This window comes from Candidatus Poriferisocius sp. (assembly GCF_965204145.1).
Classification (GTDB): Bacteria; Actinomycetota; Acidimicrobiia; order Acidimicrobiales; family Bin134; genus Poriferisocius.
In genome coordinates, this window is the sequence record NZ_OZ241977.1 from 1035266 (window position 1) to 1092193 (window position 56928).

The 56928-nt window shown below is 65.4% G+C and carries 52 protein-coding genes (2 of these 52 only partly in view); 39 read left to right on the forward strand and 13 right to left on the reverse strand.

Translation table 11 applies throughout. The features are described 5' to 3' along the window. A protein-coding gene (locus ACOGI7_RS04605) for an ABC transporter substrate-binding protein (protein WP_419850740.1) crosses the window boundary here: on the forward strand, window positions 1-137 show its end. The gene continues 1831 nt to the left of window position 1, outside the view; 137 of the gene's 1968 nt are visible here — the last part of the coding sequence; the start codon falls outside the window, past its left edge; its stop codon occupies window positions 135-137. 33 nt (window positions 138-170) lie between these two features. Here ACOGI7_RS04605 and glpX read toward each other — a convergent pair whose 3' ends face one another. Further along, window positions 171-1130, reverse strand: a complete 960-nt coding sequence (glpX, locus tag ACOGI7_RS04610) for a class II fructose-bisphosphatase (protein ID WP_419851462.1) — start codon at window positions 1128-1130, stop codon at window positions 171-173. A gap of 131 nt (window positions 1131-1261) precedes the next feature. Here glpX and ACOGI7_RS04615 point away from each other — a divergent pair, with 131 nt between their 5' ends. After that, entirely contained in the window at window positions 1262-2077 is an 816-nt protein-coding gene (locus ACOGI7_RS04615; RefSeq protein WP_419850741.1) for a hypothetical protein, read from the forward strand. Further along, window positions 2077-2646: an alpha/beta family hydrolase gene (locus ACOGI7_RS04620; RefSeq protein WP_419850742.1), complete on the forward strand. Its 570-nt coding sequence runs from the start codon at window positions 2077-2079 to the stop codon at window positions 2644-2646. The genes ACOGI7_RS04615 and ACOGI7_RS04620 overlap by 1 nt, the downstream gene beginning before the upstream one ends. Here the strand turns inward: ACOGI7_RS04620 and ACOGI7_RS04625 are convergent. Next, complete coding sequence (locus tag ACOGI7_RS04625; protein WP_419850743.1) at window positions 2643-4154, reverse strand: MFS transporter; 1512 nt, start codon at window positions 4152-4154, stop codon at window positions 2643-2645. The two genes, ACOGI7_RS04620 and ACOGI7_RS04625, sit on opposite strands and share 4 nt — an antisense overlap. Window positions 4155-4233: 79 nt before the next feature. Here ACOGI7_RS04625 and murA point away from each other — a divergent pair, with 79 nt between their 5' ends. The 3 genes from murA (at window position 4234) to ACOGI7_RS04640 (ending at window position 6654) form a co-directional block, all read left to right on the forward strand. Continuing rightward, a complete protein-coding gene (murA, locus tag ACOGI7_RS04630; RefSeq protein WP_419850744.1) occupies window positions 4234-5511 on the forward strand; it encodes a UDP-N-acetylglucosamine 1-carboxyvinyltransferase in 1278 nt (425 codons plus the stop codon). A 177-nt stretch (window positions 5512-5688) separates the two neighbouring features. Continuing rightward, window positions 5689-5952 carry a NifU family protein gene (locus ACOGI7_RS04635; RefSeq protein ID WP_419850745.1) on the forward strand — a complete coding sequence of 88 codons (264 nt, stop codon included), beginning with the start codon at window positions 5689-5691 and terminating at the stop codon, window positions 5950-5952. Window positions 5953-5967: 15 nt separating this feature from the next. Further along, window positions 5968-6654 (forward strand): rhomboid family intramembrane serine protease, encoded by a 687-nt coding sequence (locus ACOGI7_RS04640; RefSeq protein WP_419850746.1) that lies wholly within the window; start codon window positions 5968-5970, stop codon window positions 6652-6654. Between the two features lie 6 nt (window positions 6655-6660). Here the strand turns inward: ACOGI7_RS04640 and ACOGI7_RS04645 are convergent, their stop codons facing one another. Further along, window positions 6661-7092 carry an SRPBCC family protein gene (locus tag ACOGI7_RS04645; RefSeq protein WP_419850747.1) on the reverse strand — a complete coding sequence of 144 codons (432 nt, stop codon included), beginning with the start codon at window positions 7090-7092 and terminating at the stop codon, window positions 6661-6663. Window positions 7093-7146: 54 nt separating this feature from the next. On the opposite strand from ACOGI7_RS04645, the gene ACOGI7_RS04650 reads away from it, so the two are divergent. The 3 genes from ACOGI7_RS04650 to mnmA are packed head-to-tail and all read left to right on the forward strand — an operon-like array spanning window position 7147 to window position 9999. Then, a complete protein-coding gene (locus ACOGI7_RS04650; RefSeq protein WP_419850748.1) occupies window positions 7147-7803 on the forward strand; it encodes a DsbA family protein in 657 nt (218 codons plus the stop codon). A 21-nt stretch (window positions 7804-7824) separates the two neighbouring features. Beyond that, a complete protein-coding gene (locus tag ACOGI7_RS04655; RefSeq protein ID WP_419850749.1) occupies window positions 7825-8967 on the forward strand; it encodes a cysteine desulfurase family protein in 1143 nt (380 codons plus the stop codon). 3 nt (window positions 8968-8970) lie between these two features. After that, complete coding sequence (gene mnmA / locus ACOGI7_RS04660; protein ID WP_419850750.1) at window positions 8971-9999, forward strand: tRNA 2-thiouridine(34) synthase MnmA; 1029 nt, start codon at window positions 8971-8973, stop codon at window positions 9997-9999. Between the two features lie 41 nt (window positions 10000-10040). Here mnmA and ACOGI7_RS04665 read toward each other — a convergent pair whose 3' ends face one another. From ACOGI7_RS04665 to ligA, 4 genes are read right to left on the reverse strand one after another with little or no spacing between them, the layout of a single operon-like run. After that, window positions 10041-11000 (reverse strand): NAD(P)-dependent oxidoreductase, encoded by a 960-nt coding sequence (locus ACOGI7_RS04665; RefSeq protein ID WP_419850751.1) that lies wholly within the window; start codon window positions 10998-11000, stop codon window positions 10041-10043. A 10-nt stretch (window positions 11001-11010) separates the two neighbouring features. Then, window positions 11011-11652, reverse strand: coding sequence for an HAD family hydrolase (locus ACOGI7_RS04670; RefSeq protein WP_419850752.1), 642 nt, complete (start codon window positions 11650-11652; stop codon window positions 11011-11013). 17 nt (window positions 11653-11669) lie between these two features. Beyond that, on the reverse strand, window positions 11670-14240 hold the full coding sequence (locus ACOGI7_RS04675) for a hypothetical protein (protein ID WP_419850753.1): 2571 nt from the start codon (window positions 14238-14240) through the stop codon (window positions 11670-11672). Beyond that, window positions 14237-16270, reverse strand: a complete 2034-nt coding sequence (gene ligA / locus ACOGI7_RS04680; protein ID WP_419850754.1) for an NAD-dependent DNA ligase LigA — start codon at window positions 16268-16270, stop codon at window positions 14237-14239. The genes ACOGI7_RS04675 and ligA overlap by 4 nt, the downstream gene beginning before the upstream one ends. A gap of 104 nt (window positions 16271-16374) precedes the next feature. Here ligA and ACOGI7_RS04685 point away from each other — a divergent pair, with 104 nt between their 5' ends. The 15 genes from ACOGI7_RS04685 (at window position 16375) to ACOGI7_RS04755 (ending at window position 31829) form a co-directional block, all read left to right on the forward strand. After that, window positions 16375-17229: a hypothetical protein gene (locus ACOGI7_RS04685; protein ID WP_419850755.1), complete on the forward strand. Its 855-nt coding sequence runs from the start codon at window positions 16375-16377 to the stop codon at window positions 17227-17229. Between the two features lie 91 nt (window positions 17230-17320). Further along, entirely contained in the window at window positions 17321-17806 is a 486-nt protein-coding gene (locus ACOGI7_RS04690) for a dimethylsulfonioproprionate lyase family protein (protein ID WP_419850756.1), read from the forward strand. Window positions 17807-17828: 22 nt separating this feature from the next. Continuing rightward, complete coding sequence (locus ACOGI7_RS04695) at window positions 17829-18581, forward strand: creatininase family protein (protein WP_419850757.1); 753 nt, start codon at window positions 17829-17831, stop codon at window positions 18579-18581. Then, on the forward strand, window positions 18578-19747 hold the full coding sequence (locus ACOGI7_RS04700; RefSeq protein ID WP_419850758.1) for an ABC transporter permease: 1170 nt from the start codon (window positions 18578-18580) through the stop codon (window positions 19745-19747). Before ACOGI7_RS04695 ends, ACOGI7_RS04700 begins: the two co-directional genes overlap by 4 nt. After that, window positions 19744-20814 carry a sugar ABC transporter substrate-binding protein gene (locus ACOGI7_RS04705; RefSeq protein ID WP_419850759.1) on the forward strand — a complete coding sequence of 357 codons (1071 nt, stop codon included), beginning with the start codon at window positions 19744-19746 and terminating at the stop codon, window positions 20812-20814. Before ACOGI7_RS04700 ends, ACOGI7_RS04705 begins: the two co-directional genes overlap by 4 nt. A gap of 36 nt (window positions 20815-20850) precedes the next feature. Continuing rightward, a complete protein-coding gene (locus ACOGI7_RS04710) occupies window positions 20851-22461 on the forward strand; it encodes a GMC family oxidoreductase (RefSeq protein ID WP_419850760.1) in 1611 nt (536 codons plus the stop codon). Beyond that, entirely contained in the window at window positions 22458-22892 is a 435-nt protein-coding gene (locus ACOGI7_RS04715) for a hypothetical protein (protein WP_419850761.1), read from the forward strand. Before ACOGI7_RS04710 ends, ACOGI7_RS04715 begins: the two co-directional genes overlap by 4 nt. Further along, a complete protein-coding gene (locus tag ACOGI7_RS04720) occupies window positions 22889-23977 on the forward strand; it encodes a zinc-binding dehydrogenase (protein WP_419850762.1) in 1089 nt (362 codons plus the stop codon). Before ACOGI7_RS04715 ends, ACOGI7_RS04720 begins: the two co-directional genes overlap by 4 nt. After that, the gene (locus tag ACOGI7_RS04725) at window positions 23974-25455 is read left to right on the forward strand and encodes an aldehyde dehydrogenase family protein (RefSeq protein ID WP_419850763.1); all 1482 of its coding nucleotides are present in this window, start codon (window positions 23974-23976) and stop codon (window positions 25453-25455) included. Before ACOGI7_RS04720 ends, ACOGI7_RS04725 begins: the two co-directional genes overlap by 4 nt. Beyond that, complete coding sequence (locus tag ACOGI7_RS04730) at window positions 25452-26168, forward strand: class II aldolase/adducin family protein (protein ID WP_419850764.1); 717 nt, start codon at window positions 25452-25454, stop codon at window positions 26166-26168. Before ACOGI7_RS04725 ends, ACOGI7_RS04730 begins: the two co-directional genes overlap by 4 nt. After that, window positions 26165-28486: a xanthine dehydrogenase family protein molybdopterin-binding subunit gene (locus tag ACOGI7_RS04735; protein WP_419850765.1), complete on the forward strand. Its 2322-nt coding sequence runs from the start codon at window positions 26165-26167 to the stop codon at window positions 28484-28486. Before ACOGI7_RS04730 ends, ACOGI7_RS04735 begins: the two co-directional genes overlap by 4 nt. Continuing rightward, a complete protein-coding gene (locus ACOGI7_RS04740; RefSeq protein WP_419850766.1) occupies window positions 28483-29298 on the forward strand; it encodes an ATP-binding cassette domain-containing protein in 816 nt (271 codons plus the stop codon). The genes ACOGI7_RS04735 and ACOGI7_RS04740 overlap by 4 nt, the downstream gene beginning before the upstream one ends. A 1-nt stretch (window position 29299) precedes the next feature. Then, window positions 29300-30076, forward strand: coding sequence for an LLM class F420-dependent oxidoreductase (locus ACOGI7_RS04745; RefSeq protein ID WP_419850767.1), 777 nt, complete (start codon window positions 29300-29302; stop codon window positions 30074-30076). After that, window positions 30073-31314 carry an aspartate aminotransferase family protein gene (locus tag ACOGI7_RS04750; RefSeq protein WP_419850768.1) on the forward strand — a complete coding sequence of 414 codons (1242 nt, stop codon included), beginning with the start codon at window positions 30073-30075 and terminating at the stop codon, window positions 31312-31314. Before ACOGI7_RS04745 ends, ACOGI7_RS04750 begins: the two co-directional genes overlap by 4 nt. Beyond that, a complete protein-coding gene (locus ACOGI7_RS04755; RefSeq protein ID WP_419850769.1) occupies window positions 31311-31829 on the forward strand; it encodes a MarR family winged helix-turn-helix transcriptional regulator in 519 nt (172 codons plus the stop codon). The genes ACOGI7_RS04750 and ACOGI7_RS04755 overlap by 4 nt, the downstream gene beginning before the upstream one ends. Here the strand turns inward: ACOGI7_RS04755 and ACOGI7_RS04760 are convergent. Then, window positions 31826-32245: a hypothetical protein gene (locus tag ACOGI7_RS04760; RefSeq protein ID WP_419850770.1), complete on the reverse strand. Its 420-nt coding sequence runs from the start codon at window positions 32243-32245 to the stop codon at window positions 31826-31828. The two genes, ACOGI7_RS04755 and ACOGI7_RS04760, sit on opposite strands and share 4 nt — an antisense overlap. 81 nt (window positions 32246-32326) lie before the next feature. Here ACOGI7_RS04760 and ACOGI7_RS04765 point away from each other — a divergent pair, with 81 nt between their 5' ends. Beyond that, window positions 32327-34240, forward strand: coding sequence for a protein kinase domain-containing protein (locus ACOGI7_RS04765; RefSeq protein ID WP_419850771.1), 1914 nt, complete (start codon window positions 32327-32329; stop codon window positions 34238-34240). Between the two features lie 3 nt (window positions 34241-34243). Here ACOGI7_RS04765 and ACOGI7_RS04770 read toward each other — a convergent pair whose 3' ends face one another. Then, a complete protein-coding gene (locus tag ACOGI7_RS04770; RefSeq protein ID WP_419850772.1) occupies window positions 34244-34669 on the reverse strand; it encodes a hypothetical protein in 426 nt (141 codons plus the stop codon). A 65-nt stretch (window positions 34670-34734) separates the two neighbouring features. On the opposite strand from ACOGI7_RS04770, the gene gatC reads away from it, so the two are divergent. The 5 genes from gatC to ACOGI7_RS04795 are packed head-to-tail and all read left to right on the forward strand — an operon-like array spanning window position 34735 to window position 40339. Next, complete coding sequence (gene gatC / locus ACOGI7_RS04775) at window positions 34735-35040, forward strand: Asp-tRNA(Asn)/Glu-tRNA(Gln) amidotransferase subunit GatC (RefSeq protein ID WP_419850773.1); 306 nt, start codon at window positions 34735-34737, stop codon at window positions 35038-35040. Continuing rightward, the gene (gatA, locus tag ACOGI7_RS04780) at window positions 35037-36452 is read left to right on the forward strand and encodes an Asp-tRNA(Asn)/Glu-tRNA(Gln) amidotransferase subunit GatA (protein WP_419850774.1); all 1416 of its coding nucleotides are present in this window, start codon (window positions 35037-35039) and stop codon (window positions 36450-36452) included. Before gatC ends, gatA begins: the two co-directional genes overlap by 4 nt. Further along, the gene (gene gatB, locus ACOGI7_RS04785) at window positions 36452-37903 is read left to right on the forward strand and encodes an Asp-tRNA(Asn)/Glu-tRNA(Gln) amidotransferase subunit GatB (protein ID WP_419850775.1); all 1452 of its coding nucleotides are present in this window, start codon (window positions 36452-36454) and stop codon (window positions 37901-37903) included. The genes gatA and gatB overlap by 1 nt, the downstream gene beginning before the upstream one ends. A 40-nt stretch (window positions 37904-37943) precedes the next feature. Beyond that, the gene (locus ACOGI7_RS04790) at window positions 37944-39185 is read left to right on the forward strand and encodes an alkyl sulfatase dimerization domain-containing protein (RefSeq protein WP_419850776.1); all 1242 of its coding nucleotides are present in this window, start codon (window positions 37944-37946) and stop codon (window positions 39183-39185) included. Further along, on the forward strand, window positions 39182-40339 hold the full coding sequence (locus tag ACOGI7_RS04795; protein WP_419850777.1) for a nitroreductase family protein: 1158 nt from the start codon (window positions 39182-39184) through the stop codon (window positions 40337-40339). The genes ACOGI7_RS04790 and ACOGI7_RS04795 overlap by 4 nt, the downstream gene beginning before the upstream one ends. Before the next feature lie 11 nt (window positions 40340-40350). On the opposite strand, the gene ACOGI7_RS04800 is transcribed toward ACOGI7_RS04795, so the two are convergent. Further along, window positions 40351-41667, reverse strand: a complete 1317-nt coding sequence (locus ACOGI7_RS04800; protein ID WP_419850778.1) for an MATE family efflux transporter — start codon at window positions 41665-41667, stop codon at window positions 40351-40353. Window positions 41668-41709: 42 nt separating this feature from the next. On the opposite strand from ACOGI7_RS04800, the gene ilvD reads away from it, so the two are divergent. Continuing rightward, window positions 41710-43386 carry a dihydroxy-acid dehydratase gene (gene ilvD, locus ACOGI7_RS04805; RefSeq protein ID WP_419850779.1) on the forward strand — a complete coding sequence of 559 codons (1677 nt, stop codon included), beginning with the start codon at window positions 41710-41712 and terminating at the stop codon, window positions 43384-43386. Window positions 43387-43395: 9 nt separating this feature from the next. Here ilvD and ACOGI7_RS04810 read toward each other — a convergent pair whose 3' ends face one another. Beyond that, a complete protein-coding gene (locus ACOGI7_RS04810; protein ID WP_419850780.1) occupies window positions 43396-43947 on the reverse strand; it encodes a nicotinate-nicotinamide nucleotide adenylyltransferase in 552 nt (183 codons plus the stop codon). 177 nt (window positions 43948-44124) lie between these two features. Here ACOGI7_RS04810 and ilvB point away from each other — a divergent pair, with 177 nt between their 5' ends. From ilvB to ACOGI7_RS04835, 5 genes are read left to right on the forward strand one after another with little or no spacing between them, the layout of a single operon-like run. Continuing rightward, window positions 44125-45864 carry a biosynthetic-type acetolactate synthase large subunit gene (gene ilvB, locus ACOGI7_RS04815; protein WP_419850781.1) on the forward strand — a complete coding sequence of 580 codons (1740 nt, stop codon included), beginning with the start codon at window positions 44125-44127 and terminating at the stop codon, window positions 45862-45864. Further along, window positions 45861-46385 carry an acetolactate synthase small subunit gene (gene ilvN / locus ACOGI7_RS04820; RefSeq protein WP_419850782.1) on the forward strand — a complete coding sequence of 175 codons (525 nt, stop codon included), beginning with the start codon at window positions 45861-45863 and terminating at the stop codon, window positions 46383-46385. The genes ilvB and ilvN overlap by 4 nt, the downstream gene beginning before the upstream one ends. Window positions 46386-46428: 43 nt before the next feature. Continuing rightward, window positions 46429-47466 carry a ketol-acid reductoisomerase gene (gene ilvC / locus ACOGI7_RS04825; RefSeq protein WP_419850783.1) on the forward strand — a complete coding sequence of 346 codons (1038 nt, stop codon included), beginning with the start codon at window positions 46429-46431 and terminating at the stop codon, window positions 47464-47466. A 52-nt stretch (window positions 47467-47518) separates the two neighbouring features. Then, window positions 47519-48865 (forward strand): bifunctional o-acetylhomoserine/o-acetylserine sulfhydrylase, encoded by a 1347-nt coding sequence (locus tag ACOGI7_RS04830; protein WP_419851463.1) that lies wholly within the window; start codon window positions 47519-47521, stop codon window positions 48863-48865. Between the two features lie 43 nt (window positions 48866-48908). Continuing rightward, window positions 48909-50480 carry a hypothetical protein gene (locus ACOGI7_RS04835; protein ID WP_419850784.1) on the forward strand — a complete coding sequence of 524 codons (1572 nt, stop codon included), beginning with the start codon at window positions 48909-48911 and terminating at the stop codon, window positions 50478-50480. A gap of 33 nt (window positions 50481-50513) precedes the next feature. Here ACOGI7_RS04835 and ACOGI7_RS04840 read toward each other — a convergent pair whose 3' ends face one another. Together ACOGI7_RS04840 and ACOGI7_RS04845 are read right to left on the reverse strand one after the other, a co-directional pair. Beyond that, the gene (locus tag ACOGI7_RS04840) at window positions 50514-51956 is read right to left on the reverse strand and encodes a hypothetical protein (RefSeq protein ID WP_419850785.1); all 1443 of its coding nucleotides are present in this window, start codon (window positions 51954-51956) and stop codon (window positions 50514-50516) included. Window positions 51957-51997: 41 nt separating this feature from the next. Beyond that, window positions 51998-54349 carry a CaiB/BaiF CoA transferase family protein gene (locus ACOGI7_RS04845; protein ID WP_419850786.1) on the reverse strand — a complete coding sequence of 784 codons (2352 nt, stop codon included), beginning with the start codon at window positions 54347-54349 and terminating at the stop codon, window positions 51998-52000. A gap of 143 nt (window positions 54350-54492) precedes the next feature. On the opposite strand from ACOGI7_RS04845, the gene ACOGI7_RS04850 reads away from it, so the two are divergent. The 3 genes in view from ACOGI7_RS04850 to ACOGI7_RS04860 are tightly spaced (at most 2 nt apart) and all read left to right on the forward strand, a layout consistent with a single transcriptional unit that may run on beyond the window. Beyond that, entirely contained in the window at window positions 54493-55446 is a 954-nt protein-coding gene (locus ACOGI7_RS04850; RefSeq protein ID WP_419850787.1) for an ATP-binding cassette domain-containing protein, read from the forward strand. Window positions 55447-55448: 2 nt separating this feature from the next. After that, window positions 55449-56198: an ABC transporter permease gene (locus tag ACOGI7_RS04855; protein ID WP_419851464.1), complete on the forward strand. Its 750-nt coding sequence runs from the start codon at window positions 55449-55451 to the stop codon at window positions 56196-56198. Then, window positions 56195-56928: the 5' portion of an ABC transporter permease gene (locus ACOGI7_RS04860; RefSeq protein WP_419850788.1), read on the forward strand. The gene runs 40 nt beyond the window's last position; 734 of the gene's 774 nt are visible here — the first part of the coding sequence; it begins with the start codon at window positions 56195-56197; its stop codon lies off the right edge, out of view. Before ACOGI7_RS04855 ends, ACOGI7_RS04860 begins: the two co-directional genes overlap by 4 nt.

Below are 56928 nucleotides of genomic sequence, written 5' to 3' on the forward strand. Positions count from 1 at the left end.
TTGTCGCCGAGAATGTGCCGCTCATCTACACCACACAGTCCGAGCGTTTGGGAGCGGTTCGCAACGTGTTCGGCAATACCACCCCGACGCTGTACGGCTACTGGGATCTGCGCTACCTGTACCGCACTGATCAGTAGTCGACGAACCCTGCCGCCTCCTGGGACGGACGGCTAGCCGAACTCTATAGCCGAGAAACTGTTCAGCTTGTCCAGCTGGTGGTCGGCGGTGACGAGGCGGACGGTGCCCGACTTCGACCGCATGACCAGCGACTGAGTGCTGGCGTGGTTCTTGTAGTAGTGGACGCCCTTGAGCAGTTCACCGTCGGTGATCCCGGTGGCGGCGAAGAAGCAGTTGTCGCCTTGAACCAAGTCGTCGGCAGTGAGCACCTTGGTCACATCCCGGCCCAGTTTCTCGGCCTCCTTGCGCTCCCCGTCGTTGCGGGGCCAAAGCCGCCCGAGTTGTTCACCGCCCATGCATTTGAGGGCGGCCGCAGAGATGACGCCCTCGGGGGTTCCCCCGATGCCGAACAGTATGTCGGCCCCTGAGTCGGGCCAGGCGGTGGAGATGGCCCCGGCCACATCGCCGTCGGGGATGAGCCGAATGCGGGCGCCGGCATCGCGCACTTCGGCAATCAGCTCCGAGTGGCGGTCGCGGTCGAGGATCACTGCGGTCACATCCCGCACGGGCTCGCTCTTGGCCTCGGCCACCAGCTCGAGGTTGCGAGTGGGCGAGTTGTCCATCGAGATGCCGTAGCCGATGCACTCGGGGCCGTAGGCGATCTTCTCCATGTACACGCAGGGTCCGGGGTTGAACATGGTCCCCCGGTCGGACACCGCGATCACCGAGAGGGCGTTGCCCCGGCCCAGCGAAGTAAGCGTGGTGCCGTCGATGGGGTCGACCGCGATGTCGCATTCGGGAGGCGTCCCATCGCCGATCAACTCCCCGTTGAAGAGCATGGGGGCTTCGTCCTTCTCACCCTCGCCGATCACCACGATCCCGTCCATCGGCACGGTCCGCAGCAGCACTCGCATGGCCTCGACGGCGGCATCGTCGGCCCCTTCTTTGTCGCCTCGGCCCATCCATCGGGAGGCGGCCAGCGCGGCGACTTCGGTCACTCGGACCAGCTCCATCGCCAGGTTGCGGTCGGGTGTCTCGGGCGATGCGTTCACGTTGCCCAACCGTAGCGCTACCCACCGCCGACTTCATGTTTCCAGCACCTTGATGCTGCGACGATGCGACCAGGTGGATGTGGTCTGAAACCATGTTCGGCATGGTTTGGTGCTTCCAATGCGGTGCGCCCTACGACGAGGACGTGTCGGAGTGCGCGGAGTGCGGTGTGGCCACCTTTCCCTCGCCGCCGCAGCCGGCCGAGGAGGTGGGCGGCCCCGACGAAGAGCAGCTCGCCTACGAGTTCCACGAATGGGCCTATGATGCCCGCAACGGTCTGGAGGCCGAGCTGCGGGCCCTCGGGCTGGAGCACGCCTGGCTGGGCCCGACGCTGATCGTGTGCGAGGCCGACGAGGAGGCGGTAGACCAGGCGGTGGAGGGGGTGCTGCGGGCCCGACTTCCCAGACTCGACAAGAGCAAGCCCGCGGTGGTGTACGAGCTTGGGGACTACGACGACGCCCACAAGGCCGACATTCTGAGCGAGCTGTTGACCGAGGGCATCGCCCACGAGGTGGACTACGCCGGCAACCTGGAGGTCGGCGAGGCCGACGAGGAGGCGGTAGACGCGTTGTTCGACCGCTTGGCCAGCGCAGTGGCCCAGCGCCAGTTCGGTCCGGGACTGCCGGGAGTGGAGCCCTATGAGGTGCTGGAGGCGCTGTTCTTTTCCGCCGACCGGCTTCGTCGCAACACCTCCGACAGCAAGGCGGTGGAGGACTTCGCGATCTCCCACGACCAGGTGGTGCAGCTCAGCCTTCCGTGGGGATACGACGCCGATTTCTGGCGGTCGATGCTGGACGCCGCCGATGAGCTGCGGGAGGCCCTGGTGGCCGGACCCGATCCCATCGAGGGCGATGCGGCCGCGGAGCAAGCCGCGGAAGCGTTGCGGGAATTGCTGCGCCGGTATATGTAATGGGTTTCCGCACCGTCGAAGGTCTGGTGCTGACCCACGGCGCGGGCGGTGATCGCGATCAGCACACCCTGGTGGCCATCGCCGAGGCACTGGACCCGTTGCCGGTGGAGCGCATCAACTTCCCCTATCGAAACCAGGGGCGCCGGCCCCCCGACCGGGCCCCCAAGCTGCTGGCCTTCCTCAGCGAGGAGATTCCGGCCATCGCCGCCCGTCTGGGAACCGATTCGGGGCGCCTGGTGCTAGGAGGCCGGTCGATGGGCGGGAGGATGTGCTCCATGGCGGTGGCCGATGGGATGCCCGCCGCCGGCCTGGTGCTGTTGAGCTATCCGCTGCACCCGCCGAAGAAGCCCGAGAACCTGCGGATCCAGCATTTCGGTTCTGTCGACGTGCCCTGCCTGTTCATCTCCGGCGACCGAGACCCCTTCGGCAGTCCCGAGGAGTTCGGCGCCCATCTGCCCGCCATCAACGGCCCGGTGACCACTGTGTGGCTTGAAGGCGAGGGCCACGACCCGAAAAAGGCCGATGCTGACATTGTGACCGCAGTTTCAGGCTGGCTGGAGAGCCTCTAGGCGTCTTCGGGGTTGAGCTCCTCCAGTGATCGTCTGGTGGTCTCGGGGTAGAAGAGGAGCACCAGGACCCCCACCAATAGCGGTCCGGCGAGAAGGATCGAGAACGCGGTGCCGTAGCCCCAGGCCTCTATCATGTACCCCCCGGCCACCAGGCCGACCATGCTTCCCGACACCCCGGCCACGCCGAGCAGGCCATTGGACTGCGCCCGGCGCATGGTGCCGAACATCTCGGCTCGGTATACCCCCAGAGCCGGAACGGTGGAGGAAGTCATGAGCGCGCCCACGGCGATCAAGACCCACATCGGCCAACCGGCCTGGGTGAAGTGCCACAAAACGAACAGGGCCCCGCCGCTCACGCCCACTGCGGCGATCATCCGCCGACCCCGCAGATCGGCCAATTTGCCGGCAATGAGCATGCCAGGGCCTGCTGTCCAGGTTGTGAGCAGGGTGAACACCGCGATCTTGGTGGCGCTGAAGTCTCGCTGCTCGTTGAGGAACTCGTTCTGCAATTGAGATGCCGGGGCAGAGAAGACCAGAACAGCGAAGGAGGTCACCGCCAAGATGATCAGGCGGAAGCGATACTGCTTCGGCGGCCGGATGCGCGGCTGTCGCCGGGCCGTTTCAAAGCGCAGGGATTCGGGAAGCCGACGGGCTACGAACACCAGCAAGGGCAGACCGGCCAGCGCGGCGACAAAGGAGAAGCGCCATCCCGACGCGCTGAGGTCGGCAAAGGGCACCGACCCCACCGCCAGGCCTGAGCCCAGACCGGCAGCCAGCGCCAGCATGGAGGCCACAAAGGCCCTTGAACTGGCCGGCGCCTCCTCGAGGGCGAACACGAAGATGAGCAGGGCCATGGCATGGGACAGGCCGCGGGACACTGCCTGGACAGTGGCCATGGTGGCCAGATTGGGGACCAAAGAGGTGGCGGCCGCCGCCAAGATCGAACCGGCGGCGGCGTAGAGAAGTGTGCGCCGACGCCCTTTGCGGTCGCCGAGGGCGGCAACCGCCAATGTGATCAGAATGCTGAGGCGGACCAGCGAGAGGGCGAGCCCTTGCGCTGACTCGCCTACCTCGAACTCATCGGCTGCGAAGGTGATGGTCTGGCCGAGCAGGGTGCCCAGGAACCCGGCGGCAACGGCCAGGGTGGCCAGCAGGGCCACCACTCGAGCCTGTCGTTCCGTGAATCGGTCGGGGGGATGCCACCAGGGCCAATCTCGTCCTCGGCGCAGGGCCCGTCCGTAGGGGATGGTGAACAGCACCCACCACACCGGAATGGCCAGTCGAAAGTCGAACTTCTCGGTGATCAGCACCTGATCGCCGTCGAGCGGCTCGGCGGCGACCGTGCGCCGGTAGTGCTCGACCGGCCCCTCGGCTGCGGTGAAGACGGCTTCGCCCTCGGCCCGCTCCAAGACGATGTCGGAGCGGGGGGACAGAAGGCCGTCGGGGCCGTTCAGAACGCCTTCGGCGGCGTCGGCGCTCAGGACGCGACGAGAGATCACTTGGGGCATGTATTGGAGGGCATTCTACTTTTGGGTCACCTGCGCCCCATGTCCACACTGAAGGGAGCGCGGGCACCATACTTGTCAGGTGGAGCCCGCCAAGCAGAAGGATCGCATCGAGGTGCGGGCCCGCGGTCCTCTGGAGGGCCCGGTGGTCATAGGCGGGGCCAAGAACTCGGTGCTCAAGCTCATGGCTGCCTGTTTGCTCACCGAGGGGACGTTCGTCATCCGAAATGTGCCCGACATTGAGGATGTGGCGGTGATGGCCGATGTGCTGAGGGCCATGGGAGTCTCGGTCAGCCGTTCGGCCGACGTTCTCACCATCGAACGCCCCGAGGCCATAACCCCCGACGCCCCCTATGCGCTGACCGACCAGCTTCGGGCATCCACCGCGGTGCTGGGGCCGCTGTTGGGGGGTATCGGACACGCCCGGGTGGCCCTTCCCGGTGGCGATGATTTCGGCCCCCGGCCAATCGACATGCACATCGCCGGGCTGGAGGCCATCGGCTGCCGGTTCGAGATTTCCGGTGGGGACGTCCACGCCACCGCCGACAACTTGGTGGGCAATTCGGTGTTGTTGGAGTTCCCCAGTGTGGGGGCCACCGAGAACGTGATGATGGCCGCGGTTCGGGCCAAAGGCACCACGGTGATCGACAATGCCGCCCGGGAGCCGGAGATCGCCGATCTGGCCGGATTCTTGAACCACATGGGCGGCCAGGTGACCGGAGCGGGAACTTCCACCATCGTGGTGGAAGGAGTGGAGGAGCTGTACCCGGTGGAGCACACTGCGGTGAGCGATCGGATTGAGGCGGCCACGTTCATGGCTGCTTTGGGGGTGGCCGGCGGGGAGATCACCTTGGTGGGGGCTCGACCCGACCACATGGCAATGTTGTGCCGCAAGCTCGGGGAGATGGGAGTGCGGACCTCATCTGACCCCGATGGGATATGGGCCATGTGCACCGGTCGGCTTCGGTCGGCTGACGTCTCCACGCTGCCCTATCCCGGTCTGCCCACCGACTGCAAGCCGCTGCTGGTGGCCATGTTGTCGGTGGCCGAGGGAGTGGGGATCGTGACCGAGAACCTGTTCTCGGGCCGGTTCCGCTATGTGGACGAGCTGTTGCGCATGGGCGCCGATATCCGCACCGAGGGCCACCACGCGGTGATCCGGGGGGTGGAACGCCTCAGCGGCGCGCCGGTGCGGGCGTCCGACATCCGGGCGGGGGCTGCTCTGGTGGTAGCCGGGCTGGCCGCCGACGGTGTGACTGTGGTGTCCGATCCCCACCACATCGACCGGGGCTATGAGAACTTCGCCGGCAAGCTCAGCGCGCTTGGGGCCGACGTCCGCCGCGAGAGGCCCGACGGTTAGCCAGATACAGCAAACCGGCCAACAGGGCCAACGGTGCGGCCACCAAGAGGATCTCATCCCAACCTCCCTGGTGGGCCAGCACTTCCATGAGTTGGAGTCTGCCAGACGACCGCGGGATTGAGGGAAGAGATCGGCGGGAAGGTTGGCGAATCGGGATTTGGTTGAGACAATGGGGGCGTGGAAGACGCCGTCGCCCAGGTGATCGAGGCCATCCGCCCCGCGGTGCAGGCCGACGATGGGGACATCTATCTGCGCGGGGTGGACGAGGACACCGGGGTGGTCACCGTGGAGTTGACGGGCGCCTGTGTGAGCTGTCCGGCGTCGACCGTGACGCTGAAGGCGGGGGTGGAGCGGATCCTCAAGGACCGGGTGGAAGGGGTCACCGAGGTGGTGAATGTGGGCCAGAACCTGTTGAGTGACGGCTCACCGGTGGGCTTGTAGCTGCACACTCCGAGCATGATCCCGCAGCGAACCGACACCTGGTACATCAGCTATGGGTTGATCGCCGCCAACGTGGCGGTGTTCATCGTCGGTATGGCAATGGGGGACAGTCTCAGCGGCCGGGGCAGCGTCGATGGCCTCGTCTTCGATGCCGCGACCTGGGGCGCTGCCATCGACTTCTCCAACGAATGGTGGAGGGTGTTCACCGGCGGTTTCCTACACCACGGCTTATTCCATCTCGCGGTGAACATGTACTCGCTTTATGTATTGGGTCTGGTCCTGGAGAGATCGCTGGGAAGAATCCCGTTCGCCGCGGTGTATTTCTCCTCGCTGGTCAGCGGGTCGTTCGGAGCGTTGGTCGAGGCGCCAAACTCGCTGATTGCCGGGGCGTCAGGGGCCATCTTCGGACTGATGGGCGCTTATGTCGCCCTGTCGCTGACCCAAGGGGTGGGACTATTCCAGACCCCGATAGGGCTGATTCTTGTTATCAACCTGGTGATCAGCTTCACCGTCCGGTCGATCTCGCTGGGCGGCCATATCGGCGGTCTCATCGGTGGGTTTCTCGTGGGGGCGGCTGCCGCGTATGCCATCCGCCGGCAGCAATACCCCACGGCCTTCCCCGTGGTCACCGCCTTCGCGGTGGCTGCCGGATCGTTTCTTGGCTCCTTGTGGGCTGCAACCCGCTGGACTGAAACGCTGTAGACGGGGCTAGAACTGACTGCGCAGCGTGCGCAGGTTGCGGCGCCATACCCACTCGAGAATGCGGGCACCGACTATGTCGCCCACCAGGCCCCCCATCCACCAGGGGAATTGCAGTTCCTCGGTCCAGCAGAACTCTGTGCGATCGGTGCCCGCCGGGATAAGGGTGAAGCGCCCTTCCCCGGTGACCAGTCCGGTGTGGCGCACGCCGATGGCCTTCTGATCGACCCATTCGGTGACCACCATTGCATCGTTGAGGCGAAGGGGGCCGACCTTGGTGAGGCATTCGAAGGCGGTGCCCACCCCCTCGGTCTGAGTTCCTCGAAAGGAGATCGACTCGGCGTCGGCCATCCACTCGGTGTGAGAGTCGATACGGCGCACGTACTCCCACACAGCGTCCAAGGGCGCTTCGATGGTGGTAGAAACCCTGATCCTGGCCACAACCTGAGTCTAAAGCGACTCGTGGGTCTTGCTGGAGGGCCGTAGGATTGGAGGATGCCCGATGCCGACATCGAGTTCTTCTGGGATCCGATCTGCCCGTTCGCCTGGCTCACTTCTCGGTGGGTGACCGATGTCGCTCGCCAGCGCGACTACGAAGTGGACTGGCGGCTGATCTGCCTGTCGATCCTCAACGAGGACAGCGACTACGAGAACTTCCCCGAGGGCTACCAGGAGCTGCACCACAAGGGCCGGCGCATGCTGCGGGTAGCCCAGGCGGTTCGCGACCAGCATGGCGCAGCCGCGGCCGGCGAGCTGTACACCGCCTATGGGACCACTATCTGGAATCCAGATGCGGACATTCGCTCGGAGATGGGAGAAGTGGCCTCAGACCAGCATCTGAAGGCCGCATTGGAGCGAGCTGGCCTATCTGGTGAGCTTGCCGACCGGGCTGAGGACGAGTCGCTGGATGATGCCCTGCGAGAGTCCACCATGGAGGCGCTGAGCCGCACCGGCCGGGACGTGGGCACCCCGATCATCACCTTCCACCACAACGGGGGGGCCACGTCGTTCTTCGGGCCGGTGGTGAGCCAGATTCCACCGGAGGAGGAGGCCGTGCGCCTGTGGGATGCAGTGGTGACCCTGGCCGAGTGGCCGTCATTTGCCGAGCTCAAGCGCTCCAAGCGCGACGACCTGGTGTTCCCCAAGGTATAGAGGGAAGCGGGAGGATCGGCGATGGCCCCCGAGAGGATTGCCTACCTCGACAACGCGGCCTCAACCCCGCTGTGTACCGAGGCAGTGGAAGCGATGGCGCCATTGCACCGGGAGTTGTATGCCAACCCGACCGGGGCGCATCGCATGGCTCGCGACACCCGCCGCTGCATTGACGATGCCCGCGATGTGATGGCTGAGGCTCTGGGCTCGGCGCCCGGAGAGATCGTGTTCACCGGCGGGGGTACCGAGGGCGACAATCTGGCAGTGGTCGGACGGCATATGCAGGTGGGCGGGGTGACGGTGTGCTCGGCCATCGAGCACCACGCAGTGCTGGAGCCGGTGGAGCATCTGGGGGGCCGCGTAGTGTCGGTTGACGCCACCGGGGTCATTGACCTCGACGCGCTGGCCGCGGCCCTCGACGACAGCGTCACCGTGGTGTCGGTGATGCTGGCCAACAACGAGACCGGCATGGTCCAGCCTTTGGGGCAGGTGGCCGAAGTGGTCCGCTCGTCGGCCTCCAGTGCCGTACTCCACACCGATGCGGTCCAGGCCTTCCCTTGGTTGGACGTGGCTTCGCTGGCGGCTGATGCCGATCTGATCTCGGTCAGCGCCCACAAATTCGGCGGTCCTAAGGGGGTGGGCGCGCTGGTAGTACGCGACGGGGTGGAGCTGTCTCCGTTGATGCTGGGGGGTGGCCAGGAGCGAGGGCTGCGTTCCGGCACCCACAACGCGGCGGGCATCGCGGGCATGGCTGCGGCTACCGAGGTTGTGCTGAAAAGCCGGTCTGAGCAGGTAGTCCGGCTGGCCGGGTTGCGGGACCGGCTGGTGGACGGGATTCTGGCTGCGGTGCCAGACACGGTGGAGACGGGAGCGCGGTCGGGCAAAGTGGCCGGGTCGGCCCACCTGTGCTTCGAGGGCATCGAGTCAGAAGCGCTGTTGTTCTTGCTGGAAGATGCCGGGGTGTACGCATCGGCGGCCTCGTCCTGCTCTAGCGGGGCGCAGGATCCGTCCCACGTGCTGGCCGCCATGGGCTACGACCGAATGCTGGCCGGGGGATCGCTGCGGCTTTCGCTGGGCTATGAGACCGCTGATGTCGATATCGATCAGGCGTTGGCAGTCATTCCCGATGCGGTGGCCCGGCTCCGGGACTACGAGACGGGCTGAGAGATGCGGGTATTGGCGGCCATGTCGGGGGGTGTGGACTCCTCGGTGGCTGCCGCCATGCTGGCCGAGCAGGGACACGATGTGGTGGGCGTGACCCTCAAGCTTTGGGGAGGGGAATCGGATACCGGCTGCTGCTCGGTGTCGGATGTGGAGGACGCCCGTCGGGTGGCCGACTGCTTGGGGTTGCAGCACCACGTGTTCAACTTCGGCGACGCCTTCGACCAGCGAGTGGTGACGCCTTACGTGGAGGACCATGCCGTGGGGTTGACGCCCAACCCCTGTATCGAATGCAACCGCCACATCAAGTTCGACAAGCTGATGGTTCGGGCCGAGGCTCTGGGATTTGATGCGGTGGCTACGGGCCATCATGCCCGGCTTGAGGCGGCGGGCGAAGGGTTTCGGGTGCGGCGGGGAGTAGACGCGGCCAAAGACCAGTCCTATGTGCTGTACATGTTGGGCCAGGAGCAGATGGCCCGGATGTTGTTGCCCATCGGCCATCTGACCAAGGCCGAGGTAAGGGAGCGGGCTACTGGTCTGGGCCTGCGGAACTCGGCCAAGCCCGACAGCCAGGACGTGTGCTTCATCGCCAATCGGACCGGGGGACGGCAAGGCTTTCTGTCCCGTCGCTTGGGAGAGTCGCCCGCCACCGTGGTGGACGCCGACGGCACGGAGTTGGGTTCCGTCGAGGCCGTTCAGGCGGTGACCATCGGCCAGCGCCGAGGCCTCAACCTGGGCGGTACCGACGAGCCCCGCTATGTGACCGACGTGGACATCGCCGCGGGCCGGGTGATCGTGGGACGACGCGACGATCTGTATTCCCCGACCCAGGACGTGATCGATATCCAGTGGGCCGATGAGCCCGTCGACGGTCCAGTGGACATCCAGGTGAGCGCACACGGCAAGCCCGCGGTCGGAGTATTAGACCCAGCCGGGAGAATTGACTGGCAAGAGCCCCAGCGCCGGGTGGCGCCCGGCCAAGCGGTGGTCTTCTACCAGGGTGATCTGGTGGTAGGCGGTGCGGTAGCGGCTTGACTGGGATGATTAGCGGCTTTGGCGTCAGATCCGGGCCAGTTCTAGTGATTGGCTCGGCGATCTACCGAAGGGTGGGCGGCCGCAGGATCAAGTAGGTGTTCGGGAGTCCCGTCCCTAAGCCAGATGAGAGCCTGTTCCAACGCCTGGCCTATCAGCCGTACGATGCCTGCGGTGGTGGTTGAAGCCACATGGGGAGTGACAACCACGTTGTCGCGGCCTAGGAGTGGGTGGTCCGGGGGCAGCGGCTCAGGTTCGGTGACATCGAGACCAGCGCCGCCCACATGGCCGGAATCGAGTGCAGCTAGCAGCGCTTCCTGATCCACCAGCGCCCCCCGGGCACAGTTGATGATCACCACGCCGGGGCGCATGGCAGCCAGTGAGTCGGTGTTGACGATGTGTCGGGTCTCCGCGGTGGCCGGGGCATGCAGCGAGACCACATCAGCCGAGGCCCAAAGCTGGTCCAGACCGGCCAGCTCGCCCACGGGCGCAGTATCGAGGTAGGGGTCGTAGACCAGGACGATCATTCCCAACGCTTCGGCGTAGCGCCCCAGACGGCTCCCGATCCGTCCACAGCCCACCAGTCCAAGGGTGCGACCGTCCAGCTCCAGCGCACCGGGGCCAGTGAGTCTGCCAGGTCCGCCGGCGGTGCCAGAGGCCAAGCGCACTTCGGAGCTCTTGAGCCGCTTGGCTACCGCCAGCATCAGCGCCAGTGCGTGCTCAGCAGTAGAGACCGTGGGGGCATCGGGAGTGTTGCAGACGGCCACGCCGTGGGCCGCGCAAGCGGCGACATCCACGTTGTCGTAGCCGATGCCGGAGCGGGCTACCACCTTGAGGTTGGGCAGGCGACGGCAGGCTTCGTCGTCCCACGGCTGGTCGGCGGCCACCACCACGCCGTCGGCGTGCTCTGGGCCGTCAACCAGCTCCACGTCAGGGGGGATCTTGATTTCGGACGGGGGAGTCCGGTCGATCCAGATGCGGACTCTCTTCTCAGGACCACTCATCCTGCGGCCCCTAACCAGTCTCGAGAAGCCGATCAAGATTGGCGAGGGCGATGGAGATGTCGTCTTCGACCAGGATGCCGTGCATGCCGAGTTCTCGGGCGGCGATCACGTTGGGCTCGAAATCGTCCAGAAAGGCGCTCGTTTCCGGGCGGGAAACCTCCAATTGCTGAAGGGCGAGCTGATAGATCCTCGGATCGGGCTTGCGCATGCCCACCGCGCTGGAGTCGATCGCGGCCTCGAAAAGCTCATCGACCGGGATAAGGCCGCGCCACATGTCGCCGAACTCTTTGGCGTTGTTGGTGATGATCGCTTGTCGAATGCCCGCCTCGTTCAACTCCCGGACTTTGGCCACAGCCTTGTCGCGCCGCTCTTCGCTGCTGGTGCCGCTCATGGCCTTGAAGAAGCCCTCGGAGGTGAACCCCTCGACGCCGTCAGCCCGGCAAGCCTCATCGGCCGCCTCCAGTGCCTCGGCCAGGGTGCCCTCGCCCCGCTCCAAGCGGTGCCAGGGATGATCGCCGTCGGCCTCGTACCGTCCGAAGACGTGCTCTAACAGCCGTTCGTTGGTGGTGCCCAGCGAACGGGCATAGTCGTCGAGATAAAACGGCGAGCCAGTGAACACCCCGCCAAAATCCCAAAACACTGCCTTGATCATCAGTCGCTCCCTTAGGTTCAGGCCGAAGCGTATTGGCTGCCCCAGCAGCGGACCGAGCCGTCCTCGCTGAGCGCGCAGGTGTGGTAGTCGCCAGCGGTGATGGCGGTGAAGCTTCCGCGGGGAATGCCATCCAACTGGCCAATCACGGTTCCATCGAAGTCTTGATTCGATCCCCAGCACATGATCGTTCCATCATCTCGAAGGGCGCAGGAGTGGTAATAGCCTGCTGAGATGGCAGTAAAGCTACCTTCAGGGATGTTGTCCAACTGCCCGTGGTGGTTATCGCCCCAGCACTTGATGCCGCCAGCTTCCGGAAGCCCGCAAACATGAAAGCCGCCGGAAGCCAATGCGGTGAAGCGACCCTCGGGAGAGTCGCTTACCTCTCCAAAAGCATCGGAACCCCAGCACAGAACAGTTCCGTCAACGAGCAATCCACAAGCAAATGAATCACCGGCGGCTACCGAGCTGAACTGTTCATCAGGGGCCTTCAAGCCTTCGTGGCCCCAGCACAAAGCTGTGCCGTCTTCTCGAAGCCCGCAGCTGAAGAACAGACCGGAACTGATGGCGGTGAAGCGGCCTTCGGGTGCACCGGTTACGACTCCACGGTCATTGGAGCCCCAGCAAGTGACGGTTCCGTCTTGTCGAATAGCGCAGGTGTGGATGTGGCCGGAGGAGGTTGCCGAGAATCTGCCCGTGGGAGCTATGTCCGAGCCGTGACCTCCAATACCCCAGCATCGGATGGTGCCGTCTTCTCGAATGCCGCAGGTAAGGTCCCTGCCAGCCTCAATGACGGAGAAGGAACCTCCAGGAACACTGAGGCCGGTGTAGTAGTCACCGCCCCAGCACTGGACAGCACCTCGAAGATTCAAGCCGCATGTGTATTCTCCGCCGGCGTCGAACGCTGTGAGCGCTTCGCTCGGAGCGTCGTCGATTGCGCCACTGCCGCTACCCCAGCAAGTGGCAGTACCGGTTTCGCTGAGTCCGCAAACATGCCGCGTCCCTGCGGTAATGGCTGTGAATGGGCCTGGGGGCAGGCCCTCGGGCTCCCAAGATGGACTGCTGTGGCCGTCATCTCGTGCTCCCCAGCACTCGATGCTCCCGTTCATGCGAATTCCGCAGGAGTGATGTGCGCTAGCGGCAACGGCCTTGAAGGTCCCGGATGGGGGAGATGCCTGCCCTTGGTCATTTTGTCCCCAGCATCTGACAGTGCCAATGGTTCTCAGTCCGCAGGCATGGCGGTCGCCAGCCGACAGGAACTCGAACGACCCTGTTGGTGCCCCTGTTTGTCTGTATCTGTTGTCACCCCAACATGCGATGGTCCCCCGAGCGGTTATTCCGCAGGTGTAATGATTGCCGGCGGCGATCGATGCGAATTTCTCGTCAGGCGCATCTATCTGCCCATCGTGGTTGCGCCCCCAGCACTTCACAGTGCCGTCTTCTCGCAACCCGCAGCTATGGAACAAGCCCGCAACGACGGAGGCGAACTCACCCGTAGGGGCACTCAATGGCTCGATGTAGTTGCTACCCCAGCATTCCACAGATTTGTCAATTCGCGTTCCACAAGAATGGAATTCATTTGTTGTTATGCCGGTGAATGAACCGTCGGGAGTTTGCAAGTGTCCGAGGACGCATCGATCGTGTATTGGCCAGCCGAGGTCCTGTAGCTCATCGCATCCCAAGCGGTTTTCTTCAAGAGCGAACCAAGGTGTTGAGGGCATAATGGACGGGTAAGGCGAGGAATGGTCTAAGTCAAACAGCAAGTGCCCCATCTCGTGCGCGGTTGTCAAGGAATGCCATCTCTCGCTGCCGTAAGCTTCTAGAGTAGGAACAACAGCAACGTTTTCGGTGGCGTAACCTGCTGCACCGCCTCCTGGGACAGCGTGCCAGAGAATGAGTATATTCTGAAAGTCTCCTAACTGCGCTACTTCTGATGCGCAAGGGTCATCCTCAATATGCTCTGGGCGGTAGCCGATAACCTGGCGGTCCCAATCTAAGTCTGGCGACACTATTCCACTTGGTGAGAACTCAACTCCGACCATTCCAGACGATTCCCTCAAATAAAAGCCGCCGACAACTCGAGTTAGCCGTTCAGCCTCAGATTGCAGTTTTGCGAGGGTGAATCCAGCGTTTGCGGGGACGCAATAGAAGACGGGGACATCGATCAGTTGTGGAGTGGGTTCTTCGACAGGTTGGGGGGCGCAGCCGCCCGGCACGAGTTGGGTGTCGATGTCGAATCGGCAGCGGTACACGTTGAGCAGCGATTCCTGGTTGGCGATCAGGTTGTCGCGAACCGCGACGTCGTTGTTGGTGGGCGTGCCTGGGAATGTGCCTGGCTCGGTCCGACCTCGGCTGGGCTGGCCGTTGGCACAGCCTCCGGGCACTTGTTGAGTGTCGATGTCGAACATGCAGCGGTAGACGTTGAGCAAGGTCTCCTGATTGGCGATCAGCTGATCACGGACCGTGATGTCTTGGAGGGTTGCCCCGCTGTCCTGCGCCGCCGCGACCGAGCTGCCGAAGGCGACCGCACCAGTGGCAAACAACGCGGCCGCCAAGAGACAGGCCGAGAGCCGTTTCAGTCCCTTGGTCAAGGCAATTCCCCCGTCTCGATGAGCCGCTGGAACTGTGCCTCATCGAGGACCGGGATGCCCAGCTTCTCAGCTTTGTCCAGCTTCGACGTGCCGGGGTTTTCACCCACCACCAGCGCGGTGGTCTTGGACGACACGCTGCTAGGTGACTTGCCGCCCCGGGCCTTGATGGCCGCCCCCACCCCGTCTCGGGTGTACCCCTCCACCCCGCCGGTGACCACAATGGTCATCCCCTCCAAGGTCTGGGGCAGCGCCTCTTCGTCGACGTTGTCAGCATGTCCAGCGAAGTTGAGTCCCGCGGCCCGCAGCTTCTCGATGATCTCTCGGTTGACCTCCGACTGGAAGAACTCGTGCACGCTCTCCGCCATGATCGGCCCGATCCCGTCCACCTCGGCCAACTCCTCAACCGAAGCCTCCATTATCTGGTCCAAAGAACCGAAGGCATCTGCCAGCAACTCACAAGTGGTGTCGCCCAGATGGCGGATGTTGAGCCCCACCAACAGCCGGGCCAAAGACTGCTGCTTGGAAGCCTCGACAGCAGCGGTCAAGTTGGCCACCGAGAGTTCGCCGAACCCCTCGAGCTCGCGGATGCTCTCATAGGGAAGGGCGTAGATGTCGCCCACGTCGGATATGAATCCGAGGTCGATGAACAGGCGAACCCTTTGCTCGCCAAGGTGCTCGATGTCGAGGGCGTTGCGGGCGGCAAAATGCTCGATCCAGCCTCGAAGCTGCTCGGGACACCGGGGGTAGAGGCAATAGTGGGCGGCGTCTCCCTCTTCGCGGATCAACGGCTGTTGGTGGAGACAAGGGCAGACCTCCGGAAACTCCCACTCCGCTGAATCAGGAGCGCGGTCGGCCAGAACAGATCCCAGCACCTCTGGAATCACATCGCCGGCCTTGCGGACCACCACGGTGTCTCCGGGACGGACGTCTTTGGCCTTGACCTGGTCCTCGTTGTGCAAAGTTGCCATTGCAACCGTGGAGCCGCCGACGAACACCGGCTCCAACACTGCAAATGGGGTGGCCTTGCCTTTGCTGCCGATGGAGACGTGGATGTCCAAGAGCTTTGTGGTCCGCTCTTCAGGGGGAAGTTTGTAGGCGATGGCCCAACGGGGCGCCCGACTGGTAGCCCCCAGTCCCTGCTGGAGGTCGAGGCGGTCTACCTTGATGACCGCGCCGTCGATCTCATAAGGCAGGTCATGGCGCATGCCTTCACTGCGCTCCACGAACTCCCATGCCTTGTCAAGCGAGTCCACCGTGGTGGTCTCTGGATTGACCGGCAGGTTGAGGCTGTCTAGGTACTCCAGAGTGGCGCTATGGGTATTCAGAGCAGGGCCTCCCTGAACTTCCCCCACGGAGTAGCACCACATCGACAAGCCCCTGGTGGCGGTGGTCGCCGGATCCTTCTGCCGCAGCGAGCCGGCCGCTGTGTTGCGGGGATTGGCATAGCGGGGCTTGCCCTCGGCCTCTTGCTGAGCGTTCAGAGCTTCAAAGGCAACAAGAGGCATGTAGACCTCCCCCCGCACTTCCAGAACCCTGGGCGCGCCTTCAGGGAGCCGATGGGGTACGGACTTGATGGTGAGAATGTTCGCCGTGATGTCCTCACCCACCCTGCCGTTCCCTCGGGTTGCACCCTGGACTAAAACGCCATTCTCGTAGCGCAGCGACACGGCCAGTCCATCGAACTTGAGCTCGCACACCAGGTCGCCAAGCTCCTCAGTAGCCAGACGACGCTGTGCCCGATCTGCCCATGCAACTAGCTCGCCCCGGTCGAAGGCGTTGTCCAGCGACATCATCGGCACTTGGTGCTCTACTGGCGTGAACAGAGTGGACGGATCAGCACCAACCATTTGAGTGGGGGAGTCGGGTCGGACTAGCTCCGGGTGGGCCGCCTCTAGTTCAACCAGTTCCCGGACCAATTCGTCATATTCGGCATCGGGGACCTCTGGGGCATCGTCGACGTAATAGCGATCATTGTGGTAGCGGATGCGCTCAATCAGATCCGAGATGCGATTCTCGGCTCCCGTCGTCACCTGTTGCACTGTACTGGCGAGCAGGGGGATTCCGCTTCAGGGTGGGTACGCCGGTGGCCAGAAGTGCTGTAGTGGGGTGGGTGAGGGGTCTTCGGGGGGACCGAGTGTGGGTGTGGGTCGTGCGAGTGTGGTGGGCGGCGTTGCCGTTTACCGCGGGGCCGGTATTGGCCGATGGTCTGCACGAGACCTCCGCGGCCTGGCGGTCCACGGCATCGGTGGGGCTGTGGGTGCTGTGGGGCCTTGTCCTGGTGGGATCTTTGCTGGCCCATCCGGCCACGCTGGTTCTGATCCGGCTGGCGTTGCCTTCAGCGGTGGCGGCTCTCTTGTGGGCCGGAAGGGCAGACGCCGATTGGGGTGAGGTTGCTCTAGTGGCAGCCATTTCAGGTGCATTGGCCGCCGTGGCGCTCAGCGCGCCGGTGGGCCAGGTGTTTGTGAACGGCATTTCCTATGGCGATGAAATCCGGCTTCTATTGCGACCTCCGGCGGTGCTGCTGGCGGGCCCTCTGCCGGCGGCGGCTGTGATCACTGTCGGCGGCGCTGTCGGCGGCCCGCTGCTACTGGCTGCCGAGCACTGGGCTGCTGGCGGGGTGATCACGGCGGTGGGCGTGCCCTTGGCAGTCCTTGCCGCTCGCTCGCTTTATTCGCTCACTCGCCGGTGGCTGGTGTTCGTGCCTACGGGCGTGGTGGTCCACGACCACCTGGCGTTGCAAGATCCCGTGCTGCTCCGCCGCCGATCGGTGGCTAGCTTCGGTCCCGCCAAGCAGGGATCCGATGCCTCAGACCTGAGCCAGGGCGCGGCCGGACTGCTTTTGGAATTGTCCCTGAGTCAACCGATCACTCTGTCCCCTCCGGCGAAGCGCAGGAGCAGCAATCAAGAAGTGCAGGCCGGAGCAATCCTGATTGCCCCCTCCCGCCCCGGTCAGACCATCGCCCTTGCCCGCCAACGCCAGCTTGTCTAGCGGCTGGCCAATCCCCCGGAATGAGACCCCCTGAGCACCAGCAAAACTTTGAGACTAAGATACCGAGCGCTGAAACAAATGAGGGGGAGGGATGAGCATGGCGAGTCAGTTCACTGATGCCGAGTTCTCCGAACACATCCAGAGGTACGGAGGCAAGGAACTGGACTGGGAGCCGTTTGCCGCCCAAGGAGACCTGAAAGAGGAGTACCGGCGGGCCCATGTGCGGATGGTGGGGGCGAGCATCACCGGCAAGCACTACGAGCCCGGAACGGTCACAGCCAACAATTTCACGCTGTCGGTGATGATGATGCCCCCGGGGGCTGTGGCCCCGTCGCACGCCCATGAAGTGGAAGAGGTCTTCTTCGTGGTCAAGGGAGAGTTGACCGCATGGTGGGAGGACGACAGTGGGCGGATCGTCGACACCGTGCTGAAGGAGCGGGAAATGATCTACAGCCCTGCTGGAATCATGCACGGACTGCGGAACCACACAGATGAGGAAGCCCTGGTGCAGGTGGTGATTGGCGTCGGCCGCCCGCAGAAGCCCACTTATCTCGACGCCACCCTCACCAACCTCTGAGGCACTCGTGCGGCTGGGGGAGATGAGCTGGACTGCTCTGGAGGAGCGGCTCAAGCAGGGTCCGCTGGATGTGATGATTCCGCTGGGCGCCTTTGAGCAGCACGGTCCTCATCTTCCCCTCGACACCGATGCCCTAATCGCAGACGCAGTGGCCGACCGGGCGGCCCAAAGAGTGGGAGATTGCATGGTGGCGCCCTGCATTTCCGTTGGTGCCTCCAGCCACCACCTGGCGTTTCCCGGTACGGCCAGCCTGAGCGATGCGACTCTCCGGAGCGTCTTGGTGGAAGTAATCCAAACCCTGGTGGGCCACGGTTTCCGGGGTGCCTACTTGGTGACCGGACATGCCGGAAACGTAGGGGCCATGGCCGCGGCAATGGGCGAGCTGGATGCCACAGATCGCTCCCGAGTGGTGTCGTTCGACGACTGGCCCGCCCAGCGTGAAGCCATCCATCAAGTGGCCGAAGCCCAACTCGGCTTGGACCGGGAGCTCGTGGGAACCCACGGCGGGCACTTCGAGACCAGCATCATGCTGGCCATCGCCCCAGATCGGGTGGACATGGCGTCGGCAGTTGCCGGCCATGTGGGGCCAGCCGCGTCGGCCAGCGCCAAGCTGCGCTCTGAGGGCATGGCCGCCCTTTCTCCGGTGGGCATCATCGGCGATCCCCGCGGGGCCTCGGCCGACGCTGGAGAGATCTACCTCGACGCGTTGGTCGGCCTGGTGGTTGAAGGCATCGCAGCCCATCGCGGCCGGTCGAAGCAGCAGGTGGCCCAGTGAGCGAGCCGGCGACCATCAGTGTCTGGGACAGAATCCAGGTTGCTATTCCCCGGGTAGTGGAGGCCAGCTTTGCTGGCTTCGTGGTCGTCATTCTGGGTGCGGTGATGACTTACAAGTCCGACGTGTTCTTTACGACCGGCAACCTCCACAACATTTTGTTGCAATCCTCCGTCCTGGCTTGCGCGGCATTCGGAATGACCCTGGTGATCATTGCGGCCGAGTTGGATCTCTCCCAGGGATCGGTCGTGGCCCTGATCGGGGTTGTGGCGGCTGAGACCATGGTGCGCAATAACAGCATTCTGTTGGGGCTGTTGGCCGGAGTGGGTGTGGGCATTGCTGCCGGACTGTTCAACGGGTTCATCACCGCGGTGCTCAAGGTCCCCTCTTTCATCACCACTTTGGGACTTCTCATTATGGCGAGGGGTTTGGCTCGTGAGATCACTGCGGGCAATACCGTGGGCAACCTCCCCGGCGGTTGGAAGGCATGGTGGAGTGAGGACTTCATTGGCTTACGGATGCCTGTTTGGGTGGCCTTGGGCCTCGGTGTCGTCTACCACGTAATCTTGCGCTACTCCCGATTTGGGTTACGGATCTACGCTGTCGGGGGCAACGCCGAAGCTGCTCGACGCGCGGGCATCAACGTAACTCGGGTGCGAGTCACTGTATTCGTGTTGGGGGGCTTCGCCGTTGCCGTTGGCGGATTCACCCTGCTGGGAAGGGTGCATGTTGGCCAGCCCAATGCCGCGGTACTCACCGAGCTATTCGCAGTGGCCGCGGTAGTGCTCGGAGGCACCAACCTGTTCGGAGGGCGGGGATCGATTCCCCGCACCCTGGCTGGCGTGCTCTTGATCGGCGTTATCAAGAACAGCCTGAATCTGCTCAGTGTGTCCTCCAACATGCAGGACGTGTGGTTGGGCGTGGTGTTCGTGCTGGCCATGACATCCCAATTCTTGCGCCGCTACTTGGAGCGGTGGGCCAATCGGAGCGAAGACACCGCCATCGAAGTCGAGGTTGATCACGAACTGGACGAAGAACGCCGTGCCATTGAGATAGCTGAGCAATCGGCCATCACAACAGCACCCGGAGATCTCCTTGCCGCCGGCCCTGCTGAGCAATCAGCCGATCCGGTAGCGGAGCAACCAAAACAACCCGGAGGGGAACAATGAAAACCAAAAACCTGTTGTTCAAGCTGCTGGCGCTGTTCTTGGCGCTGGGTCTGGTGGCCGCAGGATGCGGCAACGACGATGACGACGCAGGGTCGGCGCCGGCGACCACCGAGGCGCCGGCGACTGAAGCACCTGCGCCAGAGCCAACTGAAGCGCCCGCGCCCGATGACAGCGGCGACGGGGAGTGCATGGAGTATTACGAGGTGCGGTACGCCAACTTGGCGACCTTCATCTTGTATTTCCGCGACCTCGAAGCCGGTTTGGCTGAATTCGGCGCCCAGAACTGCTGGAACTTTGCCGCAGCCGATGCTGCCTACGTGATCGAGGATCAGGTAGCCCAGATAGAGGACTTCGTCACGCAAGGGGTCGACCTCATCATCGCCTCGCCGGGCGACCGTCAGGCGCTCATTCCCGCCTATGAAGCTGCGGCGGCAGCCGGCATACCGATGCTGTCTACCGGTGACAGCGTGCAGGAGGCTGCTCCGGAGATCGGCTTCATCGGCACCGACTGGGGTGTTGAGGGCACCAAGCAGACCGAGTGGATGGTCGAACAGCTCGGCGGATCGGGCAAGATCGCCCGGATCGGCGGCCCGGGGGCCAGCGAATACGTGGAGAAGCGACGCGAGGGCTTCGAGCACACCATGGCCGAGAACCCCGGTATCGAGGTGGTGTTCAACCAGAGCGCCAACAGCTTCACCGCTGAGGAGGGCCTCCGCTTGGCCCAAGACGCGTTGACCGCCAATCCTGACCTTGACGGCATCTGGGCTGACAGCGATGCTCTGGCCCTCGGCGCGGCGATCGCTGTGGAAGAGGCTGGCATCGACCACGCCGACATCCTCATCAGCGGGACCGACGGCGAGCCGGCCGTATTCGACCAGATCCGGGCCGGGACCGGTGTTGACATGACCATCGCCCTGAGGGGCTACCAGTGGGGTTGGCAGACCGCCGAGGTCGCCCACCAGTACCTCACTACCGGCAGCACCGGCCAGGGTTACTTCATCCAGGCGCCCACTTTCGTGGTGGATGCCGACACGATCGAAGGCATGACCAACGCCGACCTCCGATAGGGATTCTCTCCCTCCGGTGAACCACTGCTAGCGAACGTGACTTATCGGGCCGACGTCCTCATCATCGGCGCCGGTGCCTCCGGTGGGGTGGCTGCACGCCACCTGGCCGAGCACGGCTTCGATGTTGTCTGCCTCGAGCAGGGCGATTGGCCCGATAGGTCCGCGTTCCCCGGCACCCGGCCCGACTGGGAGCTGGCCATCCGCAAGGACTGGGCCATGAGCCCCAACGTGCGGATGAGGCCCGAGGACTATCCGGTGGTTCACGACGATTCGGATATAGAGCCCCTCATGTACAACGCGGTGGGGGGCAGCATGATCATCTACGCCGGGACGTGGCCCCGGATGCTCCCGTCGGACTTCCGGGTGCGGACGCTGGACGGGGTGGCCGATGACTGGCCCATCGCCTACCGAGAACTGGTTCCGTACTACAACGCCATCGACCAGCAGATCGGCGTGTCCGGGCTGGCCGGGGATCCAGCCTATCCACCCCACGACGACTATCCGCTCCCGCCACTGCCCCTGGGGGTGGCGGGCCGGCGGGCGGCCGAGGGGCACAACCGGCTGGGATGGCACTGGTGGCCCGAGCCCAACGCCATCTTGTCAGCGCCCTACGACGGGAGGCGGCCATGCGTGCAGCGAGGCGTTTGCACCTCGGGGTGCGCCGAGGGGGCCAAGGCCTCCACTGATCTGACCCACTGGCCTAAGGCAACCGCTGCTGGAGCCCGGCTAATCACCGGGGCCCGGGTCAGCCGGATCACGCTGGGACCTCGAGGATTGGCCACCGGAGCAGTCTGGCTGGACCGCTCCGGAGTCGAGCACCACCAAGAAGCCGATGTGGTGATCCTGGCCGCCAACGCGGTGGGCACGGCGCGGCTCCTGTTGCTGTCGGCCGACGACCGCCACTGTCCTGATGGTCTGGCCAACTCCAGCGGCCTCGTCGGCCGCCGCCTGATGATGCACCCGTTCTCGGTGGTGACCGGGTGGTGGGACGACCAGGTGGAGGGCTGGCAGGGTCACTTCGGGGCCAGCATCACCAGCTATCAGTTCTACGAGACCGATCCACACCGGGAATTCGTCCGAGGGGCCAAGTGGGCGCTCTCGCCGGTTGGAGGTCCCCTCAACCACATCCTGCCCATGCGGGCCGGAAACGAGGTGTGGGGGAGTGATCATCACGTCCTCATGGGCCAGACCTTCGGCCGGGGGGCGAGTTGGGCCATATTCGGGGAGGATCTTCCCGAGGAGACCAACCGGGTAGAGCTCGATCCGGATCGCGCCGACAGCCACGGCATCCCCGCACCCCGGGTGAGCTATCGGATCTCCGAGCACTCGCGGCGCCTTATGGCCTTCCAAGAAGAGCGGGCCGAAGAATCGCTCGAGGCTTCGGGATGCCAGGAGACCGCGGTGGCCAGCATGATCCCCTATTCGGGATGGCACCTCATGGGCACTGCCCGCATGGGCGAGAATCCGGCGAACTCTGTGGTCAACTCCCACCAGCAGGCCCACGATGTGCCCAACCTGTACATCGCCGATGCCAGCGTGTTCGTGACCAGCTCCGGGGTCAACCCCACCTGCACGATCACCGCGCTGGCCCTTCGGACTGCCGACCTGCTGGTTCAGAACCGAAGCGAACAGAAGGTGCCAGCATGACGGTTGCCGACAACACCGCCATCATCGACGTTGACCGATTGGAACAGATGGCCGACATCATGCTGCCCGCGGCCCACGGCATGCCCTCGGCCTCCGAAGTGGGGGCGGTGAACTCCTATCTCGACGAGGTGCTGGGATGGCGCGACGATCTGCGCCAACCGCTGGTCGAGGCGCTGGCCGCGCTCGATCCGGCAACGTTCACCGTGGAAAGGCTGTCGGCCTTCCTGGCCGAGGATGAAGATGCCTACACCGCCCTCACCACGGTGGTGGCGGCCTGCTACTACCTCAGCCCGGTGGTGCGCGACCGCATCGGCTATCCGGGCCAGGTGGCCAAGACCTACGATCCCTTCGCCTACACCGAATGGGTCGCCGAAGGGCTGCTCGACCCGGTTGTCGAGCGGGGCCCGATTTGGCGAAAGGTACCCGAATGAGCCGGGCTGTGGTTCTGGCCGACTACGCCGACGGTCCCGCGGTGGAGACCCTGGAGCTCGGACCGGTTCTCCCGGGAGGCGCCCTGGTGCGGATCGACGCCGCGACCGTGTGCGGGACCGACGTGCACATCTGCGACGGAGTCTTCGATCAGCTGGCCCGTCTGCCGCTGATATTGGGCCATGAGGGCACCGGAACTGTGGTGGAACTGGGCGCGGGTCTGAAGAGCGACGCTGTGGGCGAACCGCTTCGACCCGGCGACCGCATCGTCTGGGCTCACAATTGGTGCGGGCGGTGCTATTTCTGCGCGGTGGCCAAACAGCCCACTCTGTGTGAGAACACCATGGGATACGGGTGGGGTCCCTATGAGGAGGGTGCGGTCAACGGGACGTTCTCCGAGCACCTCCATGTGTCGCCCGATTCTCGGGTACTACGGGTGCCCGAGGGCGTGACCAGTCCGCTGGCCTCAGCGGCCACCTGTGCCTTGCGCACAGTCATGCACGCCCTCGACCGCATGCCCCGCATTCGCTTTAGCGACACGGTGGTCGTTCTCGGGGCAGGCCCAGTCGGGGTTATGGCCGCAGCGGCGGCCCTGCGAAGCGGGGCCAACCAGGTGATCCTCATCGGTGCACCCGGATCCCGGCTGGCCGCCACCGAAGCATGGGATCTGGCTGCCCGTATCGACATCGATGAAACCGAGCCCGGAGAGAGAATCGAAGCGGTCCGCAGTATGACAGCGGGTCGGGGTGCTGACTTCGTGATCGAATGCGCGGGGCCTCCCGACGCCTTTACCGAGGGAATGGAGATGGTGCGAGCCGGCGGCACGCTCATGGTCGTCGGCCAAGCCCATGGCAAAACCGTTCCTGTGCCGACCACGGCTATGAAAGTCCGCCAGCTCACGGTGCGGACCTCGCTCTCGGCCGACATCTCCCACTTCCACGACGCCCTCCGGTTCTTGGACCGGCACAGCGTCGAGTTGGGGCTGGAATCAGCGGTGTGCTCCAACACCTATTCCCTGGATCAGGTGACCGATGCATTGGCCGCCATGAAAGCCGGTGCTGAGATGAAGCCGGTGATCGTCCCATGACTTCCGACCTGTCAGGAGTCGAACTCCGCGACCGCTATCCGCTGCTGGTGGGGGACCGCGAGGTGGCCGATGGCGACATGATGGCGGCAATCGCCCCGGGCACCGGTGAGATGGTGGCTGAGGTGCCGCTGGCCGACGCCGCGGCGGTGGATCGGGCCGCCACGGCAGCAGAAGGGGCCCAGCCGGCGTGGGCCGCGTTGTCGGCCGCTGAGAGAGGCCGTCATTTGAGGGACCTGGCCGACGCCGTGCGGTCACAGGCCGAGCGTCTGGCCCGGATCGACGCCATGGACAGCGGCAACCCCCTGGCTGCCATGCGCAACGACGTGGCCTACGGGGCCGATGCCCTGGACTACTTCGCTGGCATCGCCCGCGAACTGCACGGCAAGACCCTGCCAGCGTCGGCCAACAGCCTCCATTTGACCTTGCGAGAGCCCTACGGCGTGGTGGCCCGCATCCTGCCCTTCAACCACCCGCTGATGTTCACCCTCTTTCATGCAGCCGCCCCCTTGGCCGCGGGAAACACCGTTATTGTGAAGGCCCCCGACCAAACCCCCATCTCCCCATTGGAGATCGCCTATCTGGCCGCCGAGGTCCTGCCTACCGGCGTGCTGACTGTGCTGACCGGAAACGGAGCTACCACCGGCGAGGCCTTGGTGGCCCACCCGGCAATCGGTCGCATCGGGTTCACCGGACGGGGGACGACCGGGCTACGAGTCATGGAGGCTGCCGCGGCCTCGGGCCGGGTAAAGCATGTGACCGTTGAGCTCGGGGGCAAGAACCCCCTCTTGGTCGCGCCCGATGCCGACCCCGCGTTTGTGGCCGAGCAGGCCGTGGGGGGGATGAACTTCGAGTCCTCCCAGGGGCAGTCATGCGGATCCACGTCTCGGCTCTACGCCCCCGCGGCCCTCCGCGACGAGATCGTGGATGCGGTAGCCGCCCGGCTTGATCAGATCAGGGTGGGCGACCCCCTCGATACGGCAACCACCATGGGGCCGCTCGTGTCCGAGCCCCAGCTCAGCCGGGTTCAGGGCTATGTGGATGTTGGGCGGTCGGAGGGTGCCCGGCTGATCAGGGGCGGCGCCGCTCCCGACGGCGTGCCCGAGGGCGGGTATTACCTGGCGCCCACACTCTTCGACCGGGTGGAGTCCGGCCACACCATCGCCATCGAGGAGATCTTCGGTCCGGTGCTGTCGGTACTGGAATGGCGAGATCGAGACGACCTCATCGCCCAGGCCAATGCCACCCGCTACGGGCTGACGGCCAACATCATCACCAACGATCTGGACTGGGCGATGGACGCCGCCCGCCGGGTGCAGGCCGGATGCGTATGGATCAACGGGCGGGGCCAGCACTTCCTGGAGACGCCATTCGGCGGTTACAAGGACTCAGGGCTGGGAGCGGAGGGGTCGATGGAGTCGCTGCTCAGCTACACCCGGACCAAAGTCGTCCACGTTCTCGACATCGGAGCGCGACCATGAGCATCCAACAGTCTGAGGCCATTGCCGACCTCAAGAAGAAGATCGCCACCTCGACCCGGATTCTGGTCCGAGAGCGGCTGATCGGTCCCTTTGGCCACCCCTCGGCCCGGGTTCCGGGAACCGACCTGGTGGCCGTGTTGGGGCACACCCATGACGACGTCAAAGACCTGGCCGAGACCGACCCCGAAGATGTGGTGGTTATGGACCTGAACGGTGAGGTGGTCGAGGGGTCGATGGAGGCCCCTGGCGAGCGATTCATGCACACCGAGATATACAAGTCCCGGTCCGACGTTGGGTCGGTGATCCATGCCCACCCCATGCACTGCATCGCGTTCTCAATGACCAATGTGCCCCTTGCCCCGGTCTGGCACCTGTGCACGCTGTTCGCCGACGGCGTCCCGGTGTACGACTCCGCGGTGCAGATCGACGACCCCGAGCGCGGCCGAGCAGTGGCTGCAGCCCTGGGAGGCCGGAAGGGGATCCTGCTGAAGGGCCACGGGCTCACTGTGGTGGGATCCTCTATCGAGGAGGCCACGGTAAGCGCGGTGAATCTTGAGCGCTCGGCTCGATTGCAGATCATGGCCCAAGGCCTGGGCTCCATAGCGGCCATCGACCCGTCTGAGCTGACCGACGAGTTGCTCACCGACGGATTGACCCTGGAGGAATACACCCATACCCAGTGGGACTACTGGGCTGTGGAGTTAGCCCGGTGAAAACACTGCGGCGGGAGGATCCCCGTCTGCTGCGGGGCGGCGGACGCTATGTGGCCGACATCGAGCTTCAGTCGATGCGCTACGTCGCTTTCGTGCGCAGCCCTGTGGCCCACGCCGACGTGAACGGGGTAGAGCTGCCCCCGGGCGTTGTCGGCTGGACTGGCGCAGATCTGATCGGGCGGATCGACACAATGGCGCCCAACGAGGCCGATGGCGGCGTCTACCAGGACAAATTGCTGGATTCTCTGGATGACGAGCGGCTGTTCGTGCGCCATGAGGGTCGGCCGCTGCTGGCGGTAGACCGGGTACGGCACGTGGGCGACCCGATCGCTGTGGTGATCGCCGACACCCCCTATGCCGCAGCAGACGCGGCTGATCGGGTGCTCCTCGACCTGGCTCCCCGTCCGCCGGTAGTCGATCCGTTCGCCGCGCTGGCCGATGACGCTCCCCGGCTGTACGACCACTGGCCTGATAACCGCTCGTTGTTCGTCGCCGCCGGTTTTGGCGACATAGGCAGTGCCTTTGCCGAAGCCGCCCATGTCAGCCGACGCCGTCTTCACTCGGGCAGACTGGCTTGTCACCCGATGGAGCCGAGGGGCGTGGTGGCCGAACACGATCCCCGCACCGATCTGCTCACGGTGTGGAGCAGCACTCAGATTCCCCATCCGCTGCGCACCGCTCTGGCCAAGGCTCTGAGCAGACCGGCGCACCGAATCCGGGTTGTGGCGCCCGACGTGGGCGGCGGCTTCGGCGTCAAGGCCATTCCCTACGCCGAAGAACTGATTATGGCTTTTCTGGCGCTGGAGATGGGAGTCCCTCTCAAATGGGTGGAGCAGCGGAGCGAGCACGGCTTGGCCGCCATCCATTCCCGAGATCAGATCCACGACATCGAACTGGCTCTCGACGGCGATGGTTGCATACTGGGGGTGCGCGACCGATTCGTGGTGGACAATGGAGCGGCCAATCCGCTGGGCGTGGTCCAGCCCTACAACACGCTGGCCCACCTCTGCGGGTGCTATCGGGTGCCGGCGCTGGATGTGGAGGCCACGGCGGTCGTGACCAACAAAGCCCCGATCTCGCCCTATCGGGGAGCGGGCCGACCCGAAGCCGTCTTTGCCATGGACCGCATCATCGATGTGGCCGCCCGAGAGATGGGCATCGACCCGGTGGAACTTCGCCGCCGCAACCTCATCGGGGCCGAGGAAATGCCCTATACCGTCGGCCTCAACTACCGGGACGGCACCCCTATGACATACGACAGCGGCGACTTTTCCCGCTGCTTCGAGGCGGCCATGGCCCTGAGCGGTATTGCCGACGGCCTTCGAGGAGGGGCGCGCGACGACGCCGGCCGGTTAGTGGGGGTCGGCGTGTCCACCTATGTGGAGGGAACAGGGGTCGGACCGTTCGAGAGCGCCCGAGTGCGGGTGGACGAGACCGGATGGGTCGAGGTGGCCACTGGCGCGTGCTCGCAGGGCCAGGGTCATGAGACCGTGTTCGCCGAGGTGTGCGCCCAGGCGTTGGGGGCCGACCCCGAACGCGTGACGGTGGTCGGGGGCGATACCGCCGCAGTCGAGTACGGCTGGGGCACGCTGGCCAGCCGCAGTGCGGTGGTGGCCGGCAGCGCGATCCACGAGGCTGCCGGGGTGTTGCGAGACCGGATTGTCAACGCAGTGGCTCAGCAGTGGGAACTGGCCCCTGCCGACCTGCGCATCCACAACGGCATGGTGGAGGTGGTGGGAACGCCCACCCGGTGTATGGAACTGGCTGAGGTCGCTGAAGGCTTCGCCCCCGGAGGCATCTTTGCCAACGGCAACACCCCCGGCCTTGACGAGATGGTCTGCTTCGAGCCGGCGACCGTCACCTTTGCCGCCGGAGTGCACGTAGCGCGTGTTGCCGTTGATCCCTCTACAGGAGCTGTGGAGATCCTCGACTACGCGGTCGCCCATGACTGCGGACCGCTGCTGTCTCCCATGATCGTGGACGGCCAGATCGCCGGGGGAGTTGCCCAGGGGATCGGAGCGGCGCTGTTCGAGCAAGCGGCATACGACGCCGACGGTCAGCCCCAGAACCCCAGCCTGGCCGACTATCTGGTGCCCGACGCCGCCGGGGTGCCTGAACTGGCTGTCGTCCATCTGGAGACGCCGTCGCCGCTCAACCCATTGGGCATCAAGGGTGTGGGCGAGGCCGGAGCCATATCCCCTCCAGCCGCGGTGGCCAACGCCATCGAAGATGCTCTAGCCGGCCTCGGCATCGAGGTGAACCGGGTACCGGTCTCGCCCGACTATCTGTTCGACCAATTGCACGGAGCACGATCATGACCGCAACCCAATCTGGATCAATTGCCGAGGCCCCTCGCTCCCAGGGGTCGGAATCGCCGGACATCGCCCTGAGCGTGTCGGGCATTCACAAGCGGTATGGCGGTGTGGTTGCGCTTCGAGATGTGTCACTGGATTTCCCCACTGGCACGCTCACCGCCATCGTGGGTGACAACGGGGCCGGGAAGAGCACCCTTCTCAAAGTGATCTCCGGGGCAGAGCAGCCCGATTCCGGGCAGGTGGTGCTGCACGGCGAGATCCGCCGGTTCCGCTCCCCGCTGGACGCTCGGACGGCCGGCATCGAAACCGTGTACCAAGACTTGGCGCTGGCCGACAACCTGGATGCCGCCCAGAACCTGTTCATGGGGCGGGAGCTGAAAGTGGGGTGGGGGCCGTTCACCTTCCTGCGCCGTCGGGCCATGCGCCGCGACACCGAAGAGATCATTCGGCGGCTCAACATCAAGATCCCATCGGCCCGCATCCCGGTCCAGCACTTCTCCGGGGGCCAGCGTCAAGGAGTGGCCATTGCCCGGGCCATGAACTGGGGCAACGAAGTGATCGTCATGGACGAGCCCACCGCCGCGCTGGGCATCGCCGAGACCGCCCGGGTGGAGGACCTCATCATCACGCTGCGCGAGCGCAAGCTGACCATAATCGTGGTCAGCCACAACCTGGACCAGGTGTTCCGCCTCGCCAATCGGATCGCGGTGATGCGTCGAGGCCAGCTCATCGAACTGTTGGACGCCCACAGCACCGATGCCCAAAGGCTGGTGTCGCTCATCACCGGTTTGGCTGCGTCGCACGAGGGAGAATGAGATGCCGCCGCGAGTGGGGGTCCAGATCCGGCCCAATCATGTGAACTGGGACGAGATGGCGGCCGCTTGGCGGTACGCAGACGAGGCCGGGGCTGACAGCATTTGGACGTTCGACCACTTCTTCCCCATTGACGGCGACCCCGACGGCACTGCCTTTGAGTGCTGGTCCACCCTGGCCGCCATGGCTTCGGTTACCAGCAGGGCGCAGATCGGCCCGCTGGTCACCTGTACCGGATTCCGCAACCCCGACCTGCTGGCCGACATGGCCCGCACGGTGGACCACGCCTCCGGAGGCCGGCTGGTGCTCGGCCTGGGCTCGGGCTGGTTGGAGCGGGACTACCAGTCCTACGCGTTCGCCATGTCCCGCGACGCCGATCGCATTCGCGAGATGGAGGCGGCCATCTACCGCATCCGCCACCGCCTGGGACAGCTCCGGCCCGGCCCAGTGGGCCCGCTTCCCATTCTGGTCGGCGGGCTGGGGGAGCGGATGACCCTGGACGTGTGCGCCCGGCTGGCCGATGCCTGGAACGGATGGGGCACTCCCGACGAGATCGCCCACCTCAACGGGGTGCTGGACCGATGGTGCGAGCGGGCCGAACGCGATCCGGCAAGGGTGGAGCGAACGGTGGCGCTGTTCGAGACCGCCAGCGATTCCACCTACGACGACTATGCGGCGGCTGGCGCTGAGCATCTCATCTTGGTCCGGTCGGGCCCCGACTATCAGATAGAAGAACTGGAATCCCTGCTGGTATGGCGGGATGCCCGGAGCGGGGCGTGAGCAGCGCCACCGCCCCATTGTGGATGCCGTTCACCCCGGCGGGTGGCAGCAGGCCGCCGGTAGTGATGGCCGGGGACGGCAACTATGTGGAGACCGACGACGGTGCCCGGCTGCTTGATGCCACTGCTGGCGGAGTGGCCTGTGTGATCCTGGGACACGGCCGAACCGAGATCGCCGAGGCGGTGGCGGAGCAGCTCCGTACGCTGGAGTACCACTGCCTGTTCGGTTATAGCCACCCTCGGGCCCAGGAGCTGGCCGAGGCGGTCGCCGCCCGCACGCCGGGCGATCTGAGCCACGTGTTCTTCACCAACTCGGGCTCCGAAGCGGTTGAGACCGCTCTGAAAATAGCCCGCGGGTACTGGCGCCGGATCGGGCAGGCATCCAAGACCGGCTTCGTGTCGCTGCATCGGGGCTATCACGGTATGAACTTCGGGGGGATCTCAGTAGGCGGCCTCACCGAGAACCGGTCGGGATTCGGTCCGCTCCTAGAGGGCTGCACCCAGGTTCCGGCCCACGAAATCGATGCTCTGGAACGGGAGCTGGCCTATCGCGATCCGAGCACCATCGCCGCGGTGATCATGGAGCCGGTGCAGGCCGCCGGAGGGGTCTACCCTCCTCCAGAGCACTACTTGTCCGAGGTCAGGGCGATATGCGACCGCCACGATGTACTCCTGGTTCTGGATGAGGTGGTCTGCGGTTTCGGTCGGCTGGGCTACTGGTTCGGGGGTCACCGCTACGGAGTGGTTCCCGACATCATGACTGTGGCCAAGGGGTTGACATCGGCCTACATCCCCATGGGGGCGGCCATCGCCAGCAGCCGGGTTCACGAGGTGTTCATCGATCCAGAAGGCTCAATCGAGCTGATGCACGGTTATACCTACAGCGGCCATCCCGCCGCCTGCGTCGCCGGGCTGAAGGTGATCGAAATCCTCGAGCGGGAAGCACTGGTGGATCACAGTCTCCAGACCGGTCGGCACCTTCAGGAGCGGATACGCAGTCTGGATTCCCTGCCAGTGGTGGCAGAGGTTCGCGGCGAGGGGATGCTGGCCGCGGTGGAACTAGACGCGGAAAGCCCGGAGCCCCTGGTAGCCGAGGCCCAGAGGCGCATCCAGGCAGCCGGGCTACTGGTGCGGGCTCAGGCCGACCACTTGGGCATCTACCCGCCGTTCACGTTCACCGCCACTGAGGTGGACCGAGTAGTCGACACCATCGGGACGGTGCTGGAGGAGATGTCGTGACCTACGACCGAGTGGACTCGATTCTGGAGCAGTGGGCCAACGAGCGGCCTGATCTGGACGCTTCGCCCATTGGAATCTTCGGGCGAATCTCTCGCATCGACCGATTGTTCGAGCAGTCCATGGCCGAGTTCCTCCGGCCGTTCGGCCTCACTCTTGGCCTATTCGACGTATTGGCGGCGTTGCGGCGAAACGGCGAGCCATTTCAGGCCAAGCCGAGTGAGCTGGCGGCTATGACCATGCTCACTTCTGGGGGAATGACCGGGCGGGTGGACCAGCTTGAGAAGCTGAATCTGGTCCGCCGGGTGCCCGATCCCGATGATCGCCGGGTGATGATGGCCCAGCTCAGCCCAGAGGGCAGAGAGTTGATCGATCAGCTCATGGGCGAGCACCTGGATCGCGAGCGTGACCGGTTGGAGTGGTTGCAGGACGGAGAGTCGGCGGATTTCGCCGGCTACTTGCGCACGCTGGAGGCTTCTCTGCGGTCTTTCGACGGTCTGACGCGAGACGACAGCTAGGAGGCGGTGAAGCACCAAGAGATGGTGGCGGCCTCAGCGGAGCCGGTCTCTTGGCGCCAATAGGTCACCAGGGCGCAGTTCTGCTCGGCTCGGAGGCTCTCGATCACCTTTCCCTGATCGGGTCGGAAGGTGAATCGGTTGAGGTTGGGGAGATGGCGAATCTGACCGGGGGGAATGTCCACCCCGTTGATGGACAGGCGGGCGTCGTAGCCGGCGGCCAAGTCGATGCCCACGGTTTCCTGGGAGAGAACCTCGGCGTTGCGGGGAGGAATGAGCTCGTCCACCGCGGCGTTTCCGGTGACGGTCACGTCGTTGTCGTCGGTGTCGGCCAGAAACAAGGCCAGAAGTATGGCCGCGGCACCCATCAGGGCCGCAACGGCCAACAACACCCGGCGCAGCGCGATGGACTCCAGCACACACCCAGTGTGCCCGCTGACAGGGCTTGGAGACACCCTGGGTGGCGCGGAACTGCTTGATTCGCCAAGTACCCTCAGAGCGTGTCCCAAGGCAGCGGGGAAGCTGGGGTGATCGGCCAAGTTCTGGGAGGGCGCTATCGGCTCGTGACCCACATTGGCGCAGGTCGGTTCACCCATGTCTTCCTGGCCTATGACCTGTCTCAGTCGCGCCGGGTGGCGGTCAAGCTGCTGGCCGACGAAGTCCTGCCCGACGGGTGGACCCGAGACGGGGTCTTCGCCAGCCGCTTCCTGGAGGCGGCCGAGGAGGCCGCTGCGGTGGCCCATCCCCACTTGGCGGCAATACGCGACTGGGGCGACTCGGACATCGGCCTCTATGTGGTGGGCGACTACTTGGAGGGCGGGAGCCTTCAGGGGATGCTCGATGCTGGGCATCTGCTTTCGCCGTCGCAGACCCTGATGGTCGGCTTGGAGGTGACCCGCGGGCTGGAGCACATCCACCGCCGGGGGCTCGTCCATCGAGATGTCCGACCTTCCAACATCCTGTTCGACAGCCGCGGCCGTTCCCGCCTGGCCGACCTGGGTACGTCCTGGATCCTGACCTCTTCCGAGGCAGGAGGGGTGCTGACGGCGCGGTCGGTCTTCTCGGCGATCGACGCGGTGCGCTATGCCTCGCCCGAGCAGGCCCAGGGCTTGTCTCCGGACCACAAGAGCGATGTGTACTCCCTGGTATTGGTGCTCACCGAGGCGCTGTCGGGGCGGGTACCGTTCGAGTCGGACGACCCCGAGTACACCCAGATGGCCAAGATGAGCCGCCAACTCGACCTGGCTGGCCAATTCGACCGTTTGGGCCGGGTTCTGGAGATGGCGGGACGGCCGGAGAGAGACGATCGTCCGAGTGCCCATGATCTGAGTGCCGCCCTGCTGGCCGCGGCTGAGACGCTGCCCCGGCCAGGCCCGCTCCCGCTGACAAAGGCAAGACCCGAGATCCCCGATACCGACGAGACGGCGGTGGCTGGCGCGCCCGCAAAGCGCCCACCGGAGAAGAGCACCCAACCAAAGGCGGGTCGTCCGGCGTTCCGCCGGCTGCTAGCGGCCGCGATAGCACTGGTATTGCTGGGGGGAGCAGGCTTCGGGGCGTATGCCCTATGGAAGAGCCAGTTCGGCACACAAACCCAACCGGTGCCGGATCTGGCCGGGGCCGAGGAGGCCGACCTGCTCCGCATTGAGAGCGAATTCGGCTGGGTCCTCAACCGCCTGGAGCAGCGCCAAGACGGGACCGTGGCCGGCCAAGTGCTCGGCCAAGCCCCCCAGCCGGGTACCGGACTGGAGGAGGGGGAGACCGTGACGGTGTGGGTGTCTTTGGGTCCCGAGCTGGTAGCCATTCCCAGCAACATTGTCGGGCTGGCCGTCGAAGACGCCGGGGTCTCGCTCGATGTGGCGGGGTTGTCGCTGGGGGAGATCAGCCAGCGCTACGACGAAACAATGATCGAGGGGGTGGTCGTCGAGGTGGACGAACTCTTCTCCGAGGTTGAACCAGGGGCCAGTGTGGACTTGGTGGTTTCACTTGGGCCGTCGCCCCGAGTCGTGCCCGACATCGACACCGGCTCGTCGCTGGCCGTGGCTCGAGAGAGGCTCGAAGAGCTCCGCTTGGGAGTGCTGGAGTGGCCAGTACACGACAATCTGGTTGAGGCCGACCACGTGGTGAGGGTGGAGCCTCCGCCCGGAACGGAGGTGGCGGCCGACACAGTGATCACCGTGGTGATCTCAGCCGGACCCGAACAGGTCCGGGTGCCCGCTATGGCCACTCTTGGGGTGGCAGATGCCACCGGGGTTCTTGAAGAAGCCGGCCTGTGCTTGGGCGAAGTCGAGGGTCCGCTCGATTCCGAGATCCTGGCGTCCAACCCGCCCGCCGATGCCGTCGTGGATTTCGGAACGTGCGTGGACCTGTTCACCCGCCCCGAAGAGCAGGCTGGAGAGAGCTCCGAAGAGGGCTAAGCGTCATTCCAAAGCGGTGATGGACCGCAACCGATCCTGAGCACGCCGGGCAAAGTCGGCCTGCTCGTCGGTCATCCCCTCTCCGAACAGCAGGAGGACAAGAGCCAAGTCGCCGTCCACCCGCAAGGCGCCGGTGAGAAAGCCGTGGGTCACGATGTCGGGGTCATCGGTGACAAAGGCAGCCAAAGCCGCGGGATAGTCGAGGAACACGGTGGCATCGGGGTCTTCTAGATTGCCCGGAACCGGCAGCGGGCCTCCGGCATCGGTGTCAATGGAGGCCCGGAACTGGCCATTGCCGAAGGGGGTGTCGGTGACCACCAGATTGACCCGGGCCGTGTGCCCGGAGCCTGGGGCAGCCGAAGCCAGTTCCTCGCGCAGCGCCATCGCCGATTCAATCCACTCTGGGCTGAGAAAGCGGTGCACCCTCATCCTGGCAACGTATCGCTATCCAGCGCCGGAAACCCCCTGGGAAAACGGTACGATGTCGCTTCGGTATGGGGCAGCAACGCATCACCCGAGCTGAGTGCGCCCACGTGGCCGCGTTGGCCCGCCTGGAGTTGACCGACGAGGAGCTAGACCGATTCACCGGCCAGCTCGACGAGCTCTTGGACCATGTGGCCGAGGTGGAGGCGCTGGACTTGGAGTCGCTTCCCCCGACGATGCACGCCCTTCCCATCACCAACCAGCTCCGGCCGGATACTCCCGGCGACGTGCTGGACCGCGACGAGGTGCTGAATCAGGCGCCGTTCGCTGAGGATGGCCAATTTCGGGTGCCTCCGGTCTTGGGAGAAGCTCCGTGACAGCGGTGGAAATTGCCGCCGCGGTGCGGTCGGGGCAGCGTTCGGCGCGCTCGGTGGTCGACGAGTACCTGAGCGCGATCGACGGCGGCGAATCCGACATCCACGCTTTCAACTTGGTGGCTGCGGCACGGGCCCGGGACCGGAGCGACGAGATCGACGCCGAGGTAGCCGCAGGCCAAGACCCCGGCCCGCTGGCTGGGGTGCCCGTCGCTCTCAAGGACAATTTATGCACTCGGGGAGTGCCCACCACCTGCTCCTCCCGCATCCTGGAGGGCTGGGAGCCGCCGTATGACGCCACGGTGGTGAAGCATCTCCATGATGCCGGCGCAGTGATGGTGGGCAAGACCAACATGGATGAGTTCGCCATGGGCAGCTCCACTGAGAATTCGGCGTTCGGCCCCACCCGCAACCCGTGCGACACAAGCCGGGTGCCGGGCGGATCATCTGGGGGCAGCGCGGCGGCGGTGGCCGCCGGGTTTGCCCCGGTGGCGCTGGGCAGCGACACCGGCGGGTCGATCCGCCAGCCCGCCGCGCTGTGCGGGGTGGTCGGAGTCAAGCCCACTTACGGTTTGGTGTCCCGTTATGGCCTGGTGGCGTTCGCCTCCTCGCTCGACCAGATCGGCCCGTTCACCACCACGGTGGCCGATGCAGCTGCCGTACTGGACGTGATCAGCGGTCCCGATTCCCAAGACTCAACCAGCATCAGTGAATCCCAACCCCTGGTTTCCGCCACGCTGGACGACGGGGTGGACGGGCTGCGGGTGGGGGTGCTGACCGAGTTAAGCGGCAACGGCATCGCCCCGGATGTGGCCGCTCGGTTGCGGGCCGCGGTGCGAGCGCTGGAATCAGCCGGGGCCCGTGTTGCCGAGGCCAGCGTCCCGGCGGCGGTCTTCGGGCTGTCGGCTTACTACCTGATCGCGCCAGCCGAGGCCTCCAGCAATCTGGCCCGCTACGACGGGGTTCGCTACGGACTGAGGGTTGATGCATCCAGCACCCCCGACATGAACACCGCCACCCGCTCTGCCGGGTTCGGCGAGGAGGTCAAGCGCCGCATCATGATCGGCACCTACGCCCTGTCGGCCGGGTACTACGACGCCTACTACGGCAAGGCCCAAAAGGTGCGCACGCTCATCATCAACGACTTCGCCTCGGTGTGGGAGCAGTTCGACCTGTTGGTGAGCCCCACGTCGCCCACCACCGCGTTCTCGCTGGGGGAGCGCACTGCCGACCCTATGGCCATGTATATGAGCGACGTGTGTACCGTGCCGGTGAACCTCACCGGACAGGCCGCCATGTCGGTGCCCTACGGGGTGGGCGACGACGGCCTGCCGGTGGGCGTGCAGATCTTGGCACCGGCTCTGGCCGAGCCGGTCATGTTCCGGGCCGCGGCGGTGCTGGAAGCGAGCCTGTGATGGGCGCAGAAGCACACGACGTGCCCGGGCTCGGTGCCCCGGCCGATACCGAGTGGGAGACGGTGGTGGGATTGGAGGTCCACGCCGAGTTGGCCACTGAGACCAAGCTGTTCAGCGCCAGCCCCAACCGGTTCGGCGGCGAGCCCAACACCCACATCGACCCGGTGTCGCTCGGCTTGCCCGGTTCGCTTCCCGTGCTCAACGAGAAAGCGGTGGAGCTGGCCATTCGGGTGGGCCTGGCCCTCAACTGCCGGATCCAGCCATCGGTGTTCGCCCGCAAGAACTACTTCTACCCCGACATGCCCAAGGACTTTCAGATCAGCCAATACGACCAGCCGATCAACGTGGACGGCTGGCTGGAGCTTCCCTCGGGCAAGCGGGTCGGCATCGAGCGGGCCCATCTGGAGGAGGACACCGGCAAGACCGTCCACATTGGCGGGGGAGGGCGCATCCACGAGGCCGGGTACTCGCTGGTGGACTACAACCGGGCCGGGGTGCCGCTCATTGAGATCGTGGGCCATCCCGAGCTGCGTTCAGCCGAGGAGGCCCGCCAGTACGTTTCTGAATTGCGGTCCATCCTGGTGGCGGTGGGGGCGTCCGACGGCAAGATGGAGGAGGGTTCCCTGAGGGTGGACTGCAATGTTTCGGTTAGGCCGGTGGGAAGCGACCGGCTGGGCACCCGGTGCGAGATCAAGAATGTGAACTCGCTGCGCTCGTTGGGCCGGGCTGTCGAATATGAGGCCCGCCGTCAGATCGACCTGCTGACCAGCGGGCAGGTCATAGAGCAGCAAACCCGGCATTGGAACGAGGATGACGGGCGCACCCACGCTTTGCGCTCCAAAGAAGAGGACTACGACTACCGCTATTTCCCCGAGCCCGATCTGCTGCCGCTCGACCCCAGCACTGAGTGGGTGGAGCAGATCCGCCATGCGCTGCCTGCCTTGCCCCGGGACCGCCGGATGAATTTGGCGGAGGCCACCCCATCGGTGGACATCGACCACATTGCGCTGGCCGTCGAGCGCTCGATGGACGAGCTGGCGTTGGCGGCCATCAGCGGGGGAGGGGAACCAGAGAGGGTGATGACCCACATCGTCCAGAACTTGGCCGACGGGTCTGGCCAGTTGACCCCCGAAGCGCTCGCCGACCTGGTTGGCATGGAGGACGCGGGCGATCTGACCGCTACCCAGGCCAAGAAGGTGCTGGCTGTGCTGGTGGAGGGCGGGGGATCGCCTCAAGACGCGGCCCAGACACTGGGATTCGAGGCCATGGACACCGGCGAGCTGGAGTCTTTGGTCGACAGCCTCATTGCCGAGCACGCCGATGAGTGGTCCCGATATTGCGACGGAGACAACAAGCTCACCGGCTTCTTCGTCGGCCAGGTGATGAAGGCCACTCAGGGCCGAGCCGACGGAAAAGCCGTCACCCAACTCCTCAACTCCCGCCGCGGCTAGAGGGCTGGTTTTCAGGGGATTGGATAGGGTGCAGGGCGGTATGACGCTGCTGGAACGGTCGGCCCGAATCATCGACGAGGGCGTCGATGAAGGGCAGCAGGCGATCCACCCCATGGACGGATCGTTCCACGAGATTGCCGACGACGTATCCATAGTGTGCGCGTTCTCGCATGTGTGGTCGGTGGCCACCGAAGAGGGGTTGGTGGCCATCGACACCTCGCTCCCGGCGTTCGCTCCCATCGCGCTGGACCACCTACGGCGGTGGAAGGGCCTGCCGGTCCACACCATCGTCTACACCCATGGCCACATGGATCACGTGGGCGGGGCCCCCGCCTTCGTCGAGGACGCTTTGCAGCAGGGGAGGGCCGCTCCCCAGGTTGTGGCCCACGAGGCTGTGGATCGCCGGTTCGACCGCTACACCCTCACCCAGGACTACAACCGGCTTATCAACCGCCGCCAGTTCGGGCGAAGCGGCGTGATGGACATGTTCGCCGACGACTGGGTGCGCCCCGACACCGCCTATGCCGCCGAACTGGAGTTGGAGGTGGGCGGTACGTCGCTGCGGCTTTGGCATGCCCAAGGGGAGACCGACGACCACACCCTGGTGTGGCTTCCCCACCAGCGGGCGCTGTTCGCCGGCGACCTGTTCATCTGGTACTTCCCCAACGCGGGCAATCCCCAGAAGGTGCAGCGGTATCCCGCGGAGTGGGCCGCGGCCCTTCGCCGGATAATCAATCTGCGGCCCGCGTTGTTGCTGCCGGCCCACGGCCTGCCCATCGAGGGTGAGGAGCGCATCGCCATGGTGCTCGACGATGTGGCCACCGCGCTGGAGGGCTTGGTGGCCGACACTCTGGAGATGATGAACGCCGGGGCCCGCCTCGACGACATCATCCACCAGGTGCGGGTTCCCGACGACCTGATGGCCAAGCCCTACCTGCGGGCCGGCTACGACGAGCCCGAGTTCGTGGTGCGCAACATCTGGCGCCTCTACGGCGGCTGGTACGACGGCAACCCCGCCCGCCTCAAGCCCGCCCCGGATCAGGCGGTGGCTGCGGAAGTCGCCCGGCTAGCCGGAGGAGCTTCCGAACTGGCAAGCCGGGCCATCGAGCTCTCCGAAGCCGGCGACCTGCGTCTCGCCTGCCATCTCGCCGAATGGGCCGCCCAAGCCGCGCCCGATTCCCCTGCCGTGCTCGAACAGCGTGCCGCGGTGTACCAGAAGCGGAGAGATCAAGAGCAATCCCTGATGTCCCGCGGCATCTACAACGAGGCCAGCAAGACATGAGTATCGACACTGAAGCGGTGGATCTGGCGTTGACCACTACGAGGGCGGTGCGGAAGCGGCTGGATTTGGAGCGGCCGGTGGACGACCAGATCATCCTCGACTGCATCGACATCGCCGAGCAGGCACCCACCGGTGGCAACCAGACCAGCCGGCGGTGGATCGTGGTGCGCGATCCCGAGATCAAACAGGAGCTGGCCCGGCTGTACCGCGAGGTTGTGGGCGGCTTCATGCTGGAGGCTCGCGACCGCTTGGAGGGCACCGACCACCCCCGGGCTCGGACAGTGAGCTCGTCGGCCTACTTGGTGGAGCACTTGGCCGAAGTGCCCGTGATCGTCATACCCACCATCGTGGGCCGCCACGACGGCAGCGGGGCTCCAGGGTTGTTCGACTCGGTCATCCAGAGCGGGTGGAGCTTCTGCGTGGCCCTGAGGGCCCGGGGGTTGGGCACCGCCTGGACCACTGCCGTTTTGGCCAAGGCCCCCGAGCTGAAGGAGCTGCTGGGCATCCCCGAGGAGATCACCGAGATTGCCATGTTCCCGGTGGCGTGGACCAAGGGCACCGATTTCCGTCCCGCCCGCCGCGACCCGGCCCGAAACATCACTTTTTTCGACGGCTACGGCCGCACCTATGAGTCCGGTCCGGGAACTTCCGTGGCGATGGCTGATGGCCCCGGCACAGTGGTCGAAGTCGACATTGCCGCCGAGATTGACGAGGTGTGGGCCGCGGTCACTGACATCGACCTACCTGCCCAGTTCTCCGACGAGTTCACCGGGGCTACCTGGGACGACGGCTTCGACGGCCCCGCACTGGGGGCTGTGTTCACCGGCCGCAACCATCTCGAGGTAATGGGCGACTGGGAGGTTCCCTGCTTCGTGGACGTGTGCGAGGAGCCGGTGGCCTTCGGCTGGTGTACCTCCGACCCCGACAATCCCGGCGCAAGGTGGCGTTTCGAACTCCAATCCCTCATGGGCGGCGGCACCCGCCTCATCTACCGCCTCCTCCTCGGCCCCGGCCCCTCCGGCCTCAACATGTTCATCGAGCAGAACCCCGACAAAGAACCCCGCATCATTGCCAACCGCCTCAAAGTCCACCGAACCAACATGCAGGCAGTGGTGAACGGCATCAAGGCCCACGTGGAGTCGTCCTCCCGCTAGCTCGCAATAGCTCAGCGAACGGCGCCGGGGACTAGCCAGCGAGAGCCGGCGAAGCGCCAAAGCAGGGCGACCAAGCGGGCGGCCATGAGGGCCCAGATGGCGCCCCACAGCCAGCCGATGCCGGCGCCGGCGGCCATCACCCACAGGGCCAGGGGAATGAACACCGCGGCGGCGCCGGCCATGGCCACGGCCAGGAAGCGCATGTCACCGGCGCCGATCAGCACGCCGTCGAGGGCGAACACCACTCCGTTTACCGGCTGGATGAACGCTAGGTGCAGCATCAAGAATCCCACGAGGGAGAGCACTGCCTCATCGCTGGAGAACACCAAGGGGAGCCACGGTCTGGTCGCCAGCAGCACAATGGTGGCCGCCAATCCAGTCGCCAATCCCCACTCGATCATGCGGCGGCCAGCGGCCCGAGCGTGGTCCAGTTCGTTGGCACCGAGGAAGCGCCCGATCATGGCCTGCCCGGCGATGGCCACCGCGTCCAGAACCAGGGCCAAGAAGAACATGAGTTGGTAGATCACTTCGTGGGCGGCCAATTCGATGTCTCCCAAGCGGGCGGCTACCGCCACCGACATGGTGAACGAAGCCCGCAGTGCCGCGGTGCGCAAGAACAGGTCCAATCCCACTACCGCCAAACGCGCAATCATCGAGCGGTCGGGGGCCATGGTCACCCCGTGGACTTTCACGGCCTCCCGAATCCACCACACGTAGGCCCCCGCAGCGAGCCATTGGGCCACCACGGTTGACAGCGCCGAGGCCCCGATACCGAAACCGAGTCCGTAGATCAGCACCAGCTCCAGGGCAAGGTTCAGCCCGGCAGTGAACACGGCCACCTTCAGCGGTCGCAGTGTGTCTTGCAGGCCTCTCAAGTAGCCCACCCCGGCCAAGGTGATGAGCATGCCCGGCAGGCCGAAGAGGCTGATCCGCAAGTAGATCCGGCCCTGGGCCAGTACCTCGCCGTCGGCCCCGAGGACTCTGAGCAGGGGGTCGGCGAACACATAGGCCGCCGCGGCCAGCACCGCGCCGACGGCCCCGGCCAACCACAGCCCCTGCACCGCCTGCTGGGCGGCCCGGCGATGGTCACCCGCGCCGATGAGCCGCCCCACCGCCGCGGTGGTTCCGTAGGCCAGGAAGATGAACAGCGACAACGCCCCCAACAGCACCTGTGAGGCCACCGCCAGCCCACCCAGATGGGGGGTGCCCAGATGCCCCACCACCGCGGTGTCGGCCAAGGTGTAGAGAGGCTCGGCGATCAGCGCGCCCAGGGCGGGAACGGCCAGGCGGGCGATCTCCCGGTCGAAGGGCGACTTGTGCAATCCCATTAGCCCTCTAATTCGCGCCATGTTGCTAGATAGCCTGTCGCTATGAGCGATATGAAGCCACGTTCTCACGAGGTGACAACAGGGGCCGAGCGGGCGCCAGCCAGGGCCATGCTGCGGGCGGTGGGCATGACCGATGACGACTGGGACAAGCCCCAGGTGGGGGTGGCGTCGTCGTGGAACGAGGTGACGCCGTGCAATCTGCCGCTGGACCGGCTGGCCAAGCGGGCCAAGCAGGGCGTTCGCGACGCCGGCGGCTTCCCCATCGAGTTCAACACCATCGCGGTGTCCGACGGCATCTCCATGGGCCACGAGGGAATGCGGGCCTCGCTGGTGAGCCGGGAGATCATCGCCGACTCGGTAGAGGCGGTGATGCACGCCGAGCGGCTGGACGCTTTCGTCAGCTTCGCGGGCTGCGACAAGTCGCTCCCCGGCATGTTGATGGCCGCGGCCCGGCTCAACCTGCCGTCGGTGTTCGTCTATGGCGGATCCATCCTCCCCGGCCAGCACAACGGCCAAGTGCTCGACATCGTGAGCGTGTTTGAGGCAGTCGGGGCTCATGCGGTGGGCGACATCGACGACGAGGAGCTCGACGCCATCGAGCGCAACGCCTGTCCCACCGAGGGCTCGTGCGCGGGGATGTTCACCGCCAACACCATGGCCTCGATTGGGGAGGCGCTGGGGATGTCGCTGCCGGGAAGCGCCTCGGCCGCCGCGGTGGACCGCCGCCGCGACGACTACAGCTACGCCAGCGGGACCGCGGTGATCGGGCTTTTGCGGGACAACATCCGGCCCCGCACCATCATGTCCAAGGGCGCCTTTGAGAACGCCATCGCGGTGACCATGGCCCTGGGTGGGTCGACCAACGCAGTTCTGCACTTGCTGGCCATCGCCTGGGAGGCCGGGGTGGAGCTGGAGCTCGACGACTTCAACAAGGTGGCGGCCCGGGTTCCCCATCTCGCCGACACCAAGCCCCATGGGAAATACCACATGGCCGACATCGACCGCATCGGCGGGGTTCCGGTGGTGATGCAGATGCTGCTGGACGAGGGTCTGCTGCACGGTGACGAGATCACCGTCACCGGCAAGACCATGGCCGAGAACCTGGCCCTGCTCGACCCGCCCGGCCCCGATGGAGACGTGATCCACGGCTTGGACGATCCGCTCCACGACATCGGCGGCATCGCAGTGCTCACCGGTTCGCTAGCGCCCAACGGCGCGGTGTTGAAGGTGGCGGGCATCGACTTCGACCACTTCGAGGGCCGGGCCCGGGTTTTCGACGGCGAGGACGCGGCCATGGACGCGGTGCTCAACGGCCGCATCGAAGCCGGCGACATCGTGGTGATCCGCTATGAGGGGCCCAAGGGCGGCCCCGGCATGAGGGAGATGCTGGCCATCACCGGTGCGATGAAGGGCGCGGGCCGCGGAGGAGATGCCGCACTGGTTACCGACGGCCGGTTCTCGGGGGGCACCCACGGTTTCTGCGTGGGCCATGTGGCCCCCGAGGCCACCGAGGGCGGGCCGATTGCGCTCATTGCCGAGGGCGACACCATCCGCATTGACGTGCGGGACCACTCCATCGACCTATTGGTGGACGAGGCTACCCTGGCCGAACGCCGGGCCAACTGGAAGCCGCCTGAGCCTCGCTACACCAAGGGCGTGCTGGCCAAATACGCTCGCTTGGCCCAGGGAGCCGAAAAAGGCGCCATCACCGAGGCCTAGCCGAGCCCCCTAGGGATCGGGGTTCGACCACGTGCCGGTCGCGTCGTCGAAGGCACGGGCCGCGGCGGTCATCCACTCCAACCGGCCTTGGCGGGCGCCGGTGGACGACACCGCGATCATCTCAGAGCTGATGTCCAGCGCCGCGCCAGCCGGCACCGGGAACGGTGGCCGGGGAGCGATGGCCAGGTCCAGCTCGAGCAGGGCCTCTACCGCCCGGTCGCGGTCCTCGACCGAATCCCCGTAGAACGCCGGATCCAGCACTTGGGCCCACTTGTCGGCGCCCATCACCACCACGTCGTATCCCTGGGCGATGTCGACGAGGAGCTGATGGTCGGTCACCACCACCTCCAGACCGTCGATGTCGGCCACCGACGTCTCCAGCACGGCGATGCGATCATTGAAGGAGGGCTGCTCCACCGACTCCTTGCCCAGCGCCACCCGCGACACCGTCAAGTCCACCCGGTTAAGCCCCCGCTGGTCCCTGGCCGCCTCGGCGACGGCCAGATGGCCGATGGTGGGCGGGTTGAACGAGCCGGGGTACACCCCTAATCGTCTTGTCACAGGCAGGCCCTAGCGTTCATACTGGTGGCATCCTATGAAGCGCCATCCCCACACTGGAGCGATTCTCGTAGTACGCCTATAGCGCACGGTCCCGGCTGACCCGGAGACCGAGCGCTTCCGACCTCCCACACCGGGAGGTCTTTCCTTTTAGGACAAGCCCGAGAGGTTGATCCGAACATGAATATGAACGGCGGACAAGCCCTGATGAAGGCCCTTGAGAACGAGGGCGTGGACATCTTGTTCGGGCTGCCCGGCGGGGCCATCCTGCCGGTGTACGACCCGCTGATCGACTCGTCCATCCGCCACGTGCTGGTGCGCCACGAGCAGGGCGCCGGGCACATGGCCGAAGGGTACGCCCACGCCACCGGCCGTCCCGGCGTGGCCATGGTCACCTCGGGTCCGGCGGCCACCAACATCGTCACCCCGCTGTGCGATGCCTACATGGACTCCATCCCCATGGTGGTGGTCACCGGCCAGGTGCCCTACGCGGCCATCGGCACCGACGCCTTCCAGGAGTGCGACACCACCGGCATCACCATGTCGGTGACCAAGCACAACTACCTGGTGACCGAGGCGGCCGACATCCCCCAGGTGATCCACGACGCCTTCTACATCGCCACCACCGGCCGTCCCGGCCCGGTGCTGGTGGACATCCCCAAAGACATCGTCGACCCCAACAATCCCCGTTCGGCGATGGAGTGGTATACCCCCGACAGCCACGACCTGCCCGGCTACCTCCCCAACCAGGCGGGTGATGCCGAGCTGATCCGCCAAGCGGCCAAGCTCATCTGCGAGGCTGAGCGCCCGGTTCTCTACACCGGGGGCGGCATCTTGAAGTCCCGGGGAGCGGAAGCCCTCTTGGAGTTGGCTGAAATGACCGGCATCCCCGTGGTCACCACGCTGATGAACCGGGGAGGCTTCCCCGACGACCACCCGCTGTGTCTGGGCATGCCCGGCATGCACGGGAACTACACCGCGGTCACCGCCATGCAGGAGGCCGACCTGCTCATCGCGCTGGGCGCCCGCTTCGACGACCGGGTGACCGGGAAGGTGGGCGAGTTCGCCCCCCTGGCCAAGATCATCCACGTGGACATCGACAGCGCCGAACTGGGCAAGGTCCGCCGCCCGGACGTGGCCATCCAGGGCGACTGCCGGGTGGTCATTGAGGAGATGGTGAAGGCGCTGAAGGAGATGGGGGGCAGCGAGGCCCAGCCCGACCGGAACCAATGGCGCTCCCGGATCAGCGGATGGCAGGAGCGGTTCCCGCTTACCTATGAGCAGTCTAAGAACGACGAGCTGCTCAAGCCCCAGTACGTGCTGGAGCAGCTTCGGGACTCCACCCCCTCCGACACCATCGTGGCCTCGGGAGTGGGCCAGCATCAGATGTGGACCAGCCAGTACTGGAAGTTCAACCACCCCTACACGTGGGTGAACTCGGGCGGCCTGGGCACAATGGGGTTCGCCATCCCCGCCGCCATCGGGGCCAAGGCGGGACGGCCCGACCGCATGGTGTGGGCGGTGGACGGCGACGGATGCTTCCAAATGACCGCCCAAGAGCTGGTCACCGCGGCCACCGAGGGGTTCCCCATCAAGGTGGCCCTCATCAACAACGCGTATCTGGGCATGGTCCGCCAGTGGCAGGAGATGTTCTACGAGGAGCGCTATTCCGAGGTGTACCTGACCCGCGACGTGCCCGACTACAAGATGTGGGCTGAGGCGCTGGGCTGTGTCGGGCTTCGGGTGGAGTCGCCCGAAGAGGTTGGTCCGGCCATCGCCCAAGCCAATGAGATCAACGATCAGCCGGTGGTGGTGGAATTCCGCTGTGAGGCCGAGGAGAACGTCTTCCCCATGGTCCCGGCCGGCATGTCCAACAGCGATGTGGTGGTCGATCCCTCCCAGCGGGACCAGCCCCGATGAGCGCCGCCGACGGCGGGGGCACCACCACGCTGGTGGTGCGCGTGGAGAACAAGGCCGGCGTGCTGGCCCGGGTGGCCGGGCTGTTCGCCCGGCGGGGGTTCAACATCGAGTCGCTGGCCGTGGCACCCACCGACGACGAGCGTTTCAGCCGCCTCACCATCGTGGTGGGGGTGGACGCCGCGCCGATGGAGCAGGTGGTGAAGCAGCTCGACAAGCTGGTCAACGTGGTGGACATCCAGGAACTGAACCCATCGGCCAGCGTGGAGCGGGAGCTGATGATGGTCACCGTGAGGGCCGAGCCCGAGATCCGGGGCCAGATTCTGGATCTGGTGCGGATATTTCAGGCCACCGTGTTGAATGTGGGCTACGACGAAATCATGGTGTCGCTCACCGGATCGCCCAGTCGAGTGGATGACTTCGAAGGCCTTCTGCGACCCTATGGGATCGTGGACGTGCAGCGCACCGGCAAGGTGGCGCTGCCCAAGCTGGTCAAAGCCGCCCCCGACCCCCTGGCCCCCTGATCAGAACTAGATCGAAAGCCAATACCGACTGTAAGGACAACCAATGGCAACCGTGTTGTATGAGAAAGACGTCGACCGCTCCCACATCGCCGACCGCAAGGTGGCGATCCTGGGGTACGGGTCGCAAGGCCACGCCCATGCTCTGAACCTGAAGGAATCGGGGATCGACGTGCGGGTGGGACTGCGAGACGGGTCGTCGTCGGCGGCCAAGGCAGCCGAGGCCGGCTTGCGGGTGATGTCGATGGCAGAGGCGTCGGCCGAAGCCGACATCATCATGCTGCTGTTGCCCGACACCGAGCAGGCCGACATCTATCAGGCCCACATCGAGCCCCACCTCCAGGCGGGTGATGCCCTGTTCTTTGCCCACGGCTTCAACGTGCGGTTCGACCTGATCTCGGCCCCCGAGGGCGTGGATGTGGCCATGGTGGCCCCCAAGGGCCCCGGCCACCTGGTGCGGCGCACCTATGTGGAGGGCGGGGGAGTGCCCTGTCTGATTGCGGTGGGACAGGACGCCACCGGCAGCGCCCGAGAGCTGGCCTTGGCCTATGCCGACGCCATCGGGGGTGCCCGTGCCGGGGTGATCGAGACCACCTTCGCCGAGGAGTGCGAGACCGACCTGTTCGGCGAGCAGGTGGTGCTGTGCGGCGGGCTCACTTCGCTGGTGACCGCGGCGTTCGAGACCCTGTGCGAGGCCGGATACCAGCCCGAGGTGGCCTACTTCGAGTGCCTCCACGAGCTGAAGCTCATCGTCGACCTCATGTACGAGGAGGGAATCGGCGGGATGCGCTACTCCATCTCCGACACCGCCGAGTACGGCGACCTGAGCCGGGGAGACCGCATCATCAACGAGGACACCCGGGCCGAGATGAAGAGGATCCTGAGCGAGATCCAGAACGGATCGTTCGCCGATGAGTGGATGAGCGAGAGTCGCAGTGGCCGGCCCAACTTCCTGCGCCTGGAAGCCGAGGGCCAAGAGCACCCCATCGAACAGGTAGGGGCGGAGCTGCGGGCCATGATGCCGTGGATCTCCGAGGGCCGCCAGAGCGTCCAGGCAGTATCCGGGGGCCAAGGGAAGGATTAGTTCCCGGGCCCGCCTTCGATAGCTGCCAAACGGCAGCAATTCATTAGTATCTATCCGGCAACTCCGGAAGGAAGAGAGAAGAGCCGTGAGCGAAAACTGGGGTTTCGAGACCAAGCAGATCCACTCTGGGCAGGAGCCCGATCCAGCCACCGGATCGCGGGCTGTGCCCATCTACCAGACCACCTCCTATGTGTTCCGCGACACCGAGCACGCTGCCGCCCTGTTCGGGCTGGCCGAGGTGGGCAACATCTACACCCGGATCATGAATCCCACCCAGATGGTGCTGGAGGCCCGGCTCTCCGCGCTGGAGGGTGGCACCGAGACCGCCATCGGGATTCCCGGGGCGCTGGCCATGGCCTCGGGACAGGCCGCCGAGACGCTGGCCATCTTGAACCTGGCCGAGTCGGGCGACCACGTGGTGTCGTCCGCGTCGCTGTACGGCGGCACGTACAACCTTCTGCACTACACCCTGCCCAAGATGGGCATCGAGGTGTCGTTCATCGAAGACCCCGACGACCTGGGTGCCTGGAAGAACGCCATCCAGGAGAACACCAAGGTGCTCTACGCCGAGACCATCGGCAATCCCAAGAACGACTGCCTCGACATCGAGGGCGTCGCCGCGGTGGGCCATGCCGAGGGCATTCCGCTGATGGTGGACAACACGGTGCCGTCTCCCTACCTGATCCGCCCGCTGGAGCACGGCGCCGACATCGTGGTCCACTCCATGACCAAGTTCATCGGCGGCCACGGCAACTCCATCGGCGGGGTCATCATCGACGGTGGCACCTTCGACTACGGGGCTAGCGGTCGCTTCCCCAACTTCACCGAGCCCGACCCCAGCTACCACGGCCTGGCCTTCTGGCCCGCTTTGGGCAATGGCTCCTTCATCATCAAGGCCCGGGTTCAGTTGCTCCGGGACATCGGCGCGGCCATCTCCCCGCAGAACGCCTTCTACTTCCTCCAGGGGTTGGAGACGCTCAGCCTGCGCATGGAGCGGCACTGCTCCAACGCCCAGACCGTGTCGGAGTACCTCGAGGGCCACGACCAGGTGGAGTCGGTGCAGTTCGGCGGACTGTCGTCCAGCCCGTGGCACGAGCGGATGAACCACTACACCGACGGAAAGGGCTTCGGCTCAGTGCCCGCGTTCCACATCAAGGGCGGGCGCGACGCCGGGGAGAAGTTCGTGAACGCGCTCACCCTGCACAGCCATGTGGCCAACATCGGCGACGTGCGCAGCCTGGTAATCCACCCGGCCTCCACCACCCACTCTCAGCTAACCGAAGAGGAGCAGGTCAGCACCGGTGTGTACCCCGGGCTGGTCCGCCTGTCGGTCGGCTTGGAGTCGGTGGACGACATCATCGCCGATCTGGAGCAGGGATTCGCGGCTGCTCGGGCCTAACCCCGCAGCCCATATAGCAGCAGATTCGTGCGACGATAAGGGCGTGGGGCTCGCCCGCATCCTCAGGATTGCAATTGCGCCGTTCGTGCTGACGGTGGCCTTGGCCTTGGTGGTCGCGGGCTGCAAGACCCCCGATCTCCGGGGGCCGGTGGTGTCGTCGCCCGAATTGGCCACCCCCACCCCCACCCCTGAGCCCCTGGACACGGTGGTGCCCGGCCCGACGGTCGCGCCGGTACGGTCCGGGGTCAGCGACGAGGTGATTCGCATCGGGGTGATCGCCGACGGCAGCACCGGCAATGCGGTGACCGGCGGCAGCGAGGCGGCGTGGTTGGCCATGCGGGCCTGGGCCCAAGCAGTGAACAGCAGCGGCGGCCTTGGCGGCCGCGACGTTGAGGTCGTCTTGTTTGACACCAACGTGTTCGACCACCGGGCCGCCATGCGGAAGGCCTGTGAGAGCGACATCTTTGCCCTCGTGGGGTCTTATGCGCTGTTCGACGGCGACGGGGTGGACATTCTGAACGATGAGTCCTGCCGCCTGCCCGACTTCCCGGCTGCCGCACTGAGCCCGGACCGGCGGGCGTCGCCGGTGACGTTCGTCTCCAACCCAACCTCCAACACCGTCTGGCAGGCCGGTCCGGCCCAGTATTTGAGCGATCGCTTCCCGGACGCCGCGGGGGCAGTGGGCACGGTGGTGCTCGACCTGCCGGTGTCGTTCTACCGGGCCCAGCGGGATATCGAGGCGGCTACCGCAGGAGGGTTCAACTTCGCATTTGAGGCCACCGCCGACGTGATCGACGAGGACTACGATGCTCTGGCCTCGGCCATGCTGGAAGCCAATGTTCTGGGGATTATCTGGTCGGCAGACAGCAATCGGTTGACAGAGCTCCTCCAAGCTCGGGCAGACCTGTTTGAACAGCTGCCGACCTTCGAGTTCCCAGAGCCAGGAGATGGTCCTCTCGCGACGCCTGAGGGAGACACTTCTGAGACTGACGCGGAGGACGCTGCCGATGCTGGCGAGACCGAGCCCACCGCCGACGCCCTAGAGGGACCTTTGGACGAGGGGGCTGTTGAAGAACCTGCCGAAGGGCCGACCTTCGTTCTCTGCGGCGTCGACTGCTACTCCCAGAGCTGGGCGGCCGAAGTCGCTGAACTGGGATCGGACCTCTGGGTGAGCATCGGGATGCTTCCCTTCGAAGAGCCGGGCGACAACGTCGAATTGGTGAGATACGTGCTCTTCCTCAGAGAAGAAGTAGACGAAGAGGCCGAAGTGGACTTGATCGGCCTGTCCAGTTGGGCATCGGCGCTGCTGTTTGAGGAAGCGGTCAATCGGGCGATGTTCTCCAGCGGTGGGGGACTTAGTCGTGAGCTGGTGATCGAGTCGGCACGCACGATCACTGAATGGGATGGGCGAGGCCTGCACGGGCCGACCAACCCCGCGGAGGGAATCCCGTCGCCGTGCTTCTTGCTGATGAGCCCCACCCCCAGCGGTTGGATCCGTCGTCACCCCGCCACCCAGGGCACCATGGACTGCGACTCCGACAACCTGGTGGAGCTCGTCGAATCGGCCACCCTGGGCATCGACCCCAGTCGACCTGATTCGGCGGACTCGTCGTAGGGGCTGCGGACTCGTCTCTGGTTTTGACCGAGATCAGTTCCCGCTGACGAAGTTGCTGCTCTCGGAGTCCCAGAAGAGCCGAACGAGTGGCGCGTTGTCGGCGCTGTACTTGCCGTCGCCGAGCGAGGCGGAAGTGGTGCCGGTGAGGTCGAATGATCCCAGCCCACGGGCTGCCTCGAGGAACGAATCCTGCGTGAGCACCGGCCCCGCGGCAGAGGCGATTGCGACGAAGAGATCAACGCCGCGACACGCCCGGATTGTGGCGGGGAGATTGTTGGGTCTCGGGCTGGGAACATTGACGTTGACCACGTTTCCGCTGCGGGATTCGTAGTTCTCGACGCACTCTGCCACGCCAGCCTGGCCGGCGTTGTAAAGGTCTTGGAGTGTGGGGACGCCGTATGCGTATATGTTGACTTTGCCCGGGTCGTAGCCGAGGTCGACATAGCCGGCGCGGGCGATCGAGTCGGTGATGACCACCAGATCGCTACCAGCCCGCTCTACGGCTCCAGTCGCTATATAGCCGGCGGTGTTGAAGGCCAAGATGGCGTCGGCCCCGTCGGCTTCGGCGCGTTCGACCCAGACGCCGGCTTCCGCCTCCCCAGCCGGGAGATCACCGGGGGGAGCAGTTCCGTGCACCGCCCGGGTCACGATGCCGCCAGCGGCTTCAACCAATTCCTGCACCGGCCCAAGCAGGGTTTGGTCATCACCCGCCGCTTGAATTTGGATCTTCTTGCCGTCGATCAGCCCATCGGCAGCAGCGGCGTTGATGAGACCGGAGACCTTCTCTATGAGGCCCGCTTGCGCCGTGAAGAGCAGCCCGCCGCTCCGCTCAAGGACATCGGGCGCCATATCTGCTGTGTTCACTGCCAAGAACCCGTACAGTTCGGTGTAGCAGAGCACTCCATCCCAGAGGACGAAGCCCACAAACGCGAAGACTTCCTCATCTTCGGTGAACTGCACGCATACCGCCTCAATGGCGGCGTCGTCGACCGGCGAATAGCTGGCGAACACCGGAGCCAGAAGTCGCCCATTGACGCCTCCGGCATCATTGGCCCTGTCGATCGCAGCCTTCCACTGGGCTTCGATATCGCCGCTGTCGATGCCGAATTCGGTGGCATCGACGAACCCGACGCCGATCTTGATCTCGGTCTCGGTGACCCCGCGGAACGACGCGGTGAGCACGACCGGTTCTGGTTCGGGCTCCTCGGGGGCCGCCTCTTCAGGTGCAGCCTCTTCGGGCTGAGCCTCTTCCGGTTCTGCGGGTTCGGGCTCGCCCTCTTCGGGTTCTGCGGTCTGAGGATCGGCCTCGGTTTCGGCTTCAGCCGGTTCAGCGTCTTGGGCCGCGGGCGCCTCGGGCTCAGCTACTTCGGTACTCACCGATGGGGCATCGCCCCCCGACTCGGCATCGTCATCGCCCCCGCAAGCTGTTGCCAGCAGCGCCAAGGCGAGAACCAGAGCCAGAATCCATCGCCGCATCTTCGTTTCCTTCCGAGATTTTCTGGGCAAAGGGTAGTCAGCTAGAGCCCGGCAGGGCGGGTGCCGATGACGCCCTTGGCCTCCAATTCGGCCAACTCGTCATCGGTCAGGCCCAATTCGCTGCCCAGCACCTCGTGATTGTGCTGTCCGAGGGTGGGGGCCGGGGTCTTGGTCCAGGGGCCGGGTGACGATTCGAGCCGGAAGGGCAGGCTGGCCGCGGAAACCTCGCCGCACACCGGGTGGTTTACCGGCTCGATGAACGAGCGGGTTCGAAGCTGGGGATGCTTGCCGACCTCGGCGGGCAGCACCACCACGCTGGCCGGGACCCCGGCCGCGTTCAGCTGCGCCACCGCGTCGGCGTCGGTCTGGGGGGCCACCCAATCGGCTATTCCGGAGTCGATGGCGTCGGCAGCGGCCCGGCGTTTGTCGGCAGTGTCGTAGTCGGCCCAATCGGAGCGGTCGAGCAGGTCGCAGAGGGCCTTCCATTGCGGATCGTCGATTACCGCCACGGCGACCCAGCGCTCAAAGCCAGCCGCGGGGTACACCCCTTGGGGAGCGGCCCGTGGCCCCCGGTTGCCCTCTCGGGGGAGTTGGCGGCCGAGGGCCGAGTACTCCACCAACTGCTCGGCAGCAGCATTGAGGGCGGCGGCCACCATGGTCACCTCCACCAGCCGGCCCTTGCCGGTGCGGTCTCGCTCCTCGAGGGCGGTGAGGGTGGCGAATACCGCGTGCATGCCGGCCAGCGGGTCGCACGGCCCTCGGGGAATCTGGGGATCTTCGTCGGGATAGCCGGTGATGTTGGCCATCCCGGTGAGCTGTTCCATGGTCTGGGCGAACCCGGTGTTGTTGCGCCAGGCGCCGCTGAGCCCGAACGCTGGCATCCGGGTCATGATCAGCCTCGGGTTGAGCGCCGACAGCCGTTCCCAGGTGAGACCGAAGCCCTCCATCACCCTGGGTGTGAAGTTCTCGATCACCACGTCGGCGTCGGCGATGAGCCGCTCGGCCACGGCAACACCTTCCGGGGAGCGGAGGTCGAGGGTGACGTCCCGCTTGTTGGTGTTGGCCCCATGGAAGACCATGCCCCATTCCCACCACTGGTCTTCCGACGGCGGGCGGGCGGAGGCGAAGCGCATGCCGTCGGCCCGCTGGGTGGACTCGATTTTGACCACATCCGCGCCGAGCAGAGCCAGCGAGTGGCTGGCGATGGGCCCGGCCCACCAGGCGGTGAAGTCGATCACCCGCACGCCGGCCAGGGGGAGTGCGGCGGGGTCGCCTCGGTTGGGCTGGGGGGTGCGGGCCTCGATCTGTCCGGTGTGCTCACCTGCGGCGGGGACTGCCTCGAAGGGCCGGATTTCGGCGCCGTGCAGTTGGTAGGGGACGGTGGGCTGGGTGAAGCCGCCCGAGGGATTGGTGGTGAAGGCATCCCGCCCGGAGAACGCCTCCAAAGTGGGCACGGATGCCCCGGTGCCGATGGGGGCTACCGGAATGCGACGAGCTGAGGCTTCGGCAATCACCTCGGCGGTGGTCCGCTGGGTGGTCCAGGCGTGCATGGCCGCTCGGAACTCATCCCTTCGCTTCCAGCGGCCTCCGTAACCGCACATCTCCTCGTCCTCCAGCCAATCGGAGCGGCCGATCATCACCAAGAAGTCCAAGAATTGCTGGCGGGCCACTGTGCAGAAGCCCACATGGCCGTCGGCGGTGGGCTCGATGGAGGGCAGCTCAACATTGCGGCCGGGTCGCTGGGGGTCGGTGTCGCCGCTCAACTCGGCCGCTATCCATGCGTAGGTATTCATGGTCATGACCATGGTCTCGAACATGGACACATCTACGTGGTCGCCCTGGCCACTGCGACCGGCGGCTCGGGCCGCGGCCAGCGCTCCCACTCCGGCGTAGATCGCTGCGGTCCATTTGCCGATGGCCCCTCCGGCCTGAACCGGCGGTCTTTCTGGATTGCCCCGCTTGCCGATGCCGCCGCACTCGGCCTGCAAAGTGAACTCGGTGGCTGGCCTTTGGGCGTAGGGTCCCGTGCGTCCCCAGGGGGAGATCGTCACTACCACCAGCGCGGGGTTGGCCTCTCTTGCCGCGTCGATGATGGTCGGGGGCAGCCCCTGATCGGTGGTGTCGATAAGGATGTCGGCGCTGGCCAACAAGTCAGCGATTTCCGGGTCGCTTGGATCGCCAATCACCGAGCGCTTGGAGGTATTTAGAAACTGGAAGAGCGGCCCGTCCTTGTCGCCCAGTTCGGCACCCGACGCTGACCACCGGCGCAATGGTTCCCCGCCAACGGGCTCCACCTTGATTACGTCGGCTCCGGCGTCGGCCAACAGCTTTCCCGCATAGGGACCCGAGATGCCGCCCCCTACTTCGATGACCCGTAGGTGCTCGAGGATCATTGGAGGCGGAGGCCGTCGGCACAAGGCATCGCCCGGCAGGTTAGCGAAGGGCGGGTTTGCCTTGGCTATGCCTGGGGCCCAATACGTCTATTAAGGTTACCTAACAATCCCGGAGGGATTCCTCGTATAGCTGAGGTTGCTGGATGATGATCAAGATCGAAGAGATCACGCATCGCTTCGGCGACACGGTGGCCCTCGATGACGTGAGCTTTGAGGTGGCCGCCGGTGAAGTGCTCGGGCTCTTAGGGCCCAACGGCGCGGGCAAAACCACCATGATCAACGTGCTGTCGACCCTGCTGGTGCCCGACCACGGACGGGCTTCGGTGGCCGGTCACGATGTCGTTGCCCAAGCCCCAGCGGTTCGGGAGATGATCGCGCTCACCGGGCAGTTTGCCGCCCTCGACGACGTTCTGACCGGTCGAGAGAACCTGGTCTTGTTCGGCCGCCTGCGGTCGCTGTCCAAGCGCGACGCCACCCGTCAGGCCGACGAGCTGCTGGAACGGTTCTCTCTGGCCGATGCTGCCGACAAGCGGGTCGGCGCCTATTCCGGTGGCATGCGCCGCCGACTCGATATTGCGGCCAGCCTGGTGGTGGCTGCGCCGGTGCTGTTCCTCGACGAGCCCACCACGGGACTCGACCCCCGCAGCCGGGCCGAGTTGTGGCAGGTGGTGCGCGAACTGCGCGATGACGGGCTCACGATCATGCTCACCACGCAATACCTAGAGGAGGCCGACCAGCTTTCTGAGCGGATCGTGGTGCTGGACCACGGTCGGGTTGTGGCCGAGGGCACCCCCGATGAGCTGAAGCAGATGGCCGGCGGCCAGGCCTGTGTGATCATGCCAGTGGATCTCGGCCAGCTCGATGAGTGTGCATCGGCGTTGTCGTCGTTCGGCACCCCGGTGATCGACCGCGACATCGGCTCGGTGACCATTCCCGATGCCGGTCCCGGCGTGGTCAGCGGCATCATCGCCCGCCTCGAGGGCATCGATCTTTCTGATATCTCGTTGCGACGGCCAACTCTGGAGGAGGTGTTCCTCCAGGTCACCGACCAGCCGGGCGGTACTCACACGTCGACGGAGAGTGAGATCTCGACGTGAGAATGCTGGCGGCGGACACCTTGATTCTCGGGGCCCGCTCCGTGCTGCGCAGTCAGCGCAACCCGGCCACGATGATCAGCGCGTTCGTCCTCCCTCTGCTGTTCTTCACCCTGTTCTTCGTCGTCATGCGCAGGGTGATGGCCGCCCAGGGGTTCGACTACGTCCAGCTTCTTCCGCCGACCATCGTCGCCCAGGCGATGCTGTTTGCCGGCATGTCGTCGGCCTACTACGTGGCTGCCGACCGCCTGTCCGGGATAACCGCCCGCCTTCGCTCGATGCCGCTGCACCGAGCGGCGCCCATCCTCGGCCGGTCGGTCGGAGACCTCATTCGGAGCCTGATCTCGCTGGTGCCCATCACCGTCGTCGGGGTGATCGTCGGGATGCGCTTCGACAATGCTCTCGGTGTCGTCGGGTTCGCCCTCGTTGCTCTGGCCTTCGGCCTGGTGGCCTCCCTGGGCATGGGATTGATCGGGTATGTGGCGTCGTCGCCCGACGCGGCGGTGTCGATCGCCTCGATGCCCTATTTGCCGCTTCTTATGCTGTCGACGGGCTTCGTCCCGGTGGAGAACTTCCCCGGCTGGTTGCAGCCTTTTGTGGAGTGGCAGCCGGTGACCGCGGTGATCGACGCCCTGCGGGCCTTTACCGGCGAGGGCGATATCGGCTCGACTCTGCCGGTGGCCGCGGCGTGGATGGGCGGCCTCGCGCTGTTGTTTGCCGCGCTGGGTGCCCGGGCATTCAAGAGGACGTCATGAGCGCCGGGGTGCGAAGCCTGCTCTCCCACAGTCCTGTCTTTGCGGGGCGGTCGTTCAAGCGATTCATCCGCTCACCCGACAACGTGGTCAGCACCGTCGGCTTCCCGCTGCTGTTGCTGTTGACGATGTTGGCGGTGTTCTCCTCCGCAGTCGAGGGATTCGACGAGGGCCCGTATGCCCAGCGCTTGGTGCCCATGCTGGTGGTGTCAGGGCTGATGTTCGGATCGCTCAGCACCGCGGTCGGCTTCTTCACCGACCTGGGTCAGGGCTATATGCAGCGCATTCGCACCATGCCGGTGTCTCCGGCCGGGCCGCTGGTAGGAGCGGTGCTCGGGGAGATCGGCCGGGCCGCGGTGGCCTTGGCGGTGCTGGTGGCCGTGGGATACGGATTCGAGTTCCGATTCACCAACGGCATTGTGCCCGCAATCGGGTTCTGTCTGATGGCCATGCTGGCATCGGTGTCGATCGTATGGATCGGCCTGGCCATGGCAACCGTGGCCCGCTCCCAAGAGGCGCTGGGTCCGCCGCTGGGGTCGCTTTTCCTGGTGCTGCTGTTCTTCTCCCGGGGCATGGTTCCCATTGACGCCTATCCGGGATGGGCCCAGCCGGTCGTGAGGTTCAATCCCGCCACCGCCTATGTCACCGCCATGGACCATCTCGCCCGCGGCGGCGATCTCGTCAAACCGATCCTCGGATCGCTGGCCTGGTCGGCCGGGATCATCACAGTGTT

Coding starts and splice junctions, on each gene's coding strand:
- ACOGI7_RS04845 (WP_419850786.1), bottom strand. CDS start 54,349: ATGATCCTCGAGCACCTACGGGTCATCGAAGTAGGGGGCGGCATCTCG.
- ACOGI7_RS04800 (WP_419850778.1), bottom strand. CDS start 41,667: ATGGGATTGCACAAGTCGCCCTTCGACCGGGAGATCGCCCGCCTGGCC.
- ACOGI7_RS04690 (WP_419850756.1), top strand. CDS start 17,321: ATGAGCATGGCGAGTCAGTTCACTGATGCCGAGTTCTCCGAACACATC.
- gatC (WP_419850773.1), top strand. CDS start 34,735: ATGGGGCAGCAACGCATCACCCGAGCTGAGTGCGCCCACGTGGCCGCG.
- ACOGI7_RS04840 (WP_419850785.1), bottom strand. CDS start 51,956: ATGCGGCGATGGATTCTGGCTCTGGTTCTCGCCTTGGCGCTGCTGGCA.
- ACOGI7_RS04665 (WP_419850751.1), bottom strand. CDS start 11,000: ATGAGTGGTCCTGAGAAGAGAGTCCGCATCTGGATCGACCGGACTCCC.
- ilvB (WP_419850781.1), top strand. CDS start 44,125: ATGAATATGAACGGCGGACAAGCCCTGATGAAGGCCCTTGAGAACGAG.
- ACOGI7_RS04745 (WP_419850767.1), top strand. CDS start 29,300: ATGCCGCCGCGAGTGGGGGTCCAGATCCGGCCCAATCATGTGAACTGG.
- ACOGI7_RS04640 (WP_419850746.1), top strand. CDS start 5,968: ATGATCCCGCAGCGAACCGACACCTGGTACATCAGCTATGGGTTGATC.
- ACOGI7_RS04625 (WP_419850743.1), bottom strand. CDS start 4,154: ATGCCCCAAGTGATCTCTCGTCGCGTCCTGAGCGCCGACGCCGCCGAA.
- ACOGI7_RS04730 (WP_419850764.1), top strand. CDS start 25,452: ATGAGCATCCAACAGTCTGAGGCCATTGCCGACCTCAAGAAGAAGATC.
- ACOGI7_RS04615 (WP_419850741.1), top strand. CDS start 1,262: ATGTTCGGCATGGTTTGGTGCTTCCAATGCGGTGCGCCCTACGACGAG.
- gatB (WP_419850775.1), top strand. CDS start 36,452: ATGGGCGCAGAAGCACACGACGTGCCCGGGCTCGGTGCCCCGGCCGAT.
- ACOGI7_RS04770 (WP_419850772.1), bottom strand. CDS start 34,669: ATGAGGGTGCACCGCTTTCTCAGCCCAGAGTGGATTGAATCGGCGATG.
- ACOGI7_RS04705 (WP_419850759.1), top strand. CDS start 19,744: ATGAAAACCAAAAACCTGTTGTTCAAGCTGCTGGCGCTGTTCTTGGCG.
- ACOGI7_RS04650 (WP_419850748.1), top strand. CDS start 7,147: ATGCCCGATGCCGACATCGAGTTCTTCTGGGATCCGATCTGCCCGTTC.
- ACOGI7_RS04740 (WP_419850766.1), top strand. CDS start 28,483: ATGACCGCAACCCAATCTGGATCAATTGCCGAGGCCCCTCGCTCCCAG.
- ACOGI7_RS04790 (WP_419850776.1), top strand. CDS start 37,944: ATGACGCTGCTGGAACGGTCGGCCCGAATCATCGACGAGGGCGTCGAT.
- ACOGI7_RS04855 (WP_419851464.1), top strand. CDS start 55,449: ATGCTGGCGGCGGACACCTTGATTCTCGGGGCCCGCTCCGTGCTGCGC.
- ACOGI7_RS04720 (WP_419850762.1), top strand. CDS start 22,889: ATGAGCCGGGCTGTGGTTCTGGCCGACTACGCCGACGGTCCCGCGGTG.
- ACOGI7_RS04795 (WP_419850777.1), top strand. CDS start 39,182: ATGAGTATCGACACTGAAGCGGTGGATCTGGCGTTGACCACTACGAGG.
- ACOGI7_RS04655 (WP_419850749.1), top strand. CDS start 7,825: ATGGCCCCCGAGAGGATTGCCTACCTCGACAACGCGGCCTCAACCCCG.
- ilvC (WP_419850783.1), top strand. CDS start 46,429: ATGGCAACCGTGTTGTATGAGAAAGACGTCGACCGCTCCCACATCGCC.
- ilvD (WP_419850779.1), top strand. CDS start 41,710: ATGAGCGATATGAAGCCACGTTCTCACGAGGTGACAACAGGGGCCGAG.
- ACOGI7_RS04715 (WP_419850761.1), top strand. CDS start 22,458: ATGACGGTTGCCGACAACACCGCCATCATCGACGTTGACCGATTGGAA.
- ACOGI7_RS04850 (WP_419850787.1), top strand. CDS start 54,493: ATGATGATCAAGATCGAAGAGATCACGCATCGCTTCGGCGACACGGTG.
- glpX (WP_419851462.1), bottom strand. CDS start 1,130: ATGGAGCTGGTCCGAGTGACCGAAGTCGCCGCGCTGGCCGCCTCCCGA.
- ACOGI7_RS04620 (WP_419850742.1), top strand. CDS start 2,077: ATGGGTTTCCGCACCGTCGAAGGTCTGGTGCTGACCCACGGCGCGGGC.
- ilvN (WP_419850782.1), top strand. CDS start 45,861: ATGAGCGCCGCCGACGGCGGGGGCACCACCACGCTGGTGGTGCGCGTG.
- ACOGI7_RS04725 (WP_419850763.1), top strand. CDS start 23,974: ATGACTTCCGACCTGTCAGGAGTCGAACTCCGCGACCGCTATCCGCTG.
- ACOGI7_RS04695 (WP_419850757.1), top strand. CDS start 17,829: ATGAGCTGGACTGCTCTGGAGGAGCGGCTCAAGCAGGGTCCGCTGGAT.
- mnmA (WP_419850750.1), top strand. CDS start 8,971: ATGCGGGTATTGGCGGCCATGTCGGGGGGTGTGGACTCCTCGGTGGCT.
- ACOGI7_RS04670 (WP_419850752.1), bottom strand. CDS start 11,652: ATGATCAAGGCAGTGTTTTGGGATTTTGGCGGGGTGTTCACTGGCTCG.